The 56992-nt window shown below is 71.8% G+C and carries 50 protein-coding genes (2 of these 50 cut by a window edge); 29 read left to right on the forward strand and 21 right to left on the reverse strand.

Annotated elements, in window-relative coordinates:
- Window positions 1-2336 carry the 5' portion of a helicase C-terminal domain-containing protein gene (locus tag AQJ54_RS36215; RefSeq protein ID WP_062244843.1) on the reverse strand. The gene continues 331 nt to the left of window position 1, outside the view, so 2336 of the gene's 2667 nt are visible here — the first part of the coding sequence; the start codon lies at window positions 2334-2336; the stop codon falls past the left edge of the window.
- Between the two features lie 156 nt (window positions 2337-2492).
- Here AQJ54_RS36215 and AQJ54_RS36220 point away from each other — a divergent pair, with 156 nt between their 5' ends.
- Both AQJ54_RS36220 and AQJ54_RS36225 read left to right on the forward strand, forming a co-directional pair.
- On the forward strand, window positions 2493-3524 hold the full coding sequence (locus AQJ54_RS36220) for a hypothetical protein (protein ID WP_062244844.1): 1032 nt from the start codon (window positions 2493-2495) through the stop codon (window positions 3522-3524).
- 409 nt (window positions 3525-3933) lie between these two features.
- Complete coding sequence (locus tag AQJ54_RS36225; protein ID WP_062245097.1) at window positions 3934-4584, forward strand: HAD family hydrolase; 651 nt, start codon at window positions 3934-3936, stop codon at window positions 4582-4584.
- Here AQJ54_RS36225 and AQJ54_RS47005 read toward each other — a convergent pair.
- Entirely contained in the window at window positions 4551-4811 is a 261-nt protein-coding gene (locus AQJ54_RS47005; RefSeq protein WP_078616859.1) for a hypothetical protein, read from the reverse strand. The genes AQJ54_RS36225 and AQJ54_RS47005 overlap by 34 nt on opposite strands.
- A 163-nt stretch (window positions 4812-4974) precedes the next feature.
- Here AQJ54_RS47005 and AQJ54_RS47485 point away from each other — a divergent pair, with 163 nt between their 5' ends.
- The gene (locus AQJ54_RS47485; RefSeq protein WP_020140317.1) at window positions 4975-5358 is read left to right on the forward strand and encodes a cold-shock protein; all 384 of its coding nucleotides are present in this window, start codon (window positions 4975-4977) and stop codon (window positions 5356-5358) included.
- Window positions 5359-5799, forward strand: a complete 441-nt coding sequence (locus AQJ54_RS36235; RefSeq protein ID WP_062244848.1) for a hypothetical protein — start codon at window positions 5359-5361, stop codon at window positions 5797-5799. It begins immediately after the preceding gene.
- 4 nt (window positions 5800-5803) lie between these two features.
- Here the strand turns inward: AQJ54_RS36235 and AQJ54_RS36240 are convergent, their stop codons facing one another.
- From AQJ54_RS36240 to AQJ54_RS36255, 4 genes are all read right to left on the reverse strand, one after another.
- Window positions 5804-6694: a 1,4-dihydroxy-6-naphtoate synthase gene (locus AQJ54_RS36240; protein ID WP_062244851.1), complete on the reverse strand. Its 891-nt coding sequence runs from the start codon at window positions 6692-6694 to the stop codon at window positions 5804-5806.
- A complete protein-coding gene (locus tag AQJ54_RS36245) occupies window positions 6687-7343 on the reverse strand; it encodes a futalosine hydrolase (RefSeq protein ID WP_062244854.1) in 657 nt (218 codons plus the stop codon). The genes AQJ54_RS36240 and AQJ54_RS36245 overlap by 8 nt, the downstream gene beginning before the upstream one ends.
- Before the next feature lie 19 nt (window positions 7344-7362).
- Window positions 7363-7866, reverse strand: a complete 504-nt coding sequence (locus AQJ54_RS36250; protein ID WP_062244856.1) for a hypothetical protein — start codon at window positions 7864-7866, stop codon at window positions 7363-7365.
- Between the two features lie 62 nt (window positions 7867-7928).
- On the reverse strand, window positions 7929-9272 hold the full coding sequence (locus tag AQJ54_RS36255; protein WP_062244859.1) for an MFS transporter: 1344 nt from the start codon (window positions 9270-9272) through the stop codon (window positions 7929-7931).
- 426 nt (window positions 9273-9698) lie between these two features.
- Between AQJ54_RS36255 and AQJ54_RS36260 the strand changes: the two genes are divergently transcribed.
- Window positions 9699-10625: a DUF3027 domain-containing protein gene (locus AQJ54_RS36260; protein WP_062033564.1), complete on the forward strand. Its 927-nt coding sequence runs from the start codon at window positions 9699-9701 to the stop codon at window positions 10623-10625.
- A 12-nt stretch (window positions 10626-10637) separates the two neighbouring features.
- Here AQJ54_RS36260 and AQJ54_RS36265 read toward each other — a convergent pair whose 3' ends face one another.
- Window positions 10638-11588: a CU044_5270 family protein gene (locus tag AQJ54_RS36265; RefSeq protein ID WP_062244861.1), complete on the reverse strand. Its 951-nt coding sequence runs from the start codon at window positions 11586-11588 to the stop codon at window positions 10638-10640.
- Window positions 11581-12198: an RNA polymerase sigma factor gene (locus AQJ54_RS36270; RefSeq protein ID WP_062244866.1), complete on the reverse strand. Its 618-nt coding sequence runs from the start codon at window positions 12196-12198 to the stop codon at window positions 11581-11583. Before AQJ54_RS36270 ends, AQJ54_RS36265 begins: the two co-directional genes overlap by 8 nt.
- A gap of 173 nt (window positions 12199-12371) precedes the next feature.
- Between AQJ54_RS36270 and AQJ54_RS36275 the strand changes: the two genes are divergently transcribed.
- From AQJ54_RS36275 to AQJ54_RS36285, 3 genes are all read left to right on the forward strand, one after another.
- A complete protein-coding gene (locus AQJ54_RS36275; protein WP_079070165.1) occupies window positions 12372-15533 on the forward strand; it encodes a sacsin N-terminal ATP-binding-like domain-containing protein in 3162 nt (1053 codons plus the stop codon).
- Between the two features lie 129 nt (window positions 15534-15662).
- A complete protein-coding gene (locus AQJ54_RS36280) occupies window positions 15663-16514 on the forward strand; it encodes a DUF5707 domain-containing protein (protein WP_062244873.1) in 852 nt (283 codons plus the stop codon).
- Between the two features lie 133 nt (window positions 16515-16647).
- On the forward strand, window positions 16648-17454 hold the full coding sequence (locus tag AQJ54_RS36285; protein ID WP_062033550.1) for a hypothetical protein: 807 nt from the start codon (window positions 16648-16650) through the stop codon (window positions 17452-17454).
- 24 nt (window positions 17455-17478) lie between these two features.
- Here the strand turns inward: AQJ54_RS36285 and AQJ54_RS36290 are convergent, their stop codons facing one another.
- A complete protein-coding gene (locus tag AQJ54_RS36290; RefSeq protein ID WP_062244876.1) occupies window positions 17479-19866 on the reverse strand; it encodes an HAD-IC family P-type ATPase in 2388 nt (795 codons plus the stop codon).
- Between the two features lie 112 nt (window positions 19867-19978).
- On the reverse strand, window positions 19979-20242 hold the full coding sequence (locus AQJ54_RS36295) for a DUF2530 domain-containing protein (RefSeq protein ID WP_028810082.1): 264 nt from the start codon (window positions 20240-20242) through the stop codon (window positions 19979-19981).
- A 112-nt stretch (window positions 20243-20354) separates the two neighbouring features.
- On the opposite strand from AQJ54_RS36295, the gene AQJ54_RS36300 reads away from it, so the two are divergent.
- Complete coding sequence (locus AQJ54_RS36300) at window positions 20355-21749, forward strand: NCS2 family permease (protein WP_062244879.1); 1395 nt, start codon at window positions 20355-20357, stop codon at window positions 21747-21749.
- Between the two features lie 52 nt (window positions 21750-21801).
- On the opposite strand, the gene AQJ54_RS36305 is transcribed toward AQJ54_RS36300, so the two are convergent.
- Entirely contained in the window at window positions 21802-21990 is a 189-nt protein-coding gene (locus tag AQJ54_RS36305) for a ribbon-helix-helix protein, CopG family (protein ID WP_079070166.1), read from the reverse strand.
- Between the two features lie 145 nt (window positions 21991-22135).
- Between AQJ54_RS36305 and AQJ54_RS36310 the strand changes: the two genes are divergently transcribed.
- Both AQJ54_RS36310 and AQJ54_RS36315 read left to right on the forward strand, forming a co-directional pair.
- Entirely contained in the window at window positions 22136-22573 is a 438-nt protein-coding gene (locus tag AQJ54_RS36310; protein WP_062030420.1) for a MarR family winged helix-turn-helix transcriptional regulator, read from the forward strand.
- A 97-nt stretch (window positions 22574-22670) separates the two neighbouring features.
- The gene (locus AQJ54_RS36315; RefSeq protein ID WP_062030418.1) at window positions 22671-23945 is read left to right on the forward strand and encodes an MFS transporter; all 1275 of its coding nucleotides are present in this window, start codon (window positions 22671-22673) and stop codon (window positions 23943-23945) included.
- 107 nt (window positions 23946-24052) lie between these two features.
- Here AQJ54_RS36315 and AQJ54_RS36320 read toward each other — a convergent pair whose 3' ends face one another.
- A complete protein-coding gene (locus tag AQJ54_RS36320; protein WP_062244882.1) occupies window positions 24053-24583 on the reverse strand; it encodes a GNAT family N-acetyltransferase in 531 nt (176 codons plus the stop codon).
- 26 nt (window positions 24584-24609) lie between these two features.
- Here AQJ54_RS36320 and thpR point away from each other — a divergent pair, with 26 nt between their 5' ends.
- Window positions 24610-25182: an RNA 2',3'-cyclic phosphodiesterase gene (gene thpR / locus AQJ54_RS36325; protein ID WP_062244884.1), complete on the forward strand. Its 573-nt coding sequence runs from the start codon at window positions 24610-24612 to the stop codon at window positions 25180-25182.
- A gap of 197 nt (window positions 25183-25379) precedes the next feature.
- Here thpR and AQJ54_RS36330 read toward each other — a convergent pair whose 3' ends face one another.
- The 5 genes from AQJ54_RS36330 to AQJ54_RS36350 form a co-directional block, all read right to left on the reverse strand.
- Window positions 25380-26372 carry an aldo/keto reductase gene (locus tag AQJ54_RS36330; RefSeq protein ID WP_062244887.1) on the reverse strand — a complete coding sequence of 331 codons (993 nt, stop codon included), beginning with the start codon at window positions 26370-26372 and terminating at the stop codon, window positions 25380-25382.
- A 214-nt stretch (window positions 26373-26586) separates the two neighbouring features.
- Window positions 26587-27216 carry a maltokinase N-terminal cap-like domain-containing protein gene (locus tag AQJ54_RS36335; RefSeq protein ID WP_062244889.1) on the reverse strand — a complete coding sequence of 210 codons (630 nt, stop codon included), beginning with the start codon at window positions 27214-27216 and terminating at the stop codon, window positions 26587-26589.
- Between the two features lie 16 nt (window positions 27217-27232).
- A complete protein-coding gene (locus AQJ54_RS36340) occupies window positions 27233-27820 on the reverse strand; it encodes a Uma2 family endonuclease (RefSeq protein ID WP_062244893.1) in 588 nt (195 codons plus the stop codon).
- A gap of 80 nt (window positions 27821-27900) precedes the next feature.
- Window positions 27901-28818, reverse strand: a complete 918-nt coding sequence (locus tag AQJ54_RS36345) for an NADP-dependent oxidoreductase (protein WP_107121207.1) — start codon at window positions 28816-28818, stop codon at window positions 27901-27903.
- 119 nt (window positions 28819-28937) lie between these two features.
- Window positions 28938-29618, reverse strand: a complete 681-nt coding sequence (locus AQJ54_RS36350) for a GDSL-type esterase/lipase family protein (RefSeq protein ID WP_062244896.1) — start codon at window positions 29616-29618, stop codon at window positions 28938-28940.
- A 660-nt stretch (window positions 29619-30278) separates the two neighbouring features.
- On the opposite strand from AQJ54_RS36350, the gene AQJ54_RS36355 reads away from it, so the two are divergent.
- The 5 genes from AQJ54_RS36355 to AQJ54_RS36375 all read left to right on the forward strand — a co-directional run bounded on the left by AQJ54_RS36355 (window position 30279) and on the right by AQJ54_RS36375 (window position 36631).
- Window positions 30279-31274: a YncE family protein gene (locus tag AQJ54_RS36355; RefSeq protein WP_062244900.1), complete on the forward strand. Its 996-nt coding sequence runs from the start codon at window positions 30279-30281 to the stop codon at window positions 31272-31274.
- Between the two features lie 183 nt (window positions 31275-31457).
- Window positions 31458-32975 carry a cellulase family glycosylhydrolase gene (locus AQJ54_RS36360; RefSeq protein WP_062244904.1) on the forward strand — a complete coding sequence of 506 codons (1518 nt, stop codon included), beginning with the start codon at window positions 31458-31460 and terminating at the stop codon, window positions 32973-32975.
- A 124-nt stretch (window positions 32976-33099) separates the two neighbouring features.
- Window positions 33100-34215: a phosphotransferase family protein gene (locus AQJ54_RS47015; RefSeq protein ID WP_062244907.1), complete on the forward strand. Its 1116-nt coding sequence runs from the start codon at window positions 33100-33102 to the stop codon at window positions 34213-34215.
- 66 nt (window positions 34216-34281) lie between these two features.
- Window positions 34282-34944 carry a Type 1 glutamine amidotransferase-like domain-containing protein gene (locus AQJ54_RS36370; RefSeq protein ID WP_062030395.1) on the forward strand — a complete coding sequence of 221 codons (663 nt, stop codon included), beginning with the start codon at window positions 34282-34284 and terminating at the stop codon, window positions 34942-34944.
- 70 nt (window positions 34945-35014) lie between these two features.
- Window positions 35015-36631 carry an alpha/beta hydrolase gene (locus AQJ54_RS36375; RefSeq protein WP_062030393.1) on the forward strand — a complete coding sequence of 539 codons (1617 nt, stop codon included), beginning with the start codon at window positions 35015-35017 and terminating at the stop codon, window positions 36629-36631.
- Between the two features lie 111 nt (window positions 36632-36742).
- On the opposite strand, the gene serC is transcribed toward AQJ54_RS36375, so the two are convergent.
- Entirely contained in the window at window positions 36743-37861 is a 1119-nt protein-coding gene (serC, locus tag AQJ54_RS36380; protein ID WP_062244910.1) for a phosphoserine transaminase, read from the reverse strand.
- 102 nt (window positions 37862-37963) lie between these two features.
- Between serC and AQJ54_RS36385 the strand changes: the two genes are divergently transcribed.
- From AQJ54_RS36385 to AQJ54_RS36395, 3 genes are all read left to right on the forward strand, one after another.
- Complete coding sequence (locus tag AQJ54_RS36385) at window positions 37964-40987, forward strand: FAD-binding and (Fe-S)-binding domain-containing protein (protein ID WP_062244913.1); 3024 nt, start codon at window positions 37964-37966, stop codon at window positions 40985-40987.
- Window positions 40988-40999: 12 nt separating this feature from the next.
- Window positions 41000-41440: a GNAT family N-acetyltransferase gene (locus tag AQJ54_RS36390; RefSeq protein WP_062244916.1), complete on the forward strand. Its 441-nt coding sequence runs from the start codon at window positions 41000-41002 to the stop codon at window positions 41438-41440.
- 126 nt (window positions 41441-41566) lie between these two features.
- Complete coding sequence (locus AQJ54_RS36395) at window positions 41567-42508, forward strand: EamA family transporter (RefSeq protein WP_062244919.1); 942 nt, start codon at window positions 41567-41569, stop codon at window positions 42506-42508.
- A gap of 65 nt (window positions 42509-42573) precedes the next feature.
- Here AQJ54_RS36395 and AQJ54_RS36400 read toward each other — a convergent pair whose 3' ends face one another.
- On the reverse strand, window positions 42574-43314 hold the full coding sequence (locus AQJ54_RS36400) for a class I SAM-dependent DNA methyltransferase (protein WP_062244922.1): 741 nt from the start codon (window positions 43312-43314) through the stop codon (window positions 42574-42576).
- Window positions 43315-43435: 121 nt separating this feature from the next.
- Here AQJ54_RS36400 and AQJ54_RS36405 point away from each other — a divergent pair, with 121 nt between their 5' ends.
- The 8 genes from AQJ54_RS36405 to AQJ54_RS36440 are packed head-to-tail and all read left to right on the forward strand — an operon-like array spanning window position 43436 to window position 53553.
- A complete protein-coding gene (locus tag AQJ54_RS36405) occupies window positions 43436-44230 on the forward strand; it encodes a TIGR03084 family metal-binding protein (protein WP_062244925.1) in 795 nt (264 codons plus the stop codon).
- Window positions 44227-45903, forward strand: coding sequence for an acyclic terpene utilization AtuA family protein (locus tag AQJ54_RS36410; RefSeq protein ID WP_062244928.1), 1677 nt, complete (start codon window positions 44227-44229; stop codon window positions 45901-45903). Before AQJ54_RS36405 ends, AQJ54_RS36410 begins: the two co-directional genes overlap by 4 nt.
- Window positions 45900-47498 carry an acyl-CoA carboxylase subunit beta gene (locus AQJ54_RS36415; protein ID WP_062244931.1) on the forward strand — a complete coding sequence of 533 codons (1599 nt, stop codon included), beginning with the start codon at window positions 45900-45902 and terminating at the stop codon, window positions 47496-47498. The genes AQJ54_RS36410 and AQJ54_RS36415 overlap by 4 nt, the downstream gene beginning before the upstream one ends.
- Window positions 47499-47508: 10 nt before the next feature.
- Window positions 47509-49350 (forward strand): acetyl/propionyl/methylcrotonyl-CoA carboxylase subunit alpha, encoded by a 1842-nt coding sequence (locus tag AQJ54_RS36420; RefSeq protein WP_062244934.1) that lies wholly within the window; start codon window positions 47509-47511, stop codon window positions 49348-49350.
- A 42-nt stretch (window positions 49351-49392) separates the two neighbouring features.
- Window positions 49393-50529 carry an acyl-CoA dehydrogenase family protein gene (locus AQJ54_RS36425; RefSeq protein WP_062244937.1) on the forward strand — a complete coding sequence of 379 codons (1137 nt, stop codon included), beginning with the start codon at window positions 49393-49395 and terminating at the stop codon, window positions 50527-50529.
- A gap of 17 nt (window positions 50530-50546) precedes the next feature.
- Complete coding sequence (locus AQJ54_RS36430; protein WP_062244940.1) at window positions 50547-52124, forward strand: 4-coumarate--CoA ligase family protein; 1578 nt, start codon at window positions 50547-50549, stop codon at window positions 52122-52124.
- 17 nt (window positions 52125-52141) lie between these two features.
- A complete protein-coding gene (locus AQJ54_RS36435) occupies window positions 52142-52897 on the forward strand; it encodes an enoyl-CoA hydratase family protein (RefSeq protein WP_062244943.1) in 756 nt (251 codons plus the stop codon).
- Window positions 52885-53553: a TetR/AcrR family transcriptional regulator gene (locus AQJ54_RS36440; RefSeq protein ID WP_062244946.1), complete on the forward strand. Its 669-nt coding sequence runs from the start codon at window positions 52885-52887 to the stop codon at window positions 53551-53553. The genes AQJ54_RS36435 and AQJ54_RS36440 overlap by 13 nt, the downstream gene beginning before the upstream one ends.
- 75 nt (window positions 53554-53628) lie before the next feature.
- On the opposite strand, the gene AQJ54_RS36445 is transcribed toward AQJ54_RS36440, so the two are convergent.
- Window positions 53629-54741, reverse strand: a complete 1113-nt coding sequence (locus AQJ54_RS36445) for a citrate synthase 2 (protein WP_062244948.1) — start codon at window positions 54739-54741, stop codon at window positions 53629-53631.
- A 184-nt stretch (window positions 54742-54925) separates the two neighbouring features.
- On the opposite strand from AQJ54_RS36445, the gene pdxH reads away from it, so the two are divergent.
- Window positions 54926-55555: a pyridoxamine 5'-phosphate oxidase gene (gene pdxH / locus AQJ54_RS36450; RefSeq protein ID WP_062245103.1), complete on the forward strand. Its 630-nt coding sequence runs from the start codon at window positions 54926-54928 to the stop codon at window positions 55553-55555.
- A 59-nt stretch (window positions 55556-55614) separates the two neighbouring features.
- On the opposite strand, the gene AQJ54_RS36455 is transcribed toward pdxH, so the two are convergent.
- On the reverse strand, window positions 55615-56992 hold the 3' portion of the coding sequence (locus AQJ54_RS36455) for a PAS domain-containing protein (RefSeq protein WP_062245106.1). It continues 29 nt past the right edge of the window; only the last 1378 of its 1407 coding nucleotides appear in the window; the start codon falls outside the window, past its right edge — the gene reads right to left on this strand; it ends in the stop codon at window positions 55615-55617.

Genomic DNA, 56992 nt, shown 5'->3' on the forward strand with positions numbered 1-56992 from the left:
GCGTCGGGGACCGGGGGACCGTCCGGGACCGGCTCGGGCGCGCTGCGGGGCGGGGTTCGGTGGGCGTGGGCGCGGGTGATCAGGACGTCGCCCTCGGCGGACTCGGCGGCCGGGGCGAAGCCCATCGCGCGCAGGCCCTCCAGGAGCGAGGCCGGGTCGGCCTGGGCGGCCAGGACGGTCGGGGCGAGGCGGCGCAGCCGCAGGCCGGCGGCGCGCTTGTCGGCGAGGATCTCGTTCAGCAGGGCGTCGTCGTCGCAGCGGACGTAGGACGAGGCGGCACCCACCCGGAGGTGGCCGTGCCGCCGGGCCACGTCGTCGATCAGATACGTCAGGGGCTGCGGGACCGGGGTCCGGGAGTGCGCGGCGAGAAAGGCGTGCAGGTCGGAGGCGGACTGCCCGGCGTCCAGGGCGCGGCGCACCGACCCCGGCGTGAAGCGGTACACCGTCGCCCCGCCCTTCGACTCCACGTCCGCCAGGACGTCCAGCACCTCGGCCAGCGGCCGCCGCAGCGGACCGGGGGCCACCGCCGTCAGGTCGGCCTGGAGCAGGACGTGGTCGAGTGGCTCGGGCAGCAGCGGCGCGAGAAGCCGGGCGGCCGCGGCGGAGGCGGTGGCCTGCTCGGCGGGGGAGAGGGGCTCGGCGACGGCGGGGGCGGGGCGGTGGTGCACGGGCAGTTTGTCCCCGGGGCCCTGCGACACGGCGTCCGGCGTCTTCGGCGCGGTCGTGCCCGGCAGCGCCTGTCCGTGCCGCTCGTCCCCGGTTCCTCGCGACACGGCGTCCGGCGTCTTCGGCGCGGTCGTGCCCGGCAGCGTTTGCCCGTGCCGCTCGTCCCCGGCGCCCCGCGACACGGCGTCCCGCGTCTTCGGTGCGGTCGCGCCCAGCAGTGCCCGGCCGTGGCCCGACAGCGCCCCCCGCCCGGTCACCCCCAGCAGCTCGGCCTCCTTCAGCGTCCACTCGGCGAGCCGTGAACGCAGGTCCTCCTCACGGCGTTGCGGGCGCTCCCAGCGCAACCGGGCGAGCACCGACTCCGCCGACGGCGACGCGCCCTCCGGCAGCCCCGCCAGCAGCGTCAGCACCCGGTGCCGTACCTCCGGCGCGGCGCCGCGGTCCAGACCCGGGCCCAGCGCCGACAGGGTGCGGTCCTTCGCGTCCCGTCCGCCCACCAGTCCCGAGGTCCGGGTGGCGGTCAGCCAGGCCTCCGCCAGCCGGGCCCAGCGGCGGGCCGGCGGCTGCTCCAGCCACTCGTCGTGGGCCGGGGTCGCGGCATAGCGCTCGTCGGCCTCGCCGTCGGAGGCCAGCAGGCCCGCCGCGTAGGCCAGTTCGACCCAGAAGGCGGCGACCGGCTCCGAGACGTCCAGCGCGACCGCCGTGCGCTTGAGGTCGCGCACGCTCAGACCGCCCGCCCGCAGCACCGCGGGCCCGCCCTCGTCCCAGTCCTTCAGCAGCTCCTCGACGGTCGCGAGCGCGGTGTACGCCTGCCCGGCCGCCGTCGCGTCCACAACCTGTGGACGGTGGGTCGCCGCGGCCTCCACGGCCGGCGGCAGCGGCTCCACCTCGCGGTGCGCCCGGCCGCCCCGCAGATGCAGGGCCACCTCCCGCGGCAGGACGACCGTGCCGGGCGCCGTCGGCACCAGCAGCCCGAGGTCCAGCAGACGGCGCAGATGGGCCGCCGGCTCGGAGGTGACCTGCCCGTACGGCGGCCCCCAGACCAGCCGGGACAGCACCGCCCGCGACTCCTCCGGCAGGTCGGCGAGCAGCGCCGACATCCGCTTCCGGTCCGTGAACAGGGCCGTCAGCGACGCCACCGCCGACACCGCGTCGTGCGTCGAGCCGAGCCCGGCCGCCGTCACGATCTCCTGGACGCGGCCCGGCGACATCCCGGCCGTGGCCTCCTGCACGGTCGGCCCGAGCCCGGTCGGCGACGGATGCTGCGGCGAGGGCGCGAGCAGCTCACGGGCCGTACGGACCAGGCGGAGCCGGTCGTCGTCGCCCCACACCAGGGCCTGTTCCCGCAGGGTGCCCAGCGAGCGGGGCAGCGCCGCCGAGACGGCAGGGTCGCCCGCGTCACCGGTCAGCAGCTGCTCCAGCTCGGCGTAGGGCGCCGGGTCCGCCGCGACCGCCAGCGCCTCGGCCGTCCGCAGCGCGAACAGGTCGAGGCGCTCCAGCGCCCGCACCACCGACGCGCGCGTCCCGGCCCGGGTCGCGAGCTGGGTGAGGTCGGTCGGCACGGGGGTGATGAGGTCGGGTCGGGCACGCAGAAGCGCGGCCAGGGAGTCGTCGTCCCTGGCCCGGAGCGCTTCCGCGAGGGAGCGCGGCGGTACGGCCGGGTTGCTCATCCGACCAACGGTAGCGGGTGGCCGGGCCGGGCAGCAGCGCCCACCGGGGCGGACCGGATATCGCTGACCTGCGGTCCCCGCTCGGGCCCACAGGAGGCGACCTGCGCTAGTTTCGTCCCACGGGGTATCCAACGCACCCGCCCCGGAGGGGACTTCGTGGGTATCGAGAGCGACCAGGTCGTCTACGAGTATCTGAGCCGCGTCGGCGACGTGGCCCAGCAGCGGCAGTTGCCGTCGTCGACCCGTATGCGGCTGGTCTCCGAGCTGCGCAACGAGATCGACCGGCGGCGCGCCAAGGCCCCGGTGGACTCGCCGGCGGCCGTCCGCCGGATCATCGCCCGGCTGGGCAGTCCCGACGAGGTGGTCACCGCCGCGGGCGGCTCCGCGGCCACCGCCCCGCAGGCGCCGGCCGTCTCCATGCCCGTCCAGCGGGACCGGGATTCCCAGGACGACGGCGGGCAGCGGCGGACCGGGCTGCGCAAGAACGTGCCCCAGCCGCGCCCCGCCGATCCGCCCCCCGACCCGGCCGTCTCCCACGGCCCCCATCTGGCCGGTCTGGACGAGCTCGGCGACCCCGCGACGCAGCCCGACTGGTGGCGGGTCGACAGCAGCCCCTTCGGGGTCGGCGACAGCGTGCCGGGCTTCGTCGGCGGGGTGGAGATCCCGGAGCTGCTGAAGCCTCCGCCGCCCAAGGAGGAGAAGAAGCCCGAGCCCGCGGTCGAGCAGCCGCCGGCGGAGGTGCTCGCGCCCGGGAAACGTAAGGCCTGGTGGCGGCCCCGCCCGAAGGCCGCCCCGCCCGTCGTCGAGGCCGCGCCGGTCCCTCGCCGCCGGTTCCTCGGGGCGGGCGCGGGAAGCTGGAGCAACCCGCTCCTGCTGCTGGCCGCCGCCCTCCTCGTCGCCGGCGCGGTGCTCGGCAACCTGCTCGTGCTGATCGTGGGCTGGCTCATCGCCTGGGCCTCCCGCCGCCTCACCGACGCCGAGACGAAATGGGCCGTGGTGATCCTGCCCGGCCTCTCGCTGACCGCGGGCCTGGTCTGGCTGTGGGGCCGCAACGAGGGCCGCTGGGGCGAGCCCATCGCCCAGGGCCACATGAACGACGCGATCGCCGAGACCTGGCCATGGGTGGTGCGGGGCGCGGCCGTGGCATCCGCACTGTTCCTGGTGTGGCGCTCGCAGCGGCGGCGGTAAGGGCGGACCGACTGCGGGTGGGCGGTGCCGCGTAGGAGGTGGCTGCGGGTGGGCTGTTCCGCTCGGGCAACCTCTGCCGGTGGGCCGCGGGGCGCGGGGAGCGGTGGGTTGTTTCGCTGGCGCAACTCCTGCCGATGGGGCGCGGGAAGCGATGGCGGTGGGCTGTTCCGCTCGCGCAACCCCTGCCGGTCGGCCGTAGCGTGCGGGAAGTGCGGCCGGTGGGCTGTGACGATGTGGCAACCCCTGCCGCTGGGCCGTAGCGTGCGCTGGAAGCGCTGCCGGTGACCGTCCTTCGCGCGGCGCCCCCTGGCCGGTGGGCCGTGCCGCCGCCCGGTAACCATTGTCCGGCGTCCGTACCGCCCGGGAAACCGCTGTCCGGCGGCCGTGCCGCACGGGCACAATGGCCCATATGGCCTCTGCAAGCATCTCCGCCCCCGGTCCCACCGTCGGCTTCGATCTCGACATGACGCTCATCGACTCCCGCCCCGGCATCCACGCCTGCTGGGTGGAGCTGTCCGAGCGGACGGGGACGTACGTCGACGCCGACCTGGTGGTCACGCGGCTCGGGCCGCCGCTGGCCGAGGAGATGGCGTACTGGTTCCCGGCCGAGCAGATCCCGGAGATGGCGGACCTCTACCGCGAGCTGTACCCGGCGTACGCGATCGCCGGCACCCTGGCGATGCCCGGTGCCCGCGAGGCCATCGACGCCGTCCAGGCGGCCGGCGGGCGGGCGATCGTCGTGACCGCCAAGTGGGAGCCCAACGCCCGGCTGCACATGGAGCACCTGGGTCTGGAGCCGGACGCGGTGATCGGCAATCTGTGGGCCGAGCAGAAGGGCGAGGCGCTGCGCGAGCACGGCGCGAGCGTCTACGTCGGCGACCACACCGGCGATGTGCGCGGGGCGCGGATCGCGAGGGCGACGTCGGTCGCGGTCGCCACCGGGCCGTGCAGCCCCGAGGAACTGACCGAGGCCGGCGCGGAAGTCGTCCTCGGCGATCTCACGGAGTTTCCTGGGTGGTTTTCGGACTACCGCGCGGACTGCCTTCCGGCCCGCGCCTGACGCCTTCCGGCGGCCACCGATTGCAGCACTCCCGCTCCGGCCACCACGAAACCGACGGCCATGAGCATGCTCAATCCGAACATGTACGTCGGAAAAGGCTTCGTTCCGAGCAGGAACGGGGCCACGGTGACGAGAGTGGCCACCGCACCGACGAAGAAGACGACGGCTCCGGTACGGATCAGTCGGTCACCGGGAGCGGCGGAATTCGTTTGGGTTTTGTCACGCACCGGACCAGGGTAGTTCCCAGCGCGAAGGAACAACCGGGCGACGTCTTGTCACCGGCCTGAAGACCATTAGCCTTGGTACCGGCGGGTCCCGACGACCCGCCCCAGTGCTATCAAGAGCCGTTTCAGAAGCAGTTTTCCGACGAGTACGAGGACGAGGACAGACGTGCCTACCGGCAAGGTCAAGTGGTTCAACAGTGAGAAGGGCTTCGGCTTTCTCTCCCGTGACGACGGCGGTGACGTCTTCGTCCATTCCTCGGTCCTCCCCGCCGGAGTCGAGACGCTGAAGCCCGGGCAGCGGGTGGAGTTCGGAGTGGTCGCCGGGCAGCGCGGTGACCAGGCCCTTTCCGTCGCCATCCTCGACCCCACGCCCTCGGTCGCGGCGGCCACCCGCAAGAAGCCCGACGAACTGGCCTCGATCGTCCAGGACCTGACGACCCTCCTGGAGAACATCACCCCGATGCTGGAGCGCGGCCGCTACCCCGACAAGGCGGCGGGCAAGAAGATCGCCGGCCTGCTGCGGGCGGTCGCCGACCAACTCGACGTGTAAGTGCACGAGATACGGACCGAGCCGTCCGAGGAGATGTGGGAGTACATCCGACGGCAGCGGCGTCACACCCTGGAACTGCTGGTCGTCTGCGCCGTCGGTCTCGTGCCCTGGACGATCCTGCTGTACTTCACCCTGCCGAGCGGCTACACCGTCCGCCAGTGGCGGGTCACCTGGGTCGGCTTCGACGTCCTGCTGCTCCTCGCGATGTCCGCGACGGCGCTCCTCGGCTGGCGACGCCACCGAGGGGTCGTCGTGGCGGCCGTGGCCACGGGTGCCCTGCTGGTCTGCGACGCCTGGTTCGACGTGTCGCTGGCCCTGGGCACCCCGGCCGTGTGGTGGTCGGCGGCGCTGGCGGTATTCGTGGAACTCCCCTTGGCGGCCTTTCTGCTCCGAAAGGTCCTGGGCATGATGTCGTTGGCCCAGTGGCCGAGGCCGAGGTGACGCGTCAGCGGAACGACAACGCGTCGGGCTTCAATGCCGGCACAAGTCCTTCGGCCGCCGCCCGGGTCAACAGCCCCCGAATCGCCGCGTATCCGTCTTCGCCCAAGTCCGCGGTGAACTCGTTGACATACAAACCGATGTGCTGATCGGCGACCGCGGGATCCATCTCCTGCGCGTGCGCCATGACATAAGGCCGGGAAACCTCGGGATCGTCCCAAGCGGCCCGTACCGACGCGCGGATGGAGTCGGCGAGCCGCGACAGCCGTTCCGTTCCCAGCGACCGTTTCGCAATGATCGCGCCGAGGGGAATGGGCAGCCCGGTCGTCGACTCCCAGTGCTCGCCCATGTCCGCCAGTTTGTGCAGCCCGTAGTTCTGGTACGTGAACCGGGCCTCGTGGATCACCAGTCCGGCGTCGACCAGTCCGTCCCGGACGGCCGGCATGATCTCGTGGAACGGCATCACCACGATCTCCCCGACCTTGCCGTCGAGGACGTCCGCCGCCCACAGCCGGAACAGCAGATACGCCGTCGACCGCTCGGACGGCACCGCGACCCTGCGGCCGGTCAGCTCAAGGCCGGCCTCCCGGGTGAGCACCAGCGGCCCGCACCCCCGTCCCAGCGCACCCCCGCACGGCAGCAGCGTGTAGTTGTCGAGGACGTACGGCAGCACGGCGTACGACACCTTCAGCACATCGAACTCACCGCGCTCCGCCATCCCGTTGGTGATGTCGATGTCCGCGAAGGTCACGTCCAGCGCGGGCGCCCCCGGCACGCGGCCGTGGGCGAGGGCGTCGAAGACGAAGGTGTCGTTCGGGCAGGGCGAGTACGCGATCTGCAAAGGCTGCGAAGGCTGCACAGACCCCGAGGGCTGCAAAGGCTGCGAAGGCTCAGTCATGCTGCTTCCAACTCTCCAGTACCGGTGCCAGCTTCCCGAACCCCTCCGTCAGGGCCGTGAGCGCGTCGCCGATGCGCCAGGCGGCCCGGTCGCGGGGTCCGACCGGGTTGGAGACGGCGCGGATCTCCAGCACCGGCACCCCGTGCGCCCCGGCCGCCTCGGCGACCCCGAAGCCCTCCATGGCCTCGGCGAGGGCGGTGGGGTGACGGGCGCGCAACGCTGCCGCACGCTCGGCCGTACCGGTGACCGTGGAGACGGTGAGCACCGCACCGGGACGCCCCCCGGTCGCGGCCACGGCGTCCCGTACGAGAGCCGCGGGCGGCCGGTGGGTGACGGTCCCGAAGCCCAGGGCGGTCACCGGCACGAACCCCTCGGCGGTCTCGGCCCCGAGGTCGGCCGCGGTGATCTCGTCGGCGACGACCAGCGACCCGACCGGCGCCCCGGGCAGGAACCCGCCGGCGATCCCGGCGGACACGACGAGGCCGTAGCCGGCGCCCTCCAGGGCGGCCCTGGTCAGGGCGGTGGCGGTGCCGGCGGCGGCGAGCGCGGGACCCACCCCCACCGCGAGGACGTCTGCCGCCATGCCCTCGAACGCAGGGGCCACCGCGTCCCGTTCGACCGGGACCGCGGTGGCCACGAGGATGCGCATCAGCTACGGCTCCGACGGATCAGTAGTCGGCGTTCTCCAGCTTGAAGTTCCACACGCCCTTGTGTTCCTTGCTCTGGCCCGAGGCCGTCTTGTCCTGCTCGACGATGCTGATGTACAGCGTCTTCTGCGGGGCCTGGCCCTGCTGCTGCGCGAAGAGGTCCACGCCGTCGAAGGCGTAGTACGTCTTCTTGTACACGTACGTCATCTGCTGGCCGTTGATCCACAGCGCCCAGCCGGTGTCCGCGACCTTGGGGTCGACGCCGACGCGCAGGGTCTCGCTCTGGTTGACCTTGATCGTCTTGGCGTCGGACTTCTCCAGGGCGCACTTGGTGGCCTTCGCCTGGCCGAGGTCCTTGCCGTCGTCGTAGCAGGTGGCCTCGGAGCTCACCGAGGTCGAACCGACCGTGACGGTGACGCGCGGCGTCGGCTTGTCGCAGGCCGACAGGACGAGCAGTCCGGCGGAAACGAGGCCGGCGGCGGCGACGGCGCGGCGGCGTCGCACAACGGATTGCAGCGTGGTCATGGCGGAAGGCTATCGGGCGGGTACGGCGGTCCCTTTATCCGGGGTGCGGCGAGCCCTGTTCGTTACGCCACTCGCGCCCGGGGCGCGCTGCCGTGCCGGGCCGAGGCGATCAGGCCCTTCGCGGTGGCCAGCCAGCCCGCCGCCACGACGGCCGCGGCCACCGAGAGACCGAGGTAGCCGTTGAGGGGCATCACGATGCCGACCGCGCCGCCGAACACCCACGACACCTGGAGCAGGGTCTCGGAGCGGGCGAACGCGGAGGTGCGGACCAGTTCGGGCACGTCCCGCTGGATCAGCGCGTCCAGGGACAGTTTGGACAGGGCCTGCGAGAAACCGGCGACCGCCGCGAGACAGGCCACCAGGAACGCCCCGAAGAAGATCGCCGCGGTGATCGCCGCGCCCAGCACGACGGCCAGCACCGTCACGATGATGATCTCCGGCGCCTTCGACTTCAGCCAGGCCCCGACCGCCGTACCGAGCGCGTTGCCCGCGCCCGCCGACACCGCCACGAGGCCCAGCGAGACCGCCGCGCTCTCGCCGGTCAGCGGATGCTCGCGGAGCAGGAAGGCGAGGAAGAAGGTGAGGAAGCCGGAGAGCCAGCGCAGGGCGGCGTTCGCGCCCAGGGCGTGGGTGACGGCGGTGCCGACCGTGCGCAGCCCGGGCCGCTTGACCGGCTTGAGGTGCGGGCCGTGCAGATGCCCCTCGTCGGCGGCGAGCAGCGCCACGTCCTCCCCCTTGGCCGAGTCGACCTTCGGGGGCAGCGAGAACGACAGGAACGTGCCGGCCACGAAGATCACGAAGGCGCCGTAGAGCGGCCAGCGCGGTCCGATGGCCTGGAGCCCCGCGCCGACGGGCGCCGCGATGCCGGTCGCGAGGAGGCCGCCGAGGGTGACGCGGGAGTTGGCCTTGACGAGGGAGAAGCGGGGCGGGAGCAGACGGGGCACGACCGCGCTTCTGACCACGCCGTACGCCTTCGAGGCCACCAGTACGCCGAGGGCCGCCGGATACAGCTCCAGGCTGCCGGTGGCGACCGCCCCGGAGATGATCAGCGCGAGCAGGGCGCGGGCCAGCATGGCGCCCGCCATGGCCGCGCGGCGGCCGTGCGGCAGGCGGTCCAGGAGCGGGCCGATCACCGGGGCGAGGACCGTGAAGGGGGCCATGGTGATGGCGAGGTAGAGCGCGACGCGCCCGCGGGCCTCGTCGGTCGGCACGGAGAAGAACACCGTCGAGGCGAGCGCGACGGTGATCATCACGTCCCCCGCGCCGTTGACGGCGTGCAGTTCGATCAGCTTGCCGAGGCCGGACTCGCCCGCGCCGTGCGCGTGGGTCGCCTTGCGGATCCCCCGGGCCGTGCCGGTGAACGGGAAGTGCAGGGCACGGCCGACGGCACGGACGGACCCGGTCATCCGGCCCGTCCCGCCACCGATCCCGGTGGCTCCCTGGGGTGTCCTCGTGGCTGCCACCCCGTCATAGTGCCCCGAGAAAGCTGTGAGTAGTGCGGTTACCGCGCGTATGAACGCATATGAAGCGCCTCCCGGAACCCTCCCGGACCCCTCCCGGACCCCTCCGGAACCCTTCCCGGAGAGGTCCGGGAGGAACGAACCCTCACGTCGGTGTAGGCCGAGCGGCGGCGAACAGGTAGCGTGCGTAGCGCGCCGTGGCGAATGTTCTCGGCCGCGCGCCTCTCTGACATCCCGCAGAATGGATGCGAGCAGGTGCGCCCGAGCGCGTTCGGGCGCGGACGTCGACGCGGCCCTTCGGTCCGCTCCGTCCGCACCCACCGCCTTCAGGCCGGCGCACCCGAGTGACGGCGTAGGAGAGAAGCGATACCTGTGAGCGCAGCGACAACGCGAAGCCGCACCCCCGACCGCCTGTGCGCCGAGGCCGTCGACCTCGCCCGGGCCGCCGCCGAGGAGGCCGCCGCGCCCGGAGTGGTGGGCGAGCACGCGGGCCTGGTCTCCGAGGGCGACCGTGTCGTGACGCACTTCTTCGAGTCCAAGGAACTCGGCTACCGCGGCTGGCGCTGGGCCGTCACGGTCGCACGGGCCTCCCGAGCGAAGATCGTCACCCTGGACGAGGTCGTCCTGCTGCCCGGCCCGGACGCACTCCTCGCCCCCGAGTGGGTGCCCTGGAGCGAACGCCTGCGCCCCGGCGACATGGGCCCCGGAGACCTGCTGCCCACCGACGCCGAGGACCTGCGTCTGGAGCCCGGCTACACCGGCGAGGACGAGCCGCTGCCCAACGCGCCGGTCTCCGAGGAGATGGCCGAACTGGTCGAGGCGGAGGACGCCGACGTCACCGGAGGCTCCCCCGCGAACCTTCCGATGACGCCCTCCCGCGGTTCGATCGCCGCGGTCGCCGAGGAACTCGGCATGCGCCGGGCCCGGGTCCTGTCCCGCTACGGCCTCCATGTCGCCGCCGACCGCTGGGAGGACTCCTTCGGCGCGCAGACCCCCATGGCCCAGGCGGCCCCGGCGCCCTGCGTCAGCTGCGGCTTCCTGGTCCCGCTCGGCGGCTCGCTGGGCCAGGCCTTCGGTCTGTGCGCCAACGAGTTCGCCCCGGCGGACGGCCGGGTGGTCTCCCTGTCGTACGGCTGCGGGGGCCACTCGGAGGCCGCGGTCATGCCGAAGCCGCCCCAGCCGGCGGCCCCGGTGATCGACGAGACCCGGGTGGACCCCTTCCCGCTACGCCCCGCCCGGGACTCCGGCTCGGTGCCGGAGACCGCGGACGAGGCGTCGGCGGAACTGGGCCACTCGTAGGGGCTCTGTGGCTCAGGGGCGCTGGAAGACCCGGTCCACCACGCCGCTCGCGACGACGTACTGAGACTGCTCGACCACGCGCTTCGTGAACTTGACCGTGGTCCGCTCACGCAGCCCCAGGTACTGGTACGTCTTCGCGTCGAAGAGCAGCACCCGCCGGCCGTCCGCCCAGGGCGTGCCGGGCCGGCCCACGTACCGGACACCGATCGCGGAGTGCCCGTTGAACTCGGTCCGGCCCGGGAGCACCTGCACGCCGGGGACGGCGGCGAGCGCCTTGTACGCCGCGGAGCGCAGGCCCTTGGGCAGGACGGACTTGGCGAGCAGCGCGGACAGGTAGGTCTGGACGAACGGCCACTCCTCGGGCCTTGTCTTCCGGCTGAAGTCGGGCTTCGTGCCCGACTCACGCAGGACGATCGTCAGCCTGGCCGGGTCGAGGGGCAGTTTCTCCAGCTTCGACCACTCCATCGGCGGCCAGGAGTACTCCCCCTTCTGGAACGGCGGCACCCACTGCTTGTAGCCCAGCTCGCTGACGTAGGACTTCTTGGACCCGTCGACCGAGCTCCAGCTCTCGTCGACGTACCTCTTCACCGGGCCGCCCCCGACCGGCCTGCGTTCGATGACCTCCTTCGTGTAGATGAACTGGTCGTCGCGCGGGGCGACGGGCTTCTCGGTGCGCAGGGCCTCGGCGGCCGCCCCCCGCAGCACGGTCGTCGCGCTGACCGTGCGGGTGCGGGGTTCGGTCCCCGTGTCCTGGGTGACCACCACGGTCGCGGTGACGGCCGCCGCGGCCACGCCGGCGACGGCGATCCGCAGCAGCGGACGGCGGCCGACGCCCGACACGGCGACGGGGGCGGCGGGTGCCTGCATCGCCTGCTGGAGACGGAAGCGGGCGCGGGCGCGGGCGGCGTCCGTGAGAGGGGGCGCGTCCGCGTCCCACTCCCTCAGGAGTTCGATCTCATTCATGGTCGGATTCCTCTCGAAGAGCGGTCGGATCGGATCCGCCCAATGCCTCACGGACTTTTCTGCGAGCCCTGTGCAGCCGTGACCGGACCGTCCCGACCGGCACTCCGAGGGCGGCCGCGGCCTCCTCGTAGCCGAGGTCGGCCCAGGCGACCAGCAGCAGTACGTCCCGGTGCCGGGCGGGCAACCGGGCGAGCGCACCGGCGAGTTCGCCGCGCACCGCCTGCGCGCTCACCCGCGCGGCCACCTGGTCCGCGACCGTCTCGTCGGCCGGCCCGCCGGCCGCGGGGGCGGGCAGCCGGCCCAGTGCCTTCAGGCGCCGGGCCTCGGCACGCCGGTGCCGGCCGATGAGGTTGGTCGCGATGCCGAACAGCCAGGGGCGGGCGTCCGCCGACTCCGTGCGGTACCGGAAGCGCTGCTGGAACGCGGTGGTGAAGGTCTCCGCCATCACGTCCTCGGCGGCCTCCCCGCCGAGCCGGCGGGCCGCGTAGCGGTGCACCGAGTCGGCATGGCGGTCGAAGAGCACGGCGAACACCTCGGGCTCGTCCCACGACCGTTCGATCACCGAGGCGTCGCTGTCCTGCCCCACGCTGACGCCCGGTTCCACGGTCATCGGGGCTCCTTTCGTCGCTGTAGCGCTGAAGCTCGGGCTTTCACCGGTACTTCGCCGCTCGCGGGGATACGGTTCCGTCCGGTTCTCGTCCGGCTGCCGTGCGGACGAGTTGTGAGGGCCACCGGGGCGGAGCGACCGTCCCGCCTCCTCGCGGTACCTTCGACGTCACGCCGATGAGGAGAGTCAACGTGAGCAAGTTCGTGCGGCCCGCCGCCGAGGGTGCCGACCCGTTCGGGACCGCTCGGCTCAGGCGAGGTGTGCTGGACGCCTGGGCCACCAGTCCCGCCCGGTTCCGGGAGGACGCCAACGCCGAGGAGGACCTCGTCCTCGGCGGGTACCGGGACCGGCTGGTCGTCGAGCTCGCGCAGAACGCGGCCGACGCGGCGGCCCGTGCCGGGGTGCCCGGACGGCTCCGGCTCACCCTCCGCGAGGGCGTGCTCTTCGCCGCCAACACCGGCGCCCCGCTGGACGCGGCCGGCGTCGAGTCCCTCTCCACGCTCCGTGCCTCCGCCAAGCGCGAGCCGCGGAACGGACCGGACGCGACGGACCCGACGTCCGGGGCGGTCGGCGCCGTCGGCCGCTTCGGCGTCGGCTTCGCCGCCGTGCTCGCCGTCACGGACGAGCCCGCCGTCGTCGGCCGGCACGGCGGGGTCCGCTGGTCGCTGGCCGAGGCCCGCGAGCACGCCGCCGAGACCGCCCGCCACAGCCCCGGCCTCGGCGACGAGATCCGCCGCCGCGACGGTCATGTCCCGCTGCTGCGGCTGCCGTTCGCCGCCGAGGGCACCGCGCCCGACCCCTACGACACCGTCGTCATCCTCCCGCTGCGCGACACCGCCGCAGCCGACCTCGCCGAGCGCCTGCTGCACGCCGTCGACGACGCCCTCCTGCTCGCTCTGCCGGGTCTGGAGGAGGTCGTGATCGAGACGGACACGACCCGCACGATCAGCCGCCGCACCGACGGCGTCCTCACCGTCGTGGAGGACTCGCGCGACGGTACGACCCGGTGGCGCACGGCGTCCGCGCACGGCCCGCTCACCCCCGACCTGCTCGCCGACCGGCCCGTCGAGGAGCGGCTGCGCCCGCACTGGTCGCTGACCTGGGCCGTGCCCGCCGACGCCGACGGCAGCCCCGCGCACCCGCGCACCAGCCCGGTCGTGCACGCCCCGACCCCCAGCGACGAGCCGCTCGGCGTGCCCGCGCTGCTCATCGCGTCGTTCCCGCTCGACACCACCCGCCGGCACGCGGCGCCCGGCCCCCTCACCGACTTCCTCGTGCAGCGCGCGGCCGACACCTACGCCGAACTCCTCGCCGGCTGGCGGCCGGTGGGCGAGGGCGTCATCGGCCTGGTGCCCGGCCCGCTCGGCAAGGGCGAGCTGGACGGCGCCCTGCGGCAGGCGATCCTGGAGCGGCTGCCGAGGGTCTCCTTCCTGCCGCCCGCGCTCGACCCCACCGACGACCTCCCGGACACCCTGCGCCCGCGCGAGGCCGAGGTCGTCGAGGGCGCCGGCGCCGACACCGTGCGGGTCCTCGCCGAGGTGCTGCCCACGCTGCTGCCCGCCGGTCTCGAACGGCGCGTGGAGCTGCGCACGCTGGGCGTCGCGCGGGTCCCGCTGACCGACGCGATCGACCGGCTCGCGGGCCTGGAGAAGGAGCCGGAGTGGTGGCAGCGGCTCTACGACTCCCTCGCGGGCGTCGACCCCGACCGGCTCACCGGCCTTCCGGTACCGCTCGCCGACGGGCGTACGACCATCGGGCCCCGGCAGGTGCTGCTGCCCACCTCCGACGGGCCCCTGATCGACGCCGAGATCCTCGCCCGGCTCGGTCTCAAGGTCGCCCACCCCAGCGCCGCCCACCCGCTCCTGGAGAAGCTGGGCGCACTGCCCGCCACCCCGCGCGCGGTGCTCACCACACCCCAGGTGCGGGCCGCGGTGGCCGCCTCCCTCGACGACGACGGCGGGGTCAGCTGGGAGGAGGACACCCCGGACGCCGAGGAGCTGGCCGACACCGTCCTCGCCCTGGTCCGGGACGCGGGCCTGGAGCCCGGCGACGAGCCGTGGCTCGGCGCGCTCGCCCTGCCCGACGAGGAGGGCGAGCCGGCCCCCGCCGGTGAACTCGTCCTCCCCGGCAGCGCGTTCGCGCAGGTCATCCGTGCGGACGAACTCGCCTTCGTGGACGCCGAGCTGGCGCAGAAGTGGGGCGAACAGCCCCTGGCCGCCTGCGGGGTGCTCGCCGACTTCGCCCTGGTCCGCGCCACCGACGTGGTCCTCGACCCCGACGAACTGGAGCCCCGCGAGGGCGACTTCGCCGAACCGGACGACGCCGGTCTGCTCGACGCCGTGGACGTGTGGTGCGAGGACATCCTCGACCGGTTCCCGGACACCCCGGTACCGCCGGTCGCCACCGAGCTGATCGCCGTACGCGATCTCGACCTCGTCGACGAGGACAAGTGGCCCGAGGCGCTGGCCCTGCTGGCGCAGCCCCCGCTGAGGGACGCGCTCACCCAGCAGGTCCGCATCCTGCTGCCGGACGGCACGCACGAGGTCGTACGGCCGTACACCGCCTGGTGGCTGCGCGGGAACCCGGTGCTCGACGGCCGCCGCCCGGCGGGCCTCCTCGCGGCCGGCGGGGACCCGCTCCTGCGCGGCCTGTACGACGAGGCGGACGCGACCGGCTTCGACGACGAGCAGGTGCTGCGGGCGCTGGGGGTGCGGACGTCGGTGGCCGCGCTGCTGGAGGAGCCGGGCGGAGCGGCGGAACTCCTCGACCGCCTCGCCGACCCGTCCCGGCCGGTCACCGGATCCCAACTGCACGCGCTCTACGGCGCGTTGGCCGACCTGGACCCCGACCAGGTCACCCTCCCCGACGAGCTGCGGGCCGTCACCGACGGCCGCGTGGAGGTCGTGGACGCGGCGGACGCGGTGGTCGTCGACTCCCCGGACCTGCTCCCCTTCACCCAGGGCGTCCCCCTGCTCCCCGTACGGCCGTCACGGGCGGGGGAGCTGGCCGAACTCTTCCAGGTGCGCCGCCTGAGCGAGTCCGTCACCGGGTCGGTGGACTCCGAGGGCACGGAACACGACGTCCCGGAGCCGGTACGGGTCCTGCTCGGCGCTCGGACCCCCTCCACCTACGTGGAGCACGAGGAACTCGTCGTGGACGGCGTGGAGATCGACTGGCGCCTCACCAACGACGGCATCCTGCACGCGGCCACCCTGGAGGGCGTCGCCGCGGGCCTCGCCTGGGCGGCCGGCCAGTGGCCCCGCCGCTTCGAGGTGGCAGCCCTGCTGGAGGACCCGACCCGCACGGACGAACTGGCGAGGGACCGCTGGTTCGACTGAGCGGCCGCTGCCACCGGGCCGGCTCACCCGGCTCACGCAAAATTCTTACCGTTGCTGCAACGCTTCACCCCGGACGCGCATCTGACCCCACGAGCCGCCAGGCTCCACGACCAGCCCCTGGGGGAAGACATGCGCATCCGCACGACCGTGGCCGCCGTTTCCGGCGGTCTCGTCCTCTCCGCCCTCGCCGTCCCGGTCGCCCAGGCCGACGGCGGGGGCGTGCACAAACCCACGGCCGCGGAGCGGTTCGGTGTCTCCAGAGCCGCGACGAGCGCCGCCGCCGACGACGAACTGCCCGTCGTCTCCAAGGTGACGGTCAACGGCGGCAAGAGCATCGTGGCCGGTTTGACGGGCGTGCAGACCTTCACCGTGTCGCTGACCGCCAGCCACTCCGCCGGTATCGAGGACGCGTACATCGACCTCTGGCACGGCAGGGACCGCACGCACGTCGACGGCGTGTTCCCTCCGAACGAGCAGAACGCCACCTGCACGCCGGTCGACGCCACGACGTCGACCTGCAAGCTCACCGTCACGATCGACGCCCGCCGCGAGCTCTTCATGAACTCGCTCGCCGGCACCTGGCACGTGACGGCCGCCGCGATCGCCGCCGACGAGACCGGAAGCGAGTACTGGAACGACTTCTACGGCACCCACCGGCTCCAGCGTGCGTCGAAGCTCACCGCCGACGCCGCCCCCGAGCCGGTGAAGAAGGGCAAGACCATCACCGTCACCGGCAAGCTGACGCGCGCCAACTGGGAGACCAGGAAGTACACCGGGTACTCGACCCAGCCGGTGAAGTTGCAGTTCCGCAAGAAGGACTCCGACACCTACACCACCGTGAAGACCGTCAAGACCAACAGCAAGGGCGACCTGAAGACCACGGTCAAGGCCACGGTCGACGGGTTCTACCGCTGGAGCTTCGCGGGCACCTCCACCACCCCGGCGGTCAACGCCGCGGGTGACTTCATCGACGTCAAGTAGGTCGAGCCGAGGTAAAGCGTTGCGCATGTGCGAACAAAATCACGCCCCACGCGTACAACCCGCCCCATGAGTCATGGATCTACGGAGTGAGTCATCAGACTCCGAGATCCTTCTCTCCTCCTGGGGAACGCACATGCGCACACGCGCCCTCGTCCTCGCCGCCTCCGGCGCCGTGGCTCTCTCCGCCCTCGCCGTCCCGGCCGCGCAGGCCGCCACCCCGGCTGCCGGGCCCGCCGTCACCTTCTCCCAGCTGAAGGTCAACAGCGGCAAGAACATCGTGGTCGGCTCCACGGCCCAGGTCACCGTCTCCGCGACGTACACCGTGACCAAGCCCGCCAACCTGGACCCGAACTCCTTCCAGACCGGGCCCGTGCTCTACCGCGGCGCCACGCTCGGCGAGAACTCCGACGACCTGCTCGCCGGTGACGGCCCCGGCACCTGCACGGTGTCCTCCTCGACCGTCCTCAAGTGCTCGGCGAAGATCCAGTTCCGCCCGAAGTCCTCCGACCAGGACCTCGACCTGTTCAGCAGCGAGGCGGGCACCTGGAAGCTGGGCGCCCTTGCGGTCAACGCCGACAGCGGAATCACCTGGCAGGGCGGCCTCGGCTCCACCCACCTCCAGCGCAAGGCCACCCTCACCACCGACGCCTCCCCGGAGCCGGTGACGAAGGGCAGGACGATCACCGTCACGGGCAAGCTCTCCCGCGCCAACTGGGACACCAACAAGTACGCGGGCTACTCCACCCAGCCGGTGAAGCTCCAGTTCAAGAAGAAGGGCGCGACCACCTGGAGCACCCTGAAGACCATCAAGTCCAGCTCCACGGGCGCCCTGAAGACCACGACCAAGGCCACCGCGGACGGGTACTTCCGCTACGTCTTCGCGGGCACGACGACGACCTCCCCGGTCAACTCGTCGGCCGACTTCGTCGACGTGCGTTAAGGGCGGAGCACTGAGCGCCCACCACTAAGCGGACCCGCGGCGGTCGACCAGCTTCCACACGAATTCCAGGACGGCCGCCGCAACCACCGCGATCCCCACCGCGATCCACGGCATCGTCACCCCGACCAGCTTCAGCGCGAAGAAGTGCTGGAGCCAGGGCACGGCGAGGACGAGCACGAAGGCGAGGCCCATCGCCGCGACCAGGACCAGACGCCACCACGTGTACGGGCGGGCGATGATCGCGAGGACCCACATCGAGATCAGGAACAGCGTCAGGGTCGCCGCGCTGGTCTCCGCGTCCAAGGCGTCCGCGCCCGTGTAGTGGTGACGGGCGATCAGGTACGTGACGAAGGTGGCGATCGCCGCCACCACCCCGCCCGGGACCGAGTACCGCATCACGCGCCGTACGAAGTGTGGTTTCGCGCGTTCCTTGTTGGGCGCGAGGGCGAGGAAGAAGGCCGGGACGCCGATCGTCAGGGTGGACAGCAGGGTCAGGTGCCGGGGCAGGAAGGGGTATTCGACCTGCCAGCACACCACGAGGACGGCGAGCAGCACCGAGTACACGGTCTTCACCAGGAACAGCGTGGCGACCCGGGTGATGTTGCCGATGACCCGCCGCCCCTCGGCGACCACCGACGGCAGGGTCGCGAAGCTGTTGTCCAGCAGCACGATCTGGGCGACCGCCCGGGTGGCCTCGGAGCCGGAGCCCATGGACACCCCGATGTCGGCGTCCTTGAGCGCGAGCACGTCGTTGACGCCGTCCCCGGTCATCGCGACCGTGTGCCCGCGGGACTGGAGCGCCCCCACCATGTCCCGCTTCTGCTGCGGGGTGACCCGCCCGAACACCGTGCCCTCGTCGAGGGCCTTCGCCATCCCGTCCCGCTCGGCGGGCAGCCGGCGCGCGTCCACCGTGGTGCCGTCGAGGCCCAGCTTGGCCGCGACCGCCCCGACCGACACCGCGTTGTCCCCGGAGATGACCTTGGCGTGGACGTCCTGTTCGGCGAAGTACCGCAGGGTGTCGGCCGCGTCGGGCCGCAGCCGCTGCTCCAGGACGACCAGGGCGGTCGGGCGCGCTCCCCGGGCCGGCTCGGGATCGTCGAGGTCACGGCCGGCGCGGGCCAGCAGCAGCACCCTGAGGCCCTGCTCGTTGAGGCGCTCGGTCTCGCGCAGGGCGGGGTCGTCGTCGGCGAGCAGCACGTCCGGCGCCCCCAGCAGCCATGTACTGGACTCGCCGTCGCCCTCGCTGAAGGAGGCCCCGCTGTACTTGCGGGCGGAGGAGAAGGGCAGCGACTCGGTGCAGCGCCACTCCTCGGCGTCCGGAAAGGCGTCGATGATCGCCTGGAGGGAGGCGTTGGGCCGCGGGTCCGCCTCGCCCAGGGCGCCCAGCACCTTGCGCACGTACGACGCGTCGGCGCCCTGGAGAGGCCTGACCTCGGTGACGTCCATGCCGCCCTCGGTGAGGGTGCCGGTCTTGTCGAGGCAGACCGTGTCCACGCGGGCCAGGCCCTCGATGGCCGGGAGTTCCTGGACCAGGACCTGTTTCCGGCCGAGCCGGATCACGCCGATCGCGAAGGCCACGGAGGTCAGCAGCACGAGCCCCTCCGGGACCATGGGCACGATCCCGCCGACCGTGCGCGCGATGGAGTCCTTGAGGTCGTTGTCCTTCACGAACAGCTGGCTGATGACCAGGCCGATCGCGGTCGGGACCATCATCCACGTCACGTACTTGAGGATCGTGGAGATGCCCGAGCGCAGCTCGGAGTGGACCAGCGTGAACCGGGAGGCCTCCTCGGCGAGCTGGGCGGCGTAGGCCTCGCGGCCCACCCTGGTGGCCTGGAAGACGCCTCCGCCGGCCACCACGAAGCTCCCGGACATCACCTGGTCGCCGGGCCGCTTGACCACCGGGTCGGCCTCGCCGGTGAGCAGTGACTCGTCGATCTCCAGGCCGTCGGCCTCGACGACCCTGCCGTCGACCACGGCCTTGTCGCCGGGCCCGATCTCGATGAGGTCGTCCAGGACGATGTCCGAGGTGCTGATCTCGGTCGTGGTCCCGTCCCGTCGTACCGTCGGGCGGGCCTCCCCGATCACCGCGAGCGAGTCGAGGGTCTTCTTGGCCCGCCACTCCTGGACGATGCCGATGCCGGTGTTGGCGAGGATGACGTACCCGAACAGGCTGTCCTGGAAGGGCGCGACGAACATCATGATCAGCCAGAGCACACCGATGATCGCGTTGAAGCGGGTGAAGACGTTCGCCCGGACGATCTCGGCCAGGGACCGGCTGCTGCGCACCGGCACGTCGTTGACCTGACCGCGCCCCACCCGCTCGGCCACCTCGGCCGCGGTCAGCCCGGTCACCGCCGGGGACGAGGCCGTCCTGGAGTCGAGTTCGGCGCCCGCGTCGATGTGCGTCATGCATTCGACGGTACGTGCGGTTGTGTGGCTTCACCCGGTGAGTGCCCCGAAGTTACGACCTGGGGAGGAGGGCGGGCCGGGCGGGTGATGCCCTGGTACTAGGGGACGTTCCTCACTCGGCAGCAGGGTCGGCGGCGGCCGCCCTCTTGATGGCCGCGTCCCGCTTGCGCACGTACCAGGTGCCGTAGATCCCCAGCACGCCCCCGGCCAGGCAGGTCCACAGCCACCAGGTGCGGTCGTGGTCCGCGAACCAGCCGTAGAAGGGCAGCTGCACGAGGAAGAGGACGAACCACAGGATGGTGCCGCCGGTGATCGTGGCGACCACGGGGCCTTCCAGGGGTTCCGGTGCCTCGTGCGTGGGTGTCCATTTGGCCATGGGGACAGCTTACGAGGCGATCACATCTACGCGCGGAGATGGCCGTCGCCCGAGTTATACGTTCATACTGAAACGGTTTGTGTCTGTCCACTTCTGCTCGTAGGAACATCCAATGACGACCGCCCTCGACCGCTACTTCAAGATCTCCGAGAGAGGCAGCAGTCTGCCTCGGGAGATCCGGGGCGGGTTCGCCACGTTCTTCGCGATGGCCTACATCATCGTGCTGAACCCGATCATCCTCGGCAGCGCCAAGGACATGTACGGCCACCACCTGGACAACGGCCAGCTGGTCACCGCGACCGCCGTGACCGCCGCCTTCACCACGCTCCTCATGGGCGTGGTCGGCAACGTCCCGATCGCCCTGGCCGCCGGCCTCGGCGTGAACTCGGTCGTCGCCCTCCAGCTCGCACCCCGGATGTCCTGGCCGGACGCGATGGGCATGGTGGTCCTCGCGGGCTTCATCGTGATGCTGCTGGTCGCCACCGGTCTGCGCGAGCGCGTGATGAACGCGGTGCCCTTCGGCCTGCGCAAGGCCATCTCCATCGGTATCGGCCTGTTCATCATGCTGATCGGGCTCGTGGACTCCGGCTTCGTCTCCCGTATCCCGGACGCCGCCCAGACCACCGTCCCGCTCCAGCTCGGCGCCGACGGCCACCTCAACGGCTGGCCGGTCCTGGTCTTCATCCTGGGCGCCCTGCTCACCCTCGCGCTGATCGTCCGCAAGGTCCCCGGCGCCATCCTGATCTCGATCGTCACGATGACGGTCCTCGCGGTGATCATCGAGGCCGTCGCCAAGGTGCCGTCCTGGGGCCTCACGACCCCGAAGTGGCCCGGCAACCCCGTCGCCACCCCCGACTTCGGCCTGATCGGCAAGGTCAGCCTCTTCGGCGGCTTCTCCCACGTGGGCGTGCTGACCGGCATCCTCTTCGTCTTCACGGTCCTGCTGTCGTGCTTCTTCGACGCGATGGGCACGATCATGGGCGTCTCCGACGAGGCCAAGCTCACCGACGCCCAGGGCCAGATGCCCGGCATCAACAAGGTCCTCTTCGTGGACGGCCTCGCGGTCGCGGCCGGCGGTGCCAGCTCGTCGTCGGCCACCACGGCCTTCGTGGAGTCCACGGCCGGTGTCGGCGAGGGTGCCCGCACGGGCTTCGCGAACGTGGTCACCGGCGGCCTCTTCGCCGTGGCCCTCTTCCTGACCCCGGTCGCCACCATGGTCCCGTCCCAGGCCGCGACCCCCGCGCTGCTCGCGGTGGGCTTCATGATCCTGGCTAACTCGGTGCGGGACATCGACTGGTCCGACTACACCATCGCGATCCCGGCCTTCGTGACGATGGTGATGATGCCGTTCACCTACTCGATCACCAACGGCATCGGCATGGGCTTCATCACCTTCGTGGTGCTGCGCCTGGCGGCGGGACGGGCCAAGGAGGTCCCGGTGGCGATGTACGTCGTCTCCGCGGTCTTCGCCTTCTACTACCTGATGCCGGCGCTCGGCCTGACGTGAGCCCTGCCCTCGTGAGCCCTGCCCTCGTGAGCCCCGCGCTCCTGGGCCCCGCTCACGTCACCCCGTAGAACTTCTCCGTCTCGTCGACGGCGGTCTGGAACCGCTCGTCGAAGTCGTCTCGAATGAGCGTCCGGATCACATAGTCCTGGACGCTCATTCCCCTTTTGGCCGCATGGATCCGGAGCCGCTCGAGCAGCTCCCCGTCTATCCGCAGGCTGAGCACGCTGGTCCCCATGAACACGAGGGTCGCCGCCGACGGGGAGCGGCGTTCACTTTCCGCTGTCGACTCACTCGTACGGGTGAAGATCGGGTTTCCGTGGCCGGAGTCACGGGAATCCTGGCGCACCCCAGCTTGTTTAGCGAGAGTAATGAGTTACGCTAAAGAGATGCCGGACCTCATCCATGGCGACGACGCTGCCGCCGTGAACGCCCTACGCTCCGCCGTGATGCGACTGTCCCGTCGGCTCAAGCACCAGAGAGTCGACGAGTCGCTGAGCCCCACCGAGATGTCGGTGCTGGGCACCCTCACGATCTGCGGCCAGGCCACCCCGGGCGAACTCGCCCGCAAGGAGCACGTCCAGCCGCCGTCGATGACCCGCATCGTGGCACTGCTGGAGGCCAAGGGACTCGTCCGGCTGGAGCCGCACCCCGAGGACCGGCGCCAGAAGGTCGTCACCAAGACCGAGCAGGCCGAGGCCATGCTCGCGGAGTCCCGCGCCAAGCGGAACGCCTTCCTGGCCACCCTGGTCGACGGTCTCGACGAGGACGAGTGGGCGAAACTGCGCGAAGCCGCCCCCGTGCTGGAGAAACTCGCACACCTGTAAGCCGCGAAGAGGAGGCGAACGCACTTTGAGTACGGGACCCGGAACACCTTCCGCCCCCGCACCGATCCCTTCTACCTCTGTGTCCCGCAAGTCATCCATGTTCAGCTCGCTGAAGGTCAGGAACTACCGCCTGTTCTTCCTCGGCCAGGTCGTCTCCAACATCGGCACCTGGATGCAGCGCATCGCCCAGGACTGGCTGGTGCTCAGCCTCACCGGCTCCGCCACCGCCGTCGGCGTCACCACCGCCCTCCAGTTCCTGCCGATGCTGCTCTTCGGCCTCTACGGCGGTGTCCTCGTCGACCGGCTGCCCAAGCGCCGCGCGCTGCTGTTCACGCAGTCCGCGATGGGCGCCACCGGCATCGCGCTCGCCGTCCTCACCCTGACCGGCCAGGTCCACGTCTGGCACGTCTACCTCGCCGCGTTCGCCGTGGGTCTCGCCACCGTGGTCGACAACCCGGCCCGCCAGTCCTTCGTCTCCGAGATGGTCGGCCCCGACCAGCTCCAGAACGCGGTCAGCCTGAACTCCGCGAACTTCCAGTCGGCCCGTCTCGTCGGCCCCGCGGTCGCGGGCGTCATGATCACCGGCGTCGGCACCGGCTGGGCGTTCCTGTTCAACGGCCTGTCCTTCATCGCCCCGCTCGTCGGCCTGGTGCTGATGCGCTCGCGTGAGCTGTACGTCGTCGAGCGCGCCCCGCGCGGCAAGGGACAGCTGCGGGAGGGGCTGCGGTACGTGGCCGGACGCCCCGAGCTGATCTGGACCATCGTCCTGGTCGGGTTCGTCTCCACCTTCGGCTTCAACTTCCCCGTCTACCTCTCCGCCTTCGCCGACGACGTCTTCCACGCCGGTGCCGGCTCCTACAGCCTCTTCAACACCCTGATGGCCGTCGGCTCCCTCGCGGGCGCCCTGCTCGCGGCCCGGCGCGGCACCGCCCGGCTGCGGGTCCTCGTCGTCGGCGCGGTGGCCTTCGGCGCGCTGGAGATGGTGGCCGCGATCGCCCCGTCGCTGTGGCTGTTCGCCCTGCTCATGGCGCCGATCGGGATGTTCGGCATGACGGTCAACGTCACCGCCAACAGCAGCGTCCAGATGAGCACCGACCCGGCCATGCGGGGACGCGTGATGGCCCTGTACATGATGATCTTCATGGGCGGGGCGCCGGTGGGCGCGCCGATCGCCGGCTGGATCACCGACGCCTACGGCGTCCGCGCCGGCCTCGCGGCGGGCGGTGCCATCGCCGCGCTGGCCGCGGTGACGGTCGGCCTGGTCCTGGCCAAGGTCGGCAACCTGCGGCTTTCGGTGGGCTGGAACCGCGGCCACCCCCACGTCCGGTTCGTCCCGCGCGAGGTGCAGGAGCAGCTGGCCGCGGCGGCGTGAGTCCAGCGGGGGCCTGCGGTCTACGGCAGGACGTGCGCCGGCCTGCGGTCTACGGCAGGACGCGCACCGACCTGCGGTCTACGGCAGGACGCGCGCTGGCCTGCGGTCTACGGCAGGACGCGCATGGCCAGCACCTGGCCCGGCCAGTCACCGTTCGCCCCGGCGGAGTACGTCTCCGTCGGGGCGAAGCCGTTGGCCTCGTAGTAGGCGACCAGCCTGCGGTCGTCACCCGCGTAGCAGTCCACCCGCAGCAGCGCCACGCCCTCGCGCCGGGTCTCCTCGGCGGCGTGCGCGAGCAGCGCGCTGCCGATGCCGTGGCCCTTGAAGCGGCGGTCGGAGGCCAGCCAGTGGATGTACCGCTCGGGCTCGCCGGGTGGCGGGAGATGGGCGAGGTAGGCGCCGGGCGCGTCGGTGATCGTGAGGGTCGCGGCCGGGACGCCGTCGGCCTCGGCGACGAACACGCGGCCCTCGTCGATGTACCGGGCGACGGACTCCACCGTCCTCGGGCTCCTCGACAGCGGCTCGGTGCCCCACTGACCGGGGCGCCCCTGCCCGACCAGCCACTCCACACAGCTGTCGAGCATGCCGAGGATCACGGGTATGTCGTCGGGTCCGCCGTCCCGGATGGTGATCTCCATGCCCACATGGTGACAGGCTGACCCGCATGAGACTCTTCGCCGCGGTGCTGCCCCCGCAGGATGTCGCCGACGAACTCGCGCTGCGGGTGGCCGAGTTGAGGAGGCTGCCCGGGGCGTCCTCGCTGCGCTGGACCGGGGTGCCGGGGTGGCACTTCACGCTTGCCTTCTACGGCGAGGTCGACGACGTCGTCGTGGCGGACCTGTCGGAGCGGCTGGAGCGGGCGGCTCGGCGGACGTCTTCCTTTTCGCTGGCCGTGCGCGGGGGTGGGCAGTTCGGGCACGGGCGGGTGCTGTGGGCGGGGGCCTCCGGCGATCTCGCGGAGTTGCGGTTGCTCGCCGAGCGGGCGGAGGCGGCGGGACGCAAAGCCGGGGTGGAGATGGGGGAGCACCGGCGGTACAAGGCGCATCTGACGGTGGCGCGGAGTCGGGAGGCGGTGGATGTGGCGCCGTACTTGGAAGTGCTCGACGGGTTTGCGAGCCGTACGTGGACCGTGGACGAGCTGGCGTTGGTGCGGAGCAATCTGCCGACTGCCGGTGTGCCGGGGGAGCAGCCGCGGTACGAGGTGGTCGGGCGTTGGGCGCTCGGTGGGGGCGGTTAGGCTCGATGTGTGGACCCGAAGACTCGTAACCGGATCATGGCCGGTGTGCTGGTGATGATGTTCGTCGTTGTGGCGTTGGCTGCGGCGCTCGGTAGGTAGGGGAGTTCGGGGAACTGCGGCCGGTTCTTCGGCTGCCGCGCCGTCGTGGCTGGTCGCGCAGTTCCCCGCGCCCCTTTGGGGCGCTGCCCCTACCGGCGTTACCAGGCGAACGCCTCCGGCGACGGCCCCGGGCCCGGGAAGATCTCGTCCAGGCCCGCCAGGAGCTCCTCGGTCAGCTCCAGGTCCACCGCCCTGATCGCCGAGTCCAGCTGTTCCGCGGTGCGGGGGCCGACGATCGGGCCGGTGACGCCGGGGCGGGTCAGCAGCCAGGCCAGGGCCGCCTCGCCGGGCTCCAGGCCGTGCTTCTCCAGCAGGTCCTCGTAGGACTGGATCTGGGCGCGCTTGGCCGGGTCCTTGAGGGTGTCGGCGGCTCGGCCGGAGGCACGGCGGCCGCCCTGGGCCTCCTTCTTGATGACCCCGCCGAGGAGCCCGCCGTGCAGCGGTGACCAGGGGATCACCCCGAGGCCGTACTCCTGGGCGGCCGGGATGACCTCCATCTCGGCGCGCCGCTCGGCCAGGTTGTAGAGGCACTGCTCGCTGACGAGGCCGATGGTGCCGCCGCGCCGGGCGGCGATCTCGTTGGCCTGGGCGATCTTGTAGCCGGGGAAGTTGGACGACCCGGCGTACAGGATCTTGCCCTGCTGGACCAGGGTGTCGATCGCCTGCCAGATCTCCTCGAAGGGGGTGGCGCGGTCGACGTGGTGGAACTGGTAGATGTCGATGTAGTCGGTCTGGAGGCGCTTGAGCGAGGCGTCGACGGCCCGGCGGATGTTGACCGCGGAGAGCTTGTCGTGGTTGGGCCAGGCCTCGCCGTCCGCGGCCATGTTGCCGTAGACCTTGGTGGCGAGGACGGTCTTGTCGCGGTGAGCGGCGCTCTTCGCGAACCAGCTGCCGATGATCTCCTCGGTACGGCCCTTGTTCTCGCCCCAGCCGTACACGTTGGCGGTGTCGAAGTAGTTGATGCCCGCGTCGAGGGCCGAGTCCATGATCGCGTGGGAGTCGGCCTCATCGGTCTGCGGGCCGAAGTTCATGGTGCCGAGGACGAGTCGGCTGACCTTGAGTCCGGTGCGTCCGAGCTGCGTGTACTTCATGAGCACCTAGCCAACGGCGTGGAGTGCGCTCTAGGCAAGGGAGTTCCGCCGGCGGGGGAGACCCATGCGGTGGGCCGTCCGGTGACCGAGGCGGTCATCGGGCGTGGTCGGCCGGTCGAAGCCGCGCATCTCGTTGCGAGTCCGTTCGGTCTCCGCCGGCCGGCCGGAAATGAGGCCCGCTCACGCCGCCCGGAGCGGCGGCAGGGGCCGGGTCTCAGGGAGTGCGCAGGCTTGCGAACACCGTGCGGAGGCGGGTGCCGTTCGAGGCTTCCCAGGTGGTGGAGATCTGGCCGGACGTGCCGTCGGGGGGCGTGGGGGACAGGGTCCGGTGGATGTGGAGGACCGTGCCGTCCGTGAGGGTGAGGTCGGTGCCGTCCCGGTCCTCGGTGATCTCGGCGGAGCCGGCGGGGAGGGCGGGGCCGGCGTAGGTGTGGGCCACCTCGTGGTCCGGGGTGTCGCTGATGCTCTGGGCCATGGCCTGGGCGCGGCCCTCGAACAGGGCGAGGAGCTCGGTGCGCAGGACCGGGTCGTGGACGCCGTCGTAGGCCCAGCGGGGGCCCAGCACGCCGTGTTCCATGGTGCCGACGAGGGCCTGGTCCGCGCCGGGGAGCGGGGCGGCGCGGTAGGTCAGGGGGACGTGGTAGGCGACGGGCTCGGGGCCTGAGGTGTCGAGCGCCACCATGAACTCGATCCCGACCTCGCCCTCCGGGTCGTCGAGCCGAAACCCGCCGGCCTTGGTCAGCTCCGGTGTGCCGGAACCGGCGTACCACGGGCGGGTGGGCAGCCACGTGGTCAGCAGTTCGAGCTTGGTGGGCTTGAGGGTGGTGTGGTGGATGATCGCCATGCCGCGATTCTGTCAGTCAGTCGCGGGGGAACTCATCCGTTTTGAGGGTGAGGCCGAGGGGGGTGGCGGTGAGGTCCACGTCCTTGCCGAAGGCCACCTTGGTCTCGACCTCGTAGTCGCTCCCCTTGGGGTCGGTGTAGATGTGGCACCGCCCCTGGTAGGGGTCCGCGATGACGTAGACGGGGACTTCGGCCGTGGCGTAGGCGGTCTTCTTCGGGCCGTAGTCGTTGGCCGCGGTGCCCTTGGAAATGACCTCGGCGACGAACTCGACGTCCTCGTAGGACCAGTGGCCGCCCTCCGTCTTGACGGCGCCTTCGGCCACCACCGTCACATCGGTCGCGAATCCGTTGAGGTGCCCCGGGTAGTCGATGCGCACGTCGGACTTCACGCGCTGCCGCGGGTACTTGGTCCGCAGCTGCTCGTAGATGTCCGCGATGATCTCCCAGTGGGTGTCCCGCTGCGGCGACATGTAGACGGTCCCCTCGACGATCTCGACCTTGTATCCCTCGGGGACGGGCATCGTCTCGAGCCGCTCGAACATCTCGTCGAGGGTGCTCGTGTTGTCGCTCTCGGCCATCGCGATCCTGTCTTCAAGGACGGTCATCGTGGCGCTCCTCCCCGGCTGCCCCACGGAAGAGTGCAGCCGCGCAGTACAACGATACGCACGGTGACCGGGACACGGGTTCAGGGCCGCAGCACGATCTTGCCGTGGGTGTGGCCCTGTTCCAGGTCGCGGTAGGCGTCCTGAACCTCCGCCAGCGGGTGGACGCGGGCCACCGGCACCGTCAGCTCCCCGCGCGCGGCCAGCCGGGCCAGTTCGCCGACGACGACCGCGCAGGCCGCCGAACCCTCGCCGTACGTGCGCGCGCCGACCTCCGCCGCCGTACGCCAGTCGCGGATCGTGTTGATGCGCGAGGGCTGGACACCCAGTTCCACGGCCAGTCGGACGTACCCCTCACCGTACGTGTCGATGAACGCGTCGACCGGTCCGCCCGCGGCCTCCCGGACCCGCTCGGCCACTCCCTGCCCGTACACGACCGGCACGACCCCCCGCTCCTTCAGCCAGTCGTGGTTGCGTGGGCTCGCCAGCCCGACCACCGTGGCGCCGCGCCGCCGCGCGAGCTGCACGGCCAGTGATCCGACCCCGCCCGCGGCACCCGACACCACGACGGTGTCGCCGGGCACGGGGTCCACGGCGAACACGCTCGCGTAGGCGGTCGTACCGGCCACGTACAGCGACCCGGCGACCTCCCAGGAGAGCCCGGCCGGACGCGCGACCAGGTTCACGTCGTCCACGACCACGTACTCCGCGTGGCTGGCCCGTCGGTGGGTGAAGCCCAGCACCTCGTCACCCACCGCGAAGCCCCGCACGTGCGGGCCCGTCTCCACCACCACCCCGGCCAGGTCGCTGCCCTGGCCGGAGGGGAAGGCCGCCGGCCAGCGGTCGTGCCGGGCGCCCTCGCGGATCATCACCTCGCCGGGCTGGATCCCGGCCGCCCGCACCTCCACCAGCACCTGTCCGGCGCCGGGCGAGGGCCGCTCCACCTCCTCGACCCGCAGCACGTCGACACCGCCGTACTCGTGGAACCGGACCGCCTTCATCAGGGGCTCACCGCACTTCCTCACGGGGACAGGGCGGCGCCTTCAACGGCCTTGGGGCGGACGGGTATTCCCGGCCCCCTGACTGTTCCAGCCGGTCTTCCGTTCCAGCCGGTCTTCCGTCAGCCGGCCGTACGGTACGGCTCGCCCAGGTCCCACGCCTGGTGCATCGCGTCGGCGAAGGCGGCGGCGACCTTGTGCTCGCCGTGTGCGTTCGGGTGGGTGCCGTCGTAGGTGTCGTGGTCGATGTCGTACGACGGAGGAGGGGTGGCCCGGAGCAGGGGGGAGCGGGGTTCGTCCAGGTCGGCGATCGTCTTGGCCAGGAGTTCGTTGAAGCGGGTGACCTGCTCGGCGAACGGGGGGTCCGTCTGCGCCCGGACGTTGGGGATCACCGGGAGGACGACCATGCGGATCCGGGGGTTCGCGCGGCGGGCCTCGGCGACGAAGGCCCGTACGTTCTCCGTGGTCTGGTCCGCGTTGGTGTAGAAGCCGAGGTCGATCAGGCCCAGGGACACCAGGAGCACGTCGGCCCGTTGACCGCGCACCGCCTCGCCGATCAGCGGCGCCATGTGCTGCCAGCCCTCGCCCCAGCCGGCGAGGTGGGACCGGGGGAAGTCGGGGTCGGCGTACGCGTACGACGTGGGCGCGTCGGCCGCCTTGTCGTAGAGCGTCTCGCGCGGACCGACGAGGGTGAAGGGACCGCCGTGGGTGTCGCGCAGGTGCTGCCACATCCGGTAACGCCAGGTGTGCTCGCCCGCGCTGCCGATGGTCATGGAGTCGCCGACGGGCATGAATCGCAGCATGCGCCCATCATCGGTGATTCTTACCAGCGGGTAACAGCTCTTGACCCCACCAGAACTGTGAACAACCCCACGCGGGCGCTGCGCTGGGCTTGAGCCGGGCGCCTATTGGGGTGCCGGGTTGGGTTGTGTGGCGGGTGCGGGTGCGTTGTGGCTTGTCGCGCAGTTCCCCGCGCCCCTGGGGGGTTGCAGTCGGCCTGCGCCATGAGGGGACCGTCAGCCGTCCCAGTCCGCCCCGGGACCGTTCGTCACGCGCACCCGCCCCCACTGACCGTTCCGTCACGTGCCCGCCCCCACCGGACCGTTCCGCCGCGTGCGCCCGCCCCCACCGGAGGGTTGGCCGCGTACGGCGGGCAGGGGACGGGGTGGGGGGTGTCCGCCCGCAGCGGCCGGCGTCCGGAACCGGGCCCCTTGTCGAGAGACCGAGGCGCCGGACCGAGGACGGATACCCCCACCCCGGCACCGACCCACCCACCACACCGCACGCGCTACGCACGCCCCCACCGGACAGAAACGGGCCGCCGCAGGCCTCCAGGGGCGCGGGGCTGTGTCGATATGCGGCTCCGCCGCGTGGGCGCAAAACCCCCGCCCCCACCGAACCCGCACCCGAACCCGAACCCCACCCCGCAACCGCCCGGCGCAGCCGAATGGCAGGCTTGGGGCATGCGTCGACCCTTTGCCCTGCTTGCCGGGATCCTGCTCGTGGGCGGCTTCGGCCTGCTCTCCGCCGTGCCCGCCTCCGCCGACGACGGGGACGGGAAGGGGGACAAGGGGTTCACCATCAGCGATCCCCGGATCACCGAGTCCAGCGGGCTCGCCGCCTCCCGCCGGCACCCCGGCATCTACTGGACCCACAACGACCAGGACACCGGCGCCTACCTCTACGCCGTCGACAGCGCCACCGGCAGGACGGTCGCCCGGATCACCATGACCGGGGTCGGCACCCCGCGGGACGTCGAGGCCATCGCCATCGGGCCCGGCAACGAGATCTGGGTCGGCGACATCGGGGACAACGACGGGGTCACCTGGCCCTACGTGTGGATCTACAAGCTCCCCGAGCCGAAGGAGTTGAAGGACCAGACCGTCAAGGCCACGCAGTACGTCGTGAAGTACTCGGACGGATCCCGGGACGCCGAGTCGATGGTCGTCCACCCCAGGACCGGACGCGTCTACATCATCGACAAGCAGGAGGACGGCGGCCACCTGTACGAGGGGCCGGCCAAGCTCTCCTCGACGGGGACCAACCTCTTCCGGCCCACCGTGCCGATCGACCTGTGGGCCACCGACGCCGCGTTCTCACCCAACGGCGAACAGCTCGTCGTACGCGGGTACTTCGGCGGCCTCTGGTACGACTGGAACGACGGCGCCCTCAAGAAGCAGGGGCGGCTCAGCGTCCCCCTCGGACAGGGCGAGTCCGTCTCCTACTCGCCCGACGGAACCAAGCTGCTCCTCGGCATGGAGGGTGCGAACAGCGAGGTGGAGGCGCAGGACGCGCCCGGCGGCTCCGGGTCCGACTCGCCCTCGGGAGGCGGGAGTTCCTCGGCCTCGGGAAGCGACGGCGGCGGGGACTCGAACGGCACGATCAAGATCGGCGCCCTGGCTCTGGGAGCCGTCGCCCTCCTTTTCGGGCTCCGGCGGCTGTTCCGGCGCAGTTCCTGAGCCCCGTTCCGCCGGGCGGCCCGAACAGGACCTCCGGGTCGCCTGCGGCGGTGCGCCCGTTTCGGAAGCTGAGGACGTGGCGTCCCATGTCTTGACGTGTTCATGTGACCTGACTTCCATGGAGGCACAGGGCGATGGGAGCGCTCCCATCAGTTCCGGGCCCCTTCGAGAGGAAGCAGCGACATGTTCCGCAGCTTGCGAAGAGTGCTGTGTGCGGCGGCGCTCGTGGTGCCGCTCCTGGCCGGAGCGCAGACGGCGCACGCCGCCGAGGCGAAGGCCGACGCCGGTGCCGGCTACTGGCACACCAGCGGCCGGCAGATCCTGGACGCGTCCGGGCAGCCGGTCCGCATCGCCGGGATCAACTGGTTCGGCTTCGAGACCTCCAACCGCGTCGTCCACGGCCTCTGGTCCCGCGACTACAAGTCCATGATCGACCAGATGAAGTCGCTGGGCTACAACACGCTCCGCATCCCGTACAGCGACGACATCCTCAAGCCGGGCACCGTCCCCAACAGCATCGACTTCTCCGGCGGCAAGAACGCCGACCTCCAGGGACTCACCTCCCTCGGCGTCCTGGACAAGCTCGTGTCGTACGCCGGTCAGGACGGCCTCAAGGTCATCCTCGACCGGCACCGCCCGGACTCCGCCGGCCAGTCGGCGCTCTGGTACACGGCCGCGGTCCCGGAGTCGACCTGGATCGCCAACCTCAAGGCGCTGGCGACGCGTTACCAGGGCCAGGACACGGTCGTAGGCATCGATCTGCACAACGAGCCCCACGATCCCGCCTGTTGGGGATGCGGGGACACCGCCACGGACTGGCGTCTCGCCGCCCAGCGGGCCGGGAACGCGGTGCTCGGGGTCAACCCCAACCTGCTGATCTTCGTCGAGGGCGTGCAGACCGTGAACGGCGTCTCGGGCTGGTGGGGCGGCAACCTCATGGGGGTCGCGCAGTACCCGGTTCAGCTGAGCGTGGCCAACCGGGTCGTGTACTCGGCCCACGACTACGCGACGAGCGTGGCCCAGCAGACCTGGTTCAGCGATCCGTCGTTCCCCGCCAACATGCCGGGGATCTGGGACAAGTACTGGGGCTACATCTTCAAGCAGAACATCGCGCCGGTGTGGGTGGGCGAGTTCGGCACCACGCTGACCTCGACCGTGGACCAGAAATGGCTGGCGGCACTGGTGTCGTACCTCCGCCCGACGTCGACGTACGGCGCCGACTCCTTCCACTGGACCTTCTGGTCGTGGAACCCCAACTCCGGTGACACGGGCGGGATCCTGAAGGACGACTGGCAGACCGTGGACACCGCGAAGGACGGCTACCTGGCGAGCGTGAAGGCGCCGGGCTTCCCGGGCTCGGGCGGCGGTCCGGGCGGCCCCGGTGACCCGGGCGGCGGCACGGCGGCCTGCACCGCCTCCTACGCGGTGAGCAGCGACTGGGGCAGCGGCTTCAACGCCGAGGTCAAGGTGACCAATTCGGGCTCGACGGCGCTGTCCTCCTGGAAGGTGACCTGGACCTGGCCGGGTGCGCAGAAGGTCACCTCCATGTGGAACGCCTCGTACACCCAGACCGGCTCGACGGTGACCGCGACGAACGCCTCCCACAACGGGTCGGTCCCGGCGGGCGGTTCGGCGAGCTTCGGGTTCGGGGCGGCGCCGGGGGGCGGGGGTGTGCCGAGTGTGAGCTGCACGGCTGCGTGAGGGGTGGGGGCGCCCGGTAGGGGGCACCGGGCGCCCCTCGTCACGACGGACGGGTACGGCTTCGTCCGGGTCCCCGTCCGAAATGCCTTTGTACGGGACCCCGTTCGGATGCTGAAGTGGCCCGGTGACCGACCACGACGGAGCGGGAGCCGTCCGACCGCTCACCCTGGACTGGGTGGGCCGGCAGCTGAACGCCGGCGAGCGGATCGTCGGGACCGAGGCCCTGCACGGGGGCATCACCGCGGAGATGCGGCGGCTGACCGTCGCCGCACCGGACGGAGGGATCCGCCATCTGGTGCTGCGGACCTTCGTCGAGCCGTCCTTCGTGGACCACGCCGAGGAGATGCTCAACCGGGAGGCGGACGCCCTCGCCCTGCTCGCCGGGACCGGGGTGACGGCTCCCGGACCGGTCGCCGTCGATCCGACCGCCGCGCACTGCGAGTACCCGTCGCTGCTGATGACACATCTGGTCGGGCGAACCGTCCTGGAGGACGAGGGGCTGGAGGCGCGCGTCCCCGTGCTGGCCCGTCAGCTCGTGGCGATCCACGCGGTGCGGCCGGCCGAGCGGCCCCGGGAGTACCAGGCGTGGGCGACCGCCGACGAGATCGTGCCCGTACCCGGCGCCGACGCGGCGGTGTGGTCCGCGGCGATCGACGTGATCCGCAAGCCCGCGCCGCCCTACGAGGGCAGATTCCTGCACCGGGACTTCCATCCCGGCAACGTGCTGTTCGAGGTGGAGCGGGCGGGTCCAGTGGGTCCTGTGGCTTCGGCGGGTTCGGCGGGTTCGGCGGGTTCAGTGGGTTCAGTGGGTTCGGCTGGTCCGTTGGCTTCGGCGGCTTCGGCGAGTCCGGCACATCCGGCGGGCCCGTCGGCTCAGCCGGCTCCGGCGCATCCGTTGGCTCCGGTGGGGCCTCGGGTCACGGGGGTCGTCGACTGGGTGCAGAACTCCTGGGGTCCCGCGGATCTCGACGTGGCGCACTGCTCCACCAATCTGGCGCTGCTGCACGGTCCGGCGTGGGGTCTGCGGTTCGCCGAGGCGTACGAGGAGGCCGGCGGGGTGTTGGCGTCGACCGCGAGCGAGCGGCTGTACTGGCGGCTGCTCGACGCGCTGGCGTTCGCGGGAGGCGTGCGGTGGGTGGCACGGCCGTGGCGGGAAGCGGGGAGGACGGAGTTGACCACCCGGGCGGTGGAGGAGCGGTTGAATGCCTATGTCACCGCGCTGATGGAGGCGTTGGGCTGAGGGATGCGGCCCGGGGCCCGGGCACCGTGACTCCTGTGATTCCTCTGATTCTTGCGGAAGGACATCATGAAGCTTCTCCTCACCGACTCCGGCGTCACCAACGACAGCATCCGGGACGCGCTCGTCGGCCTCCTGGGCAAGCCGATCGCCGAGGCGGACGCCCTGTGCGTCCCCACCGCCGGGTACGGCGCCCCCGACGCCGACCCGGGCGGTCCGTGGCGGTTCGTCAGCGGGCAGTCCCACTGCCCCATGACCGGGCTGGGCTGGAAGTCGGTGGGCGTCCTGGAACTCACCGCCCTGCCCAGCATCGAGAGGGAGCACTGGGTCTCCTGGGTCCGCAGAGCGGACGTCCTGCTGGTCAACGGCGGTGACGCGCTCTACCTGAGCCACTGGATGCGGGAGTCCGGCCTCGCCGAACTCCTGCCCTCGCTGCCCGATCTGGTCTATGTGGGATTCAGTGCCGGGAGCATGGTGCTGACCCCGCGCATCGGGGACCACTTCGTGGGCTGGAAGCCGTCCACCGGTGGTGACAGCGCGCTGGGCCTGGTCGACTTCTCCGTCTTCCCGCACCTCGATCACCCGGCCTGCCCCGACAACACCACGGCCGAAGCGGAACGTTGGGCGGCCGGGATCGGTGGTCCGGCGTACGCGATCGACGACCAGACGGCCATCAAGGTGGTGGACGGCGTCGTGGAGGTGGTCTCCGAAGGGCGCTGGAAGTCCTACTGAATCACAGGAGATTCAAAACTTTCGCACACGCGGTTCATAATCGACAGTTTCTTCGACAGGATGCGCTCCCATGAGAAGAAGCGCTCTTGTGCTGTGCGGTGCGACCGTCGTCCTGGCGGGAGCCGTCACGGCCGTCCCGGCCGAGGCCGGTACGTCCCTCACCGCGTCCCCCGCCCTCGCGGCGGCGAAGGTCAGCTGGAAGAAGTGCGGTACCGAGAACTACCCGACGCTCCAGTGCGGGTCGGTGAAGGTGCCGCTTGACTACGCCCACCCCAAGGGGCGTCAGATCACCCTGGCCCTGTCCCGGGTGCCGCACACCGCGAAGAAGTACCAGGGCCCGCTGCTGGTCAACCCGGGCGGCCCCGGCGGCAGCGGTCTGACCCTCGCCGGGTTCGTGGCCGGGAGCCTGCCCAAGGCGGTCGCGTCCCAGTACGACGTCATCGGCTTCGACCCGCGCGGCGTCGGCAAGAGCTCGCCCGCCCTCGACTGCAAGCCGGGCTACTTCAACCCGGTGCGTCCCGCGAGCGTCCCGAAGACGGCCGCGATCGAGAAGGCCAACCTGGAGCGCGCCAAGTCCTTCGCCGCCGCCTGCGGCCGCAAGTACGCGAGCGTGCTGCCATACATCAACACCATCAACGCCGTGAAGGACATGGACTCGATCCGCAAGTCCCTCGGCGCGAAGAAGATCAACTACTTCGGCTACTCGTACGGCACCTACCTGGGCCAGGTCTACGCGAAGCTCTTCCCGGGCAACGTGCGCCGCCTGGTGCTCGACTCGATCGTCGACCCCGACGGAGTCTGGTACGACGCCAACATCTCGCAGGACTACGCCTTCGACGCCCGCCAGAAGGCCCTGATGGCGTGGATCGCGAAGTACGACTCCACGTACAAGCTCGGTACCGACCCGGCCAAGATCGAGGCCAAGTGGTACGCGATGCAGGCCCAGCTGGCGAAGACGCCGGCCGGCGGCAAGGTGGGCGCGGCCGAGCTGGAGGACACCTTCATCCCGGGCGGCTACTACAACGGCTACTGGCCCGACCTGGCAGCGGCGTTCGCCGCGTACGTGAACGACAAGAACGCCGCCCCGCTGGTGGAGGCGTACGAGAGCCTCGCCGCGATCGACGCCTCCGGTGACAACGGCTACAGCGTCTACACCGCCGTGCAGTGCCGTGACGCCTCCTGGCCGCGCGACTGGAAGCAGTGGCAGAAGGACAACTGGGCCGTCTACAAGAAGGCTCCCTTCATGGCCTGGAGCAACGCCTGGTACAACGCGCCGTGCGCGTTCTGGCCCACGAAGACCCTGAAGCCGGTGAACGTCGCCAACTCCAAGCTCCCGCCGGTGCTGCTGTTCCAGGCGACGGACGACGCGGCGACCCCGTACCAGGGCGGTGTCACCGTCCACCGCCTGCTCAAGCACTCCAGCCTGGTCGTCGAGCAGGGCGGCGGCAACCACGGCATCTCCCTGAGTGGCAACGCCTGCCTCGACAAGTACCTCGCCACGTACCTGACCGACGGCACGGTCCCCCGCGGCCACGGCACCGCCGACGCGGTCTGCAAGAAGCTGCCCGACCCGAAGCCGGCGGCGGCCCAGCCGGCCACGGCGTCGGCCCTGACCGGCGCCTCCACGCCGGCCACGGCGGCCCAGGGCGGCGACGAGCTGCACCAGCTGCTCGGCTTCCGCGGCTGAGCGTGAGCTGACGCACGACGAGGGGCGCCCGGTACACACCGGGCGCCCCTCGTCGTCGTCACGCCGGAATCGGCTAAACAGCTCTGGAATCGGCTACAGCTCCGGAATCGGCTACAGCTTCTCGATCACGTAGTCGATGCACTTCGTCAGGGCCTCGACGTCCGCCGGGTCGATCGCCGGGAACATCGCGACGCGCAGCTGGTTGCGGCCGAGCTTGCGGTAGGGCTCGGTGTCGACGATGCCGTTGGCGCGCAGGACCTTGGCGATCGCGGCGGCGTCGATGTCGTCGGAGAAGTCGATCGTGCCGATGACCTGGGAGCGCTTGGCCGGGTCGGTGACGAACGGCGTTGCGTGCTTGGACTCCTCCGCCCAGCTGTACAGCCGCGTCGAGGAGTCCTTCGTACGGGCCGTCGACCAGGCGAGACCGCCCTGGCCGTTGATCCACTCCAGCTGCTGGTTCAGCAGGAAGAGGGTGGCGAGGGCCGGGGTGTTGTACGTCTGGTTCTTGCGGGAGTTGTCGATCGCCGTGGGGAGGCTGAAGAACTCCGGGACGTGGCGGCCGGACGCGTGGATCCGCTCGGCGCGCTCGATCGCGGCCGGGGAGAACACGCCGATCCACAGGCCGCCGTCGGAGGCGAAGGACTTCTGCGGGGCGAAGTAGTAGACGTCCGTCTCCGACACGTCCACCGGGAGACCGCCGGCGCCGCTCGTCGCGTCGACCAGGACCAGGGCCCCGTCGTCCGCGCCCGCGACCCGCCTGATCGGGGCGGCGACACCCGTCGAGGTCTCGTTGTGGGTGAAGGCGTACACGTCGACGCCCGCCTCGGCCCGCGGCTCGGGGTGCGTGCCGGGGTCGGAGGCAATGACGGTGGGCTCGGCCAGCCAGGGCGCGAGCTTGGACGCCTTCGCGAACTTCGACGAGAACTCGCCGAAGTTCAGGTGCTGCGACTTGTTCTCGATCAGCCCGTGCGTCGCCACGTCCCAGAACGCGGTCGAGCCGCCGTTGCCGAGGATCACCTCGTAGCCCTCGGGCAGCGAGAACAGCTCGGAGATGCCCTCACGCACCTGGCCGACCAGGTTCTTCACCGGGGCCTGGCGGTGGGAGGTCCCGAGCAGGGACGTACCGGTCGCGGCGAGGGCGTCGAGCGCCTCGACCCGCACCTTGGAGGGGCCCGCGCCGAAACGTCCGTCGGCGGGCTTGATGTCAGCGGGAATCTGGATCTCAGCCACGGACCGAGGTTAGCGGCTGGGGGAAACCTGGTGGAAACCTCGTCCGTCGGCTGAGACGTGGCCGCCCGTACGGCCTGGGAAGGTGGACCCATGAGTGGACCCATGACCGGTCTGGAAGCGGAACTGCGCAAGGCCGTGCGCGGTGACGTCGGCTTCGACGTCACCTCCCGGGCACTGACCACCATGGACGCCTCCAACTACCGGCGGGTCCCCCTCGGCGTCGTCGCGCCGAGAGACGCCGACGACGTGGCCGCCGTACTGGAGGTCTGTCGCTCGCACGGAGTACCCGTCGTGCCGCGCGGCGGCGGCACCTCCATCGCCGGGCAGGCCACCGGTACCGGAGTGGTCCTCGACCTCACCCGGCACATGAACAGGGTCGTGTCCCTCGACCCCGAGGCGCGCACCGCCGTCGTCCAGCCGGGGCTCGTGCTGGACCGGCTCCAGGACGCGGCCGCCCCGCACGGGCTGCGGTTCGGGCCCGACCCCTCCACCCACAGCCGCTGCACGCTCGGCGGGATGATCGGCAACAACTCCTGCGGCTCGCACTCGGTGGCCTGGGGGACGACCGCGGACAGTGTGCGCGAGCTGGACGTCGTCACCGCGCGTGGGCAGCGGCTGCGGCTCGGGCAGGACTGGGCCGGGGCACCGGCGGGGCTGCGGGAGCTGGTGGACGGGGAGCTCGCGCGGCTGCGGACCGGGTTCCCCGAGCTGCCCCGCCGGATCTCCGGCTATGCGCTGGACGCCCTGCTGCCGGAGCACCGGGCCGACGTCGCCCGGTCCTTCTGCGGGAGCGAGGGCACCCTCGGCGTCCTCACCGAGGCCGTCGTACGGCTGGTGGAGGCGCCCCGCGCGCGTGCGCTCGCCGTGCTCGGGTATGTGGACGAGGGAGCGGCCGCCGAGGCCGCCGCCGGACTGCTGCCCCACCACCCCCTGACCGTGGAGGGGATGGCGGCCGACCTGGTGCCCTCGGCGGCCGCGTTGCCCAGGGGCGGCGCCTGGCTGTTCGTGGAGACCGGCGGGACCTCCGATGCGGAGGCACGCGCGCGTGCGGAGGAGATCGTGCGCGCCGCCGACGTCCTCGACGCCCTCGTGGTGACCGACCCGGCCGGCCAGCGGGCCCTGTGGCGGATCCGCGAGGACGCCAGCGGTACGGCGACCCGGATGCCCGACGGTTCCGAGGCCTGGCCCGGCTGGGAGGACTGCGCGGTGCCGCCGCGGCGACTGGGCGCCTACCTGCGGGACTTCCGGCGCCTGCTCGGCTCCCACGGCCTGCGCGGCACGCCGTACGGCCACTTCGGCGACGGCTGCATCCACGTCCGCATCGACTTCGACCTGCTGACGGAAGCGGGCGTCTCCCGGTTCCGGCGCTTCTCCGAGGAACTCGCCGACCTGGTCGTCGCGCACGGCGGCTCGCTGTCCGGGGAACACGGCGACGGCCTGGCCCGCGCCGAACTGCTCCCGAGGATGTACGGCGACGACCTGGTCGCCCTCTTCGAGCGCGCGAAGGCCCTCTGGGACCCGGACGACCTCCTCAACCCCGGCGTGCTGGTCCGCCCGGCCCCCCTCGACGCGAACCTCCGCTTCTCCGTCCTGCCCCGGCAGCCGGTCGACGTCGCCTTCGGCTACCCGGCCGACGGCGGTGACTTCTCGGCGGCCGTACGACGCTGTGTCGGGGTCGCGAAATGCCGTACGACAGCGGTCTCCGGGCCCGCCGTCATGTGCCCGTCCTTCCGGGCCACGGGGGAGGAGGAGCACTCCACGCGCGGCCGGGCGAGGCTGCTGCACGAGATGCTCGCGGGCGAGGCCGGCGGACTCGTGACCGACGGCTGGCGGTCGCCGGAGGTGCGGGACGCCCTCGACCTGTGCCTGTCCTGCAAGGGCTGCCGGTCCGACTGCCCGGTCGGGGTCGACATGGCCACGTACAAGGCGGAGTTCCTGCACCACCACTACGCCGGACGCCGCCGCCCGGCCGCCCACTACAGCATGGGCCGGCTGCCGGTGTGGCTGCGCCGGGTGGACCGGCTGCGGCTGGCTCCGCTGGTCAACTCCCTCGCCTCCGTAGGGCCGTTGGCCGCCGTCGCGAAACGGCTCGGCGGGATCGCGGCCGAGCGGCGGATCCCGCGGCTGGCTCCGGAGACGTTCGGCAGGTGGCTGCGGCGGCGGGAGCGGCAGCGGATGCGGGAGTGGACGACCGAGGCCCGGAAGGGCGGCAGGCCCGAACTGCCCCGCACGATGGTCCACCTGTGGCCGGACACCTTCACCGAGCACCTCTCGCCGGAGGTCGGCCGGGCGGCGGTACGGGTGCTGGAGGCGGCCGGGATCGGGGTCCTGGAACTGCCGGGACGGCCGTGGAAGGTGGCGCGGACGGAGGACGGCGAGGTCGTGGGCGTCGGCACGTCCGCACCCTGGGGCCGCCCACGCGACCGCGCCTGCTGCGGGCTGACGTACGTGTCGACGGGCCAACTGGACCAGGCCCGCGCGGTGTTGCGCCGCACGCTCGATCTGGTGGAGCCGTTCCTGCTGCCGCAGCTGGACGAGGTGCGGGGGCTGGGGGAGGCGTCGGGGCCGGACGAGGTGTCGAGGCTGAGCGAGGTGGCCGAGCCACCGGTGTTCGTCGTCCTGGAGCCGAGCTGTGCCGCAGCCCTGCGCACCGACCTCCCCGAGCTGCTGCACGACGACCCGCGCGCCGCCCGGCTCGCCGCCCGGGTCCTCACCTTCGCGGAGGCACTGGAACGGCTCGCCCCCGACTGGCGGCCACCGGCCCTGAACCGCCCGGTGGTTGGCCAGACCCACTGCCACCAGCACGCGGTCCTGGGGGACGCCTCCGACCGCCGGCTGCGCGAGGCGGCGGGCCTCACCGGCGAGTTGACGGGCGGCTGCTGCGGCCTGGCGGGCAACTTCGGCTTCGAGAAAGGGCACTTCGAGGTGTCCCGGGCGTGCGCGGAGGAACAGCTGCTGCCGTCGGTGCGCGGGGCGTCCGAGGACACGGTGGTCCTGGCGGACGGCTTCTCCTGCCGGACCCAGCTGGAGCAGCTGGCGGGGGTGCGGGGGCGGCATCTGGCGGAGGTGCTGGCGGAGGGGCTGGACCGGGAGTCACAGGACGGGGCCGTCCCACCCGCGCCCTGACAGACTCCGATCATGGACACGCACACCTGGACCCTGCGTCCCGCGACCCCGGACGACGTCGAGCCGATAGCCGAGCTGCGGGCCGTGGTGCTGCGTCCCGACCTGGAGCGGCTGGGGAGGTTCGACGAGCGGCGGGTGCGGCAGCGGTTCCGGGACGCCTTCGTCGCGGCGCAGCTGTCGGTCATCGAGATCGAGGGCCGCTTCGTCGGCTGCGTCGCCCTGCGTCCGGCCGAGGACGGGCACTGGCTGGAGCACTTCTTCATCGCCCCGGGGATGCAGGGGCAGGGGTTGGGCTCCGCGGTGCTGAGCGCCCTGCTGGCCCGGACCGACGCGGCCGGAGTGACCGTACGCCTCGACGTCCTCCAGGGCAGTGCGGCCCGCCGCCTCTACGAACGGCACGGGTTCACGGTGGAGTCCGAGGACGCCGTCGACGTGTTCATGGTGCGGCGCTGATTCCGCTGATTTCACCAGTCGAGACAGTCGTATAGCCGGTTTACGCACCTGACGAAGTCCACTACCCTGGACTCAACAGTGCACCACGATGAACGACCGTCTCGAACCGACCTCCTGGAAGTCCCCGTGACCACCCCCAGCACCGACCTGCCGTCCTCGCCCCCGCTCGCAGCGGCCCCCGGCACCGGCCCCCGACGCTTCGGCTCCCTCGGTCCCGTCGGCCTGGTCCTCGCCGGTGGTGTCTCCGTGCAGTTCGGTGCTGCGCTGGCCGTGACCCTGATGCCGAGGGCGGGCGCGCTCGGGGTCGTCACCCTGCGGCTTCTGGCCGCCGCGATCGTGCTGCTGGTCGTCTGCCGGCCCCGGCTGCGCGGCCACTCGCGCACGGACTGGGGGACGGTCGTGGTCTTCGGCCTCACCATGGCCGCGATGAACGGCCTCTTCTACCAGGCCGTCGACCGCATCCCCCTCGGCCCCGCGGTCACCCTGGAGGTCCTCGGCCCCCTCACCCTCTCGGTGCTCGCCTCCCGCCGCGCGGTCAACGTCGTCTGGGCCGGACTCGCGCTCGTCGGAGTGTTCCTCCTCGGCGGCGGGAACTTCGGCGGCCTCGACCCGCTGGGCGTGGCGTTCGCGCTGGCGGCGGGGGCCATGTGGGCGGCGTACATCGTCTTCAGCGCGCGCACCGGCCGCCGTTTCCCGCAGGCCGACGGGCTCGCCCTGGCGATGGCGGTGGGCGCGCTGGCGTTCCTGCCGTTCGGCGTGGTGGGGTCCGGCACCCGGCTCCTCGACCCGGTGACCGTGGGCCTGGGCGCGGGGGTCGCCGTGCTGTCCTCGGTGCTGCCCTACACCCTGGAACTCCTGGCCCTGCGCCGCCTGCCCGCCTCCACCTTCGCGATCCTCATGAGCCTGGAACCGGGCATCGCCGCCCTCGCCGGCTTCCTGATCCTCGACCAGGCCCTGTCCGCCCTCCAGGCCCTGGCCATCGCGCTCGTGATCGCGGCGAGCATGGGTGCGGTGCGGACGCAGGTGGGGCGGGGGAAGGCGACGCTGGGGGACTCTGCCGTGAGCTGAGCTGAGCTGAGCTGAGCTGAGCTGAGCCGGGTCGTGTGGGTTGAACTCGGCTGCGCGGCGGCCGGTCAGTCCTCGGTCTTCTCCCACACCGACACATGGGACTCGCTCTCCGCCGTGAAGGGGGCCCCGCTCCAGTCCGCCCACCGGTCCCGCAGTCGCATGCCCGCCAGGCGGGCCATCAGGTCGAGTTCCGCGGGCCACACGTACCGGAAGGGGATCGACCGGAAGGAGCCCCGGCCGTCCACGACGCGGACGTGGTGGGAGGCCATCGCCTGGGTCGCGGTGTCGTAGGTGTCGAAGCCCAGGCGGGTCTCGCCGACGTGGAAGGGCACGGCGTTCTGTCCGGGCGGGAGTTTCCGCAGCTGGGGGACCGTCACCTCGATGACGAAGGTGCCGCCGGGCTCCAGGTGTGCCGCGACATTGCGGAAGCAGTCCACCTGGGCGTCCTGAGTGGTCAGGTTCATGATCGTGTTGAAGACCAGGTAGGCGACCGAGAACGTGCCGGGCGCCCTGGTCGTCGCGAAGTCCCCGAGCGTGACCCCGATCGCCTCGCTGCCGGGCTTGGCCCGCAGCCGGTCCGCCATCGCCGGGGACAGCTCGATGCCGTGCACCTCGACCCCTCGCCCCGCCAGCGGCAACGCGATCCGGCCGGTACCGATGCCCAGCTCCAGCGCCCGCCCCGCACCGGCGAGCCCCGCCAGCACCGCCACGGCCGGGTCGACCGCCTCCGGCATGAACATCGCCGCCGACGACTCGTCGTAGGTCGCCGCGACGGACTCCGGGAAGTAGTTCTCGTCTTCGGTCACCGGGGGACCGTACCGGTGATGCGGGGGAGGGGGCGCGCCATTTTCCGGTGCGCTCACGGCATGCCGAAAAATAAATGCAAGCACGCTTGCTTGTTTCTCTGCGGGCTGCCATCCTCGGCCCATGGCAGACCCCACACCCGTCATCGACGACCTGTGTGCCGAGAGCGACGAACTCGACCGGCTCGTGGCCGAGTTGACCGCCGAGCAGTGGGCGCTCGCGACCCCCGCCCCCGGCTGGACCGTCGCCCACCAGATCGCCCACCTCGCCTGGACCGACCACTCCTCCCTGCTGGCCGTGACCGACCCGAAGGCCTTCTCCCGCGAGGTCGAGAAGGCGCTCGCGGCCCCCGGGGACTTCGTCGACACCGGCGCGGAGGAGGGGGCCGCCAAGCCGCCCGCCCGGCTGCTCGCGTACTGGCGGGCCGGCCGGGAGGACCTCGCGGAGGCGCTGCGTGCCGCGCCCGACGGGGCCAGCTTCCCCTGGTACGGCCCGCCCATGTCCACCGCCTCCATGGCCACCGCCCGTCTCATGGAGACCTGGGCCCACGGCCTGGACGTGGCGGACGCGCTCGGCGTGACCCGGGAGCCCACCGACCGGATCCGGCACATCGTCCGCCTCGGCGTCCGCACCCGCGACTTCTCCTTCGGCGTGCACGGCCTCACCCCGCCCTTCGAGGAGTTCCGCGTCGAACTCACCAGCCCGAGCGGTGAGTTGTGGGTCCACGGCCCCGAGAACGCCACCGACCGTGTCACCGGTCCCGCCCTCGACCTCTGCCTCCTGGTCACCCAGCGAGCCCACCGCGCCGACCTCGCCCTGACCGCCGTGGGGGACGACGCCGACCGCTGGCTCGACATCGCCCAGGCCTTCGCGGGCCCGCCCGGAAAGGGACGCGCACCCAAGGGGGTGACCGAGTGACCCCCCTCCGCATAGGCAACGCCTCCGGCTTCTACGGCGACCGCTTCGACGCCCTGCGCGAGATGCTCACCGGCGGTGAACTCGACGTCCTCACCGGCGACTACCTCGCCGAGCTGACCATGCTCATCCTGGGCCGGGACCGGCTCAAGGACGCCGGTGCCGGATACGCCCGCACCTTCCTGCGCCAACTCGAGGAATCCCTCGGTCTCGCGCACGAGCGCGGCGTCCGGATCGTCACCAACGCGGGCGGCCTGAACCCCGCCGGACTCGCCACCCGCATCAGGGAGTTGGCCGACCGCCTCGGCCTGGACGTCAAGGTCGCCCACGTCGAGGGCGACGACCTCACCGTCCGCCACCCCGGTAGCCTCGCCGCCCACGCCTACCTCGGCGGCTTCGGCATCGCCGCCTGTCTGCGCGAGGGCGCGGACGTGGTCGTGACCGGCCGGGTGACGGACGCTGCCCTGGTCACCGGGCCCGCCGCCGCCCACTTCGGCTGGGGTCCGGGCGACCACGACCGTCTCGCGGGCGCCGTCGTCGCGGGCCATGTCCTGGAGTGCGGGACCCAGGCCACCGGCGGCAACTACGCGTTCTTCGCCGAGGGCGGGCGCGACCTGGGAAGGCCGGGCTTCCCCCTCGCCGAACTCCACGAGGACGGCACCGCCGTCATCACCAAACACCCCGGCACCGGCGGCTTCGTGGACGTCGGCACGGTCACCGCCCAGCTGCTCTACGAGACGCAGGGCGCCCGGTACGCCGGACCCGATGTCACCGCCCGCCTCGACACCGTACGGCTCGACCAGGACGGCCCCGACCGGGTCCGGATCTCCGGGGTCCGCGGCGAGGCCCCGCCGCCCACCCTCAAGGTCGGCCTCAACCGGCTCGGCGGCTTCCGCAACGAGGTGGCCTTCGTCCTGACCGGCCTCGACATCGACGCCAAGGCCGCCCTGGTGCGGCAGCAGCTGGAACCGTCCCTCGCCAAGGTCGCCGACGTGCGCTGGGACCTCGCCCGCACCGACCGCCCCGACGCCGACACCGAGGAGACCGCGAGCGCCCTGCTGCGACTGGTCGTCCGGGACCCGGCCCAGGAGGTCGTCGGACGGGCGCTCAGCGGGGCCGCCGTAGAACTGGCTCTGGCGAGCTACCCCGGGTTCCATGTGCTGGCGCCACCCGGGAAGGGCTCGCCCTATGGGGTCTTCGAGGATGTGTACGTCCCCCATGGAGCCGTGGACCATGTGGCCGTCCTCCACGACGGGCGGCGGATCACTGTGGCACCGGCCCAGGAGACCGCCGTACTCGAAGAAGTCCTTCAGCCGCCCCTTCCCGAGCCGCTCGACGAAGGTCCGACCGCCCGAGCCCCTCTCGGCCTCGTCGCGGGTGCCCGCAGCGGGGACAAGGGCGGCAACGCCAACATCGGGCTCTGGGTGCGGACGGACCCGGCCTGGCGATGGCTCGCCCACACGCTCACCGTGGACCGGCTGCACGAACTCCTCCCGGAGACCGCCGAGTTGACCGTCACCCGGCACGACCTGCCCCACCTGCGCGCCCTGAACTTCGTCGTCGAGGGGATCCTCGGCGAGGGCGTCGCCGCCCAGCACCGTTTCGACCCGCAGGCCAAGGCCCTCGGCGAATGGCTGCGCTCCCGCCACCTGGACATCCCGGAGGCCCTGCTGTGACCGTCCTGCGGACCACCCTCGACCCGACCGGCCCCGACCACCGGGCGAACCGCGAGGCCATGCTCGCCAAGCTCGCCGACCTGGACACCGAGCACGCCAAGGCGCTCGCCGGCGGTGGTGAGAAGTACGTCGAACGGCACCGCGAGCGTGGCAAGTTGCTCGCCCGTGAGCGCATCGAGCTGCTCCTCGACCCCGACACGCCCTTCCTCGAACTGTCCCCGCTGGCCGCCTGGGGCAGCGACTACACCGTCGGCGCCTCCCTCGTCACCGGGATCGGGGTGGTGGCGGGCGTGGAGTGCCTGATCACCGCCAACGACCCGACCGTGCGGGGCGGCGCGAGCAACCCGTGGTCGCTGAAGAAGGCCCTGCGCGCCAACGACATCGCCCTCGCCAACCGGCTTCCCTGCATCAGCCTGGTGGAGTCCGGCGGTGCGGATCTCCCGTCCCAGAAGGAGATCTTCATCCCCGGCGGCGCCGTCTTCCGTGACCTGACCCGGCTGTCGGCGGCCGGCATCCCGACCGTCGCCGTCGTCTTCGGCAACTCCACCGCGGGCGGCGCGTACGTCCCCGGCATGTCCGACCACGTGATCATGGTCAAGGAGCGCGCCAAGGTGTTCCTCGGCGGCCCACCCCTGGTCAAGATGGCCACCGGCGAGGAGAGCGACGACGAGTCCCTCGGCGGCGCCGAGATGCACGCGCGCGTGTCCGGCCTCGCGGACCACTACGCCGTCGACGAGCGGGACGCCCTCCGGCAGGCCCGCCGGGTCGTCGCCCGCCTCAACCACCGCAAGGCGTACGGCGATCCAGGACCGGCCGAACCGCCCAAGTACGACGAGGACGAACTCCTCGGGATCGTCCCCGGCGACCTGCGCACCCCCTTCGACCCCCGCGAGGTGATCGCCCGGATCGTCGACGCCTCCGACTTCGACGAGTTCAAGCCCCTGTACGGCACGAGCCTGGTGACGGGATGGGCGGCCCTCCACGGCTATCCGGTCGGCATCCTGGCCAACGCCCAGGGCGTCCTCTTCTCCGAGGAGTCCCAAAAGGCCGCCCAGTTCATCCAGTTGGCGAACCAGCGCGACATCCCGCTGCTCTTCCTGCACAACACCACCGGCTACATGGTCGGCAAGGAGTACGAGCAGGGCGGCATCATCAAGCACGGCGCGATGATGATCAACGCGGTCAGCAACTCGAAGGTCCCGCACCTCTCCGTCCTCATGGGCGCCTCCTACGGTGCCGGGCACTACGGCATGTGCGGCCGCGCCTACGACCCCCGTTTCCTCTTCGCCTGGCCCAGCGCCAAGTCCGCCGTCATGGGCCCCCAGCAGCTCGCCGGCGTGCTCTCCATCGTCGCCCGCCAGTCCGCGGCGGCGAAGGGGCTGCCGTACGACGAAGAGGGCGACGCGGCCCTGCGCGCCATGGTGGAGCAGCAGATCGAGTCCGAGTCGCTGCCCATGTTCCTGTCCGGACGCCTCTACGACGACGGCGTCATCGACCCCCGCGACACCCGGACCGTCCTCGGCATGTGCCTGTCCGCGATCCACACCGCCCCCTACGAGGGCGCCCGCGGCGGCTTCGGCGTCTTCCGGATGTGAGGAACCTCCAGTGATCACTTCTGTGCTCGTCGCCAACCGGGGCGAGATCGCCTGCCGGATCTTCCGCACCTGTGCCGAGTCGGGCATCCGCACGGTCGCCGTGTACGCGGACCCCGACGCGAACGCCCTCCACACGCGCGTGGCCGACACGGCCGTACGACTGCCGGGCGCGGCCCCCGCCGACACCTATCTGCGCGCCGACCTGATCGTGAAGGCGGCCGTGGTCTCCGGCGCCGACGCCGTCCACCCCGGTTACGGCTTCCTCTCCGAGAACGCCGACTTCGCGCGGGCGGTCATGGACGCGGGCCTGCTCTGGATCGGCCCGCCCCCGGCCGCGATCGAGGCGATGGCGTCCAAGACGCGGGCGAAGGACCTCATGGGCATCGCGCCCCTGCAGGACGTCACGGCCGCCGACCTGCCGGTGCTGGTGAAGGCCGCGGCGGGCGGCGGGGGCCGCGGCATGCGCATCGTGCGTCGTGTCGAGGACCTTCCTGCCGCCCTGGAGAGCGCCCGCGCCGAAGCCGCGAGCGCCTTCGGCGACGGCGAGGTCTTCGTCGAGCCGTACGTCGAGGACGGCCGCCACGTCGAGGTCCAGATCCTCGCCGACACCCACGGCACGGTCTGGGCCCTCGGCACCCGCGACTGCTCCCTCCAGCGCCGCCACCAGAAGGTGATCGAGGAGGCACCGGCCCCCGGCCTGACCGACGAACTCACCGCGGAACTGCACGACTTGGCGGTCCGGGCGGCCCGCGCGGTCGACTACGTCGGTGCCGGCACGGTCGAGTTCCTGGTCGCCGACGGCCGGGCCCACTTCCTGGAGATGAACACCCGCCTCCAGGTCGAACACCCCGTCACGGAAGCGGTGTTCGGCCTCGACCTGGTGGCGGAACAGATCAGGATCGCGGAGGGTTCCGCACTGCCCGACGAGCCGCCCCGCGCGCGTGGCCACGCCGTCGAGGCCCGCCTCTACGCCGAGGACCCGTCGAAGGACTGGACCCCCCAGACGGGCACCCTGCACCGCCTGTCCGTCCCCCCGTCCGTCCGCCTGGACACGGGCTACGAGAGCGGCGACCTGATCCCCGTCCACTACGACCCGATGCTCGCCAAGGTCGTCGCCCACGCGCCCACGCGAGCGGAGGCGGTCCGCAAGCTGGCGGGCGCGCTGGAGCAGGCCACGCTCCACGGCCCGACCACCAACAGGGACCTGCTGGTCAACTCCCTGCGCCACAAGGAGTTCACGACGGCTCGCATGGACACGGGCTTCTACGACCGTCACCTGCCGGAACTCGCCGAACCGCGCCCCGATCCGCTCGCCCCCCTGGCAGCCGCCCTCACCGACGCGGTGGGCCGCTCCCGCTTCGGCGGCTTCCGCAACCTCCCCTCGACCCCCCAGACCAAGCGCTACGAGATGGCGGGCGAGGAGCACGAGGTCCGTTACCGGCACACGAGGAAGGGCCTGGAGGCGGACGGGGTGCGGGTCCTGCACGCGGACCAGAGCAGGGTCGTGCTCGAAGTAGACCGCCTGACAAGGCAGTTCGAGGTCTCGCGGTACGGCGACCGAGTGTATGTGGGCTGCACTTCCCTGACGGCCCTGCCCCGCTTCCCGGACCCGACGACCCAGCTCGCCCCGGGGTCCTTGCTGGCTCCCATGCCCGGAACGGTCGTACGGATCACGGAAGGCCTGGGGGAGGGCTCCGCCGTGGAGGCGGGTCAGCCTCTTCTCTGGCTGGAGGCGATGAAGATGGAACACAAAATCACGGCACCGCACACAGGCACGCTCAGCGAGCTGAATGCAGTTGTCGGCCAACAGGTGACGGTCGGCTCTCTACTGGCGGTTGTTGAACCTACCTAGGGGCGCGGGGAACTGCGCGACCAGCCCAAACGAAGGAGCCACATGCCCACGATCGAAACCGACGAGCACAAGTCTCTGAGGCAAGCAGTCGCCGCCCTCGGCAAACGCCACGGCCGCGACTACGACCGAGAGCAACTCTGGTCCGAGGCAGCCAAGCTCGGCTATCTCGGCGTCAACCTGCCGGAGGCATACGGCGGCGGAGGCGGCGGAATCGCCGAACTCTCCCTCGTCCTCGAAGAGCTCGGCGCAGCCGGCGCCCCCCTCCTGATGATGATCGTCTCCCCGGCCATCTGCGGCACGGTGATCGCCCGCTTCGGCACCGAGGCCCAGAAACAGGAATGGCTCCCGGCACTCGCCGACGGCACCCGCACCATGGCCTTCGGTATCACCGAACCCGACGCCGGCTCCAACAGCCACCGCATCACCACCACGGCCCGCCGCGACCAGGAGACCGGAGACTGGCTGCTCAACGGCCGCAAGGTCTTCGTCTCCGGCGTCGACATAGCCGACGCCACCCTCATCGTCGGCCGCACCGAGGACTCCCGTACCGGCCGCCTGAAGCCCTGCCTGTTCATCGTCCCGCGCGACGCCCCCGGCTTCGGCAGGCGCTGGATCGAGATGGAACTGAGCGCCCAGGAGAAGCAGTTCGAGCTGACCCTCGACGACGTACGCCTCCCCGCCGACGCCCTCGTGGGCGACGAGGACGCGGGCCTGCTGCAACTCTTCGCCGGCCTCAACCCCGAACGCATCATGACGGCCGCCTTCGCGATCGGCATGGGCCGCTACGCGCTCTCCCGGGCGATCACCTACGCCAAGGAGCGCACGGTCTGGAACAGCCCCATCGGCGCCCACCAGGCCATCGCCCACCCTCTCGCCCAGGCGCACATCGACCTCGAACTCGCCCGCCTGATGACCCAGAAGGCGGCCCATCTCTACGACGCCGGCGACGACGTGGGCGCGGGTGAGGCCGCCAACATGGCGAAGTACGCGGCCGGGGAGGCCTGTGTGAAGGCCGTGGACCAGGCGGTCCACACCCTCGGCGGCAACGGGCTCACCAAGGAGTTCGGGATCGCCTCGCTGATCACGGCCGCGCGCGTGGCCCGTATCGCACCGGTGAGCAGGGAGATGATCCTCAACTACGTCTCCCACCAGACCCTGGGCCTGCCCAAGTCGTACTAGGCCGTCTTGGAGGAACCGTGTTCCGCAGCGAGTACGCAGACGTCCAGCCCGTAGAACTGCCCATCCACGACGCCGTGTTGGCCCGCGCCGCCGAGTTCGCCGACGCGCCCGCCCTGATCGACGGCACCGACGGCACCACCCTGAGTTACGCCCAACTGGACGCCTTCCACCGGCGCGTGGCCGCAGGGTTGGCCGACGCGGGAGTGCGCAAGGGGGACGTGCTCGCCCTGCACAGCCCCAACACGATCGCCTTCCCTACCGCGTTCTACGCCGCCACCCGCGCGGGTGCCTCCGTCACGACCGTGCACCCGCTGTCCACGCCCGAGGAGTTCGCCAAGCAGCTCTCCGACTCCGGCGCCCGCTGGATCGTCACCGTCTCGCCGCTCCTGGAGACGGCCCGCCGGGCCGCCGAACTCGCGGGCGGCGTAAGGGAGATCTTCGTCTGCGACAGCGCTCCCGGCCACCGCTCCCTGATCGACATGCTGGCCTCGACGGCCCCCGAGCCGCACATCGACATCGACCCGACGGCCGACGTGGCGGCACTGCCGTACTCCTCGGGCACCACCGGCACTCCCAAGGGCGTGATGCTCACGCACCGGCAGATCGCCACCAACCTCGCCCAGCTCGAACCGCTGATGTCGGCGGGCCCCGAGGACCGCATCCTCGCGGTGCTGCCCTTCTTCCACATCTACGGTCTCACGGCCCTGATGAACGCGCCCCTGCGCCAGGGCGCCTCCGTCGTCGTCCTGCCCCGCTTCGACCTGGAGACCTTCCTCGCCGCCATCCAGAACCACCGCATCACCGGCCTGTACGTGGCCCCGCCGATCGTCCTCGCCCTCGCCAAGCACCCGCTGATCGAGGAGTACGACCTCTCGTCCCTGCGCTACATCGTCAGCGCCGCCGCCCCGCTGGACGCCCGTCTCGCCGCCGCCTGTTCGGCCCGGCTCGGCCTCCCGCCCGTCGGCCAGGCGTACGGCATGACCGAGCTCTCGCCCGGCACCCACGTCGTGCCCCTGTCGGCCATGCGCGAGGCACCGCCCGGGACGGTCGGCAAGCTCATCGCCGGCACCGAGATGCGGATCGTCTCCCTCGACGACCCCGGCAAGGACCTCACCGTCGGCGAACCCGGCGAGATCCTCATCCGCGGTCCGCAGATCATGAAGGGCTACCTCGGTCGCCCCGACGACACCGCCGCGATGATCGACACCGACGGCTGGCTGCACACCGGGGACGTCGGCCATGTCGACGCCGACGGCTGGCTGTTCGTCGTCGACCGGGTCAAGGAGCTCATCAAGTACAAGGGCTTCCAGGTGGCCCCCGCCGAACTGGAGGCCCTCCTGCTCACCCACCCGGACATCGCCGACGCGGCCGTCATCGGCGTGTACGACGACGACGGCAACGAGGTCCCGCACGCCTACGTCGTCCGCCGGCCCACCGCCGGTGAGCTCTCCGAGCTCTCCGAAAGTGAGGTCATGATGTACGTCGCCGAGCGCGTCGCCCCCTACAAGCGCGTCCGCCGGGTCACCTTCATCGCCGGGGTGCCCCGCGCCGCCTCCGGCAAGATCCTCCGTCGACAGCTCAGGGAACGCGCATGACAGCTGGGGGAACGCCCATGACGGCTCAGGGAAAGCCCACGACCCTCGTCGCCCGCACGCGCGCGCGTGCCGTCGAGACCCTCACCCTCGACTCCCCGCACAACCGCAACGCCCTGTCGGCGGCCCTGGTGGGGGAGCTGGCCGCCGCGCTGACGGACTGCGCCAAGGACCCCGACGTCCGCGCGATCGTCCTCACCCACACCGGCACCACCTTCTCGGCGGGCGCCGACCTCAAGGACCCCCCGCACCCGGACGCCCTGGTCGGTCTCCTGCGCCGGATCGTCGAACTCGGCAAACCGGTCGTCGCCCGTGTCACCGGACACGTCCGCGCGGGCGGCCTCGGCCTTCTCGCCGCCTGCGACATCGCCGCCGCGTCCACGGAGTCGACGTTCGCCTTCACCGAGGTACGGATCGGGGTCGCCCCCGCGGTCATCTCCCTGACCCTGCTGCCCCGCACCGACCCCCGCGCCCTGGCCCGCCACTACCTCACCGGCGAGCGCTTCGACGCTGCCGAGGCGGCCCGCATCGGCCTGGTGACGGCGGCCGGCGACGACGTGGACGCCGTACTCGAACCGATCCTCGACGGGTTGCGCCGGTCCGCACCCGAGGCCCTGGCGGAGACGAAACGGCTGCTCACGGCTAGGGTGCTGGAGACCTTCGACCGGGACGCGGCCGCCCTGACCGCGCTCTCGGCCCGGCTGTTCGCCTCACCGCACGCGCGCGAGGGCATGACGGCCTTCCTGGAACGACGGGATCCCTCATGGACGGTGTGACGACGATCGGCGACCGGGCGGAACGCGCGCCCAAAGAGGCCAGGCAGGCCAAAGAGGCCAAGCAGGCCAAAGAGGCCAAGCAGCCCAAGCAGGACCGCAGCCGGGCCACCCGGCAGCGGCTCCTGGAGGCCGCCGTGTCCTGCCTCGCCGAACACGGCTGGGCCGGGTCCACGGTCACCGTCGTCGCCGAACGCGCCGGAGTCTCCCGAGGCGCCGCCCAGCACCACTTCCCGACGCGCGAGGACCTCTTCACCGCGGCCGTCGAGTACGTGGCCGAGGAACGCTCCACAGCCCTGCGCGCCCTGTTCCCGCAGGGCGCGGCCGACGACCGCCGAGCGGTGATCTCGGCCCTCGTCGACCTCTACACCGGCCCCCTCTTCCGCGCCGCCCTCCACCTCTGGGTGGCAGCCTCCAACGAGGACCAACTGCGCCCTCAGGTGACGGAGTTGGAGGCGAGGGTGGGCCGGGAGACCCACCGGATCGCCGTAGACCTACTGGGCGCGGACGAGTCCAGGCCGGGCGTCCGGGAAACGGTCCAGGGCCTCCTGGACATGGCGAGAGGCCTGGGCCTCGCCAACCTGCTCACGGACGACGAGGCCAGGCGGGACAGAGTGGTGGCTCAGTGGGCAGCACTACTGAACGAGGCGCTGCTGTAGCTCGTTCAGGGGCGCGGGGAACTGCGCGACAAGCCACGAATCACCCGCAGCCGCCCACGCTCCTGAAGCACCCCTTCAGTGGGCGATCCCCCCATACCCCTCGATGTCCTGAGGACTCCGAGCCGCCGGCCCCACATACCGCGCAGACGGCCGCACCAACCGCCCCGTCCGCTTCTGCTCAAGAATGTGCGCCGACCACCCCGCCGTCCGCGCACACGTGAACATCGACGTGAACATGTGCGCCGGCACCTCCGCGAAGTCGAGCACGATCGCCGCCCAGAACTCCACGTTCGTGGCGAGCACCCGGTCCGGCCGCCGTGCGTGCAGCTCCGCCAGCGCCGCCTTCTCCAGCGCCTCGGCCACCTCGAACCGCGGCGCCCCCAGCTCCCGGGCCGTACGGCGCAGCACCCGCGCGCGCGGGTCCTCGGCCCGGTACACCCGGTGCCCGAACCCCATCAGCCGCTCACCCCGGTCCAGCGCCTGCTTGACCCACGCCTCCGCGTCCCCGGTCCGCTCGATCTCCTCGATCATCCCGAGCACCCGGGAGGGCGCACCACCGTGCAGCGGCCCGGACATGGCACCCACGGCCCCGGAGAGCGCGGCGGCGACATCCGCGCCGGTGGAGGCGATCACGCGCGCGGTGAAGGTGGACGCGTTCATGCCGTGCTCGGCGGCCGAGGTCCAGTAGGCGTCGACGGCCGCGACATGCTTGGGATCCGGCTCCCCGCGCCAGCGGATCATGAACCGCTCGACGACGGACTGCGCCTTGTCGATCTCCCGCTGCGGCACCATCGGCAGCCCCTGCCCGCGCGCCGACTGGGCGACGTAGGACAGGGCCATCACGGCGGCCCGGGCGAGGTCGGCGCGCGCCTGCTCGGCGTCGATGTCGAGCAGCGGCTTCAGCCCCCACACCGGGGCCAGCATGGCGAGCGCCGACTGGACGTCCACGCGGATGTCCCCGGAGTGCACCGGGATCGGGAACGGCTCGGCGGGCGGCAGACCCGGGTTGAAGGCGCCGTCGACCAGCAGCCCCCACACGTTGCCGAAGGAGACATGGCCGACCAGATCCTCGATGTCGACGCCCCGGTACCGCAGCGCGCCGCCCTCCTTGTCCGGTTCGGCGATCTCCGTCTCGAACGCGACGACTCCTTCGAGACCAGGGACAAAGCCGGGGTCGAGGTCGGACATCAGGCGGCTCCTCATGATGCGTACGACGGATGACGCCACGATAACTCCGAGTGTCACCTTTGGGGAGTCATGCGGCACTCAGTGCCACCAGCAGTCGGCGCCGCCCTCGGTGCGGGAGGCATCCGTACGGCAAGATGACCGGGTGACCGACGCAGCACACGCCGTCTTCCCGGATCCCGCCTCCATGCGCGAGCAGTACCGCGCGGAGGGCCTCGCCGAGACCGACCTGGCCGCGACCCCCGTCGCACAGTTCGCCCGCTGGTTCACGCAGGCGGCCACCGAGGCGCACCTCTTCGAGCCGAACGCCATGGTCGTCTCCACCGCGGATGCCCAGGGGCGCCCCAGCTCCCGCACGGTGCTCCTGAAGCAGTTCGACGAACAGGGCTTCGTCTTCTTCACCAACTACGACTCCCGCAAGGCACGCGACCTCGCGCAGAACCCGTACATCAGCCTGCTCTTCCCGTGGCACCCCATGGCCCGCCAGGTCATCGTCACCGGCGTGGCCTGCCGCACCGGCCGCGACGAGACCGCCGCGTACTTCCGCACCCGCCCGCACGGCTCCCAGCTCGGCGCCTGGGCCAGCGCCCAGTCCTCGGTCATCGAGACGCGCGAGCAGGTCGACACCGCCTACGCCGACCTCGCCGCCCGCTACCCCGAGGGCGAACAGGTCCCGGTCCCCCCGCACTGGGGCGGCTTCCGGGTGGCGCCGGAGACGGTCGAGTTCTGGCAGGGCCGCGAGAACCGCCTCCACGACCGACTGCGGTACGTGGCGGAACCGGACGGCGGCTGGCGGGTGGAGCGGCTCAGCCCCTGAACCGGCGGCCGGTCGGGCGGCTTGCGGGCGCTACGGCTGCCCGACCACTGCCTGCGGGACTACGCCCGCCCGACCACCCCACCCAGATCCAACGCGGAAGCGATCCGCACCGCCACATCCTCCGCGTACACCGCGTCGCTCCGCTCGAACTGTCCCCGTCCCGCACCCCGCAGGAACGTCACGACACCCAGTGTCCGCCCCCGGCTGCGCAGCACCGCGCACAGCGCGTGCACCACGTCCGAGGGCCACTGGCGGGCCTCGGCCCACTCCCGGGCCCGGTCCGCGGGCACCGACCCGACGCTCGCCCGCACCGAACCGATCCGGTCCACGCACTGCAAGGCCGGATGCCCCTCGCCGTAGCGCACCGGCAGCCCGGACGCGCCCGACAGCAGACTCGGCCCCGGCGCCCCGGAGGGAGTCGAGGCCACCCGCACCAGCCGGACCGGGCCCGTCTCCTCCCCGTCGGCCACCGCATCGCCGGCCACCCGGTCGATCAACGCGTGGTCGGCGAACCCGGCCAGCGCGAAGTCCAGGTGCACGACCGCCGCCTCGGCCGGGTCCTCGCACTCCGCCGCCGCCCGGGCCGCCCGGTGCAGCTGGTTCGTCCGGAACCGCAGCAGGGACGCCTCCTGCTCGGCCTGCTTGGCCTCCGTCACGTCGTTGAACAGCCAGCCCACACCCAACGGCACGGGCTCCTCCGCGAGCGGCGAGGCCAGCCGTACGAACCCGCAGCGCCAGCAGCGCCGCCGCTCGCCGTCCGGGGTCCGCACCGCGACCCAGATCTCGGCCGGCGCGGGCGGGGCGCCCTCGGCCAGCACATGGGTGAGCGCGCTCTCCAGCTCCTCCACGCCCTGCGCGAGCAGCTCCCCGAGGGGCCGCCCCAGCACGGACGTACGACCCACGCCCAGGGACCGCGCCGCGTGCGCGTTCACCACGGCGGGCCGCAGATCGGCGTCGACCAGCACGACACCCCAGGACGCGTCCTCGAAGAGGGCCTCGCTCAGTGCGATGGACCGCTCCAGGTCGATCTGCGTGTGCACCTCGCTGAAGGCGCAGTACACCCCGGCGGGCTTGCCGTCCGGCCCTCGCACGGCCGCGGACTGGGTCCGCACCAGCACCCGGCCGCCGTCCTTGGTCAGCAGCGCGAACTCGTGCACCTGACGGCCGGGCGCCTGCATGGCGGACATCAGCCGCCCCTCGACCTCCTCGGCGTCCGCCGGCCGTACGGCCCACCCCGCGAACCCGTGCCGCCCCACCGCCTCGGCGGAGCTCCAGCCGAGGATGCGCTCGGCCTCGCGGTTCCAGTGGGTGACGACGCCGTCCGCGTCGAAGGCGCACAGGGCCGCGTCCATGCCGTCCAGCAGCGCGGCGAGCAGATCCGATCCGCCCGAGCCGTCCTGGCCCTCCGGGCCGGGTCCGTCGGGACCCAGCTCGTCG

Origin of the sequence: Streptomyces griseorubiginosus, assembly GCF_001514195.1 — a bacterium.
Taxonomy (GTDB): domain Bacteria; phylum Actinomycetota; class Actinomycetes; order Streptomycetales; family Streptomycetaceae; genus Streptomyces; species Streptomyces griseorubiginosus.

Excerpts from the sequence above, each read along its gene's own strand:
- AQJ54_RS36350 (WP_062244896.1), bottom strand. The coding sequence starts at position 29,618 with ATGCTGCGATTCATGCCCGTCGGCGACTCCATGACCATCGGCAGCGCG.
- pdxH (WP_062245103.1), top strand. The coding sequence starts at position 54,926 with ATGCGCGAGCAGTACCGCGCGGAGGGCCTCGCCGAGACCGACCTGGCC.
- AQJ54_RS36250 (WP_062244856.1), bottom strand. The coding sequence starts at position 7,866 with ATGACCACGCTGCAATCCGTTGTGCGACGCCGCCGCGCCGTCGCCGCC.
- AQJ54_RS36390 (WP_062244916.1), top strand. The coding sequence starts at position 41,000 with ATGGACACGCACACCTGGACCCTGCGTCCCGCGACCCCGGACGACGTC.
- AQJ54_RS36330 (WP_062244887.1), bottom strand. The coding sequence starts at position 26,372 with ATGAAGTACACGCAGCTCGGACGCACCGGACTCAAGGTCAGCCGACTC.
- AQJ54_RS36265 (WP_062244861.1), bottom strand. The coding sequence starts at position 11,588 with ATGAATGAGATCGAACTCCTGAGGGAGTGGGACGCGGACGCGCCCCCT.
- AQJ54_RS36270 (WP_062244866.1), bottom strand. The coding sequence starts at position 12,198 with ATGACCGTGGAACCGGGCGTCAGCGTGGGGCAGGACAGCGACGCCTCG.
- AQJ54_RS36320 (WP_062244882.1), bottom strand. The coding sequence starts at position 24,583 with ATGGAGATCACCATCCGGGACGGCGGACCCGACGACATACCCGTGATC.
- AQJ54_RS36355 (WP_062244900.1), top strand. The coding sequence starts at position 30,279 with ATGCGTCGACCCTTTGCCCTGCTTGCCGGGATCCTGCTCGTGGGCGGC.
- AQJ54_RS36440 (WP_062244946.1), top strand. The coding sequence starts at position 52,885 with ATGGACGGTGTGACGACGATCGGCGACCGGGCGGAACGCGCGCCCAAA.
- AQJ54_RS36345 (WP_107121207.1), bottom strand. The coding sequence starts at position 28,818 with ATGAAGGCGGTCCGGTTCCACGAGTACGGCGGTGTCGACGTGCTGCGG.
- thpR (WP_062244884.1), top strand. The coding sequence starts at position 24,610 with ATGAGACTCTTCGCCGCGGTGCTGCCCCCGCAGGATGTCGCCGACGAA.
- AQJ54_RS36255 (WP_062244859.1), bottom strand. The coding sequence starts at position 9,272 with ATGACCGGGTCCGTCCGTGCCGTCGGCCGTGCCCTGCACTTCCCGTTC.
- AQJ54_RS36275 (WP_079070165.1), top strand. The coding sequence starts at position 12,372 with ATGAGGAGAGTCAACGTGAGCAAGTTCGTGCGGCCCGCCGCCGAGGGT.
- AQJ54_RS36295 (WP_028810082.1), bottom strand. The coding sequence starts at position 20,242 with ATGGCCAAATGGACACCCACGCACGAGGCACCGGAACCCCTGGAAGGC.
- AQJ54_RS36375 (WP_062030393.1), top strand. The coding sequence starts at position 35,015 with ATGAGAAGAAGCGCTCTTGTGCTGTGCGGTGCGACCGTCGTCCTGGCG.
- AQJ54_RS36290 (WP_062244876.1), bottom strand. The coding sequence starts at position 19,866 with ATGACGCACATCGACGCGGGCGCCGAACTCGACTCCAGGACGGCCTCG.
- AQJ54_RS36310 (WP_062030420.1), top strand. The coding sequence starts at position 22,136 with ATGCCGGACCTCATCCATGGCGACGACGCTGCCGCCGTGAACGCCCTA.
- AQJ54_RS36280 (WP_062244873.1), top strand. The coding sequence starts at position 15,663 with ATGCGCATCCGCACGACCGTGGCCGCCGTTTCCGGCGGTCTCGTCCTC.
- AQJ54_RS36445 (WP_062244948.1), bottom strand. The coding sequence starts at position 54,741 with ATGTCCGACCTCGACCCCGGCTTTGTCCCTGGTCTCGAAGGAGTCGTC.
- AQJ54_RS36285 (WP_062033550.1), top strand. The coding sequence starts at position 16,648 with ATGCGCACACGCGCCCTCGTCCTCGCCGCCTCCGGCGCCGTGGCTCTC.
- AQJ54_RS36385 (WP_062244913.1), top strand. The coding sequence starts at position 37,964 with ATGACCGGTCTGGAAGCGGAACTGCGCAAGGCCGTGCGCGGTGACGTC.
- AQJ54_RS36245 (WP_062244854.1), bottom strand. The coding sequence starts at position 7,343 with ATGCGCATCCTCGTGGCCACCGCGGTCCCGGTCGAACGGGACGCGGTG.
- AQJ54_RS36240 (WP_062244851.1), bottom strand. The coding sequence starts at position 6,694 with ATGACTGAGCCTTCGCAGCCTTTGCAGCCCTCGGGGTCTGTGCAGCCT.
- AQJ54_RS36360 (WP_062244904.1), top strand. The coding sequence starts at position 31,458 with ATGTTCCGCAGCTTGCGAAGAGTGCTGTGTGCGGCGGCGCTCGTGGTG.
- AQJ54_RS36225 (WP_062245097.1), top strand. The coding sequence starts at position 3,934 with ATGGCCTCTGCAAGCATCTCCGCCCCCGGTCCCACCGTCGGCTTCGAT.
- AQJ54_RS36425 (WP_062244937.1), top strand. The coding sequence starts at position 49,393 with ATGCCCACGATCGAAACCGACGAGCACAAGTCTCTGAGGCAAGCAGTC.
- AQJ54_RS36405 (WP_062244925.1), top strand. The coding sequence starts at position 43,436 with ATGGCAGACCCCACACCCGTCATCGACGACCTGTGTGCCGAGAGCGAC.
- AQJ54_RS36370 (WP_062030395.1), top strand. The coding sequence starts at position 34,282 with ATGAAGCTTCTCCTCACCGACTCCGGCGTCACCAACGACAGCATCCGG.
- AQJ54_RS36315 (WP_062030418.1), top strand. The coding sequence starts at position 22,671 with ATGTTCAGCTCGCTGAAGGTCAGGAACTACCGCCTGTTCTTCCTCGGC.
- AQJ54_RS36435 (WP_062244943.1), top strand. The coding sequence starts at position 52,142 with ATGACGGCTCAGGGAAAGCCCACGACCCTCGTCGCCCGCACGCGCGCG.
- AQJ54_RS36340 (WP_062244893.1), bottom strand. The coding sequence starts at position 27,820 with ATGACCGTCCTTGAAGACAGGATCGCGATGGCCGAGAGCGACAACACG.
- AQJ54_RS36300 (WP_062244879.1), top strand. The coding sequence starts at position 20,355 with ATGACGACCGCCCTCGACCGCTACTTCAAGATCTCCGAGAGAGGCAGC.
- AQJ54_RS36335 (WP_062244889.1), bottom strand. The coding sequence starts at position 27,216 with ATGGCGATCATCCACCACACCACCCTCAAGCCCACCAAGCTCGAACTG.